We start from the raw sequence: 57,671 nt of genomic DNA, 5'->3' as shown, positions 1-57,671 counted from the left end.
CGGAGGACCAGCGCAGGGTGGCGGACTGCGGCTGGTGGGGGTGCGGGGCGCCGGGGCCGCGCAGGGCCGCCAGGTCCTTGGGAGTGGGTACGCCCTTGACGGCGGGCGCCCGCTCGCCGGTGCCGTTGTGTCCGGCGGCGGCCGGGTGCGGCGACTCCTGGGCGGCCGACTCCTCCCCCGGGGCGGGCGCGGACTCCGGCAGCGGGGCGGAGAGGATCGCGGCGATCTCGGGACGGGCGGTGGGGGCCGGCGCGCACACGCCGGAGTAGTCCTCCTTGGCGCGCACCGCCTTGGTGATCCAGGCACGGTCCAGCACCCGGCGTTCGTCGGCCTCGGCAACCAGGTCCTCGGACTGGTTGTAGTCGCCGTCGGCGGCCTGGACGGCCCACAGGTGGACGGCGACACCGTGCTCCTTGGCCGCCATCATGCCGGGCAGCAGGTCGCCGTCGCCGGTGACCAGGACGATGTCGGAACAGGCGCGGTTGCGGGCCAGCTCGGTCAACTCGGCGTGCATGGCGGCGTCGACGCCCTTCTGCGCCCAACGGCCGTCGCTGCGGGTGAGCGCGCCCAGCCGGACGGTGACCCTGGGCATGACCCGCAGCCGGCGGTGCTCGGGCTGCGGCACCCGGTCGGGGGCGCCGTCGAACCAGTAGATGCGCAGCAGGGGCCGGCTCGTGTCGGACTCGGCCCGGTCGCGCAGCCCTTGGATGAGGGCGGCGTGATCGACGGTGATCCGGGACCGCGAGGGCTCCCCGGCGAGGAGACTGGCGGCGGCCCCCAGCAGATACCCGGCGTCCACCAGGACGATGCAGCGGTCCACGCGATCCACCCTCTTTCCGGGAGGTTTGCTTCGGGCTTGCTTCGAGTCTGCCCGACCACGCCGGGGTTAACGGCCCGAACTCGATCTTCGGCGTGGCGTTTCCATACTTCCTTAGCCGACCCGCCCTGTCACACACGGTAATTGTCCGACATGCGGCGACTCTTCCGCCATGTGAGTCTGGTTCCGGTCCTGGCCCCAGGGCCTCTCGTCCGGATCGGGCCCCGCGGAGCCCGGCAGGATCCGGACGAGAGGCCTTACATTCCCCACAGGAGGCACCACCATGGCCAAGAACAAGAACCGTGAACGGAAGCAGCCGCAGACCGGACGCGCCCAGCAGGCGGCGCAGCATCCCTCCGCGGAGCCGCAGACCGAGCAGCACGGCCCGCAGATCACTCCCGGAGAGGTCGCCCGCAAGGGCAGGGAGAAGCGCTTCGGCCACAACTGACGCCCGCGCGGTGGGCTCTTGAGCCCCGCACACGGCATATGCAGAGGGGTGCGCCCGTCACCGGGTGCACCCCTCTTGGCCGTCGGTCTCGTCGGTCGCCCGGCCCCGTCCGCCGGGCCGGTCAGCCCGCCAGGCAGGACGGGCCGAGGAGGACCTTGAGGTCGCCGAACAGGGCGGGGTCCGGCTTCACCCGGTGCCGGTCCAGGCGCAGCACCGTCGTCTTCGTCGGCCCCTGGAGCTTGATGCGCACCTCGCTGTCGCCCTTGTGGTGGCCGAGGATCTCACCGAGGCGGCTGACCATCGGCGGGGTGACCCTGGTCGCCGGGATGGTGAGCACGACGGGCGCGTTGGTGCCCGCGTTGGACAGGTCGGGCACCTGGAGTTCCATGGCGACCAGGCGCGGCACGTCCTCGCGCTTGTCGAGCCGGCCCTTGACGAACACGACGGCGTCCTCGACGAGTTGGGTCGAGACGAGCTGGTAGGTCGCGGGGAAGAACATGCACTCGATGGCCCCGGCGAGGTCCTCCACGGTGGCGATCGCCCAGGCGTTGCCCTGCTTGGTCATCTTGCGCTGGAGGCCGGAGATGATGCCGCCGATGGTGACCACCGCGCCGTCGCCGAAGTCGCCGCCGGTGAGCTGGGAGATGCCCGCGTCGGCCTTGTCGGACAGGACGTGCTCCAGTCCGAACAGCGGATGGTCGGAGACGTACAGTCCGAGCATCTCCCGCTCCTGCGCGAGCAGGTAGGTCTTGTCCCACTCGTCGTCGGTGAAGGCGACGTCGAGGCCGAAGCCGGGCTCGCTGGTCTCCTCCTCGCCCATGCCGCCGAAGAGGTCGAACTGTCCCTCGGCCTCCTTGCGCTTGACCGCGACCACGTTGTCGATCATCGGCTCGTACTGGGCGGTGAGGCCCTTGCGGGTGTGCCCCATGGAGTCGAAGGAGCCCGCCTTGATCAGCGACTCGGTGGTCCGCTTGTTGCAGACGACCGCCTCGACCTTGTCGAGGTAGTCCGGGAAGGAGTCGTACTTCCCCTTGGCCTTGCGGCTCTTGATGATCGACTCGACGACGTTGGTGCCGACGTTGCGGACCGCCGAGAGGCCGAAGAGGATCACGTCGTCGCCCTGCGCGGCGAAGTTCGACTCGGACTCGTTGACGTTCGGCGGGAGCACCTTGATGCCCATGCGGCGGCACTCGTTGAGGTAGACCGCCGACTTGTCCTTGTCGTCCTTGACCGAGGTGAGCAGCGCGGCCATGTACTCGGCCGGGTAGTTCGCCTTGAGATACCCGGTCCAGTACGACACCAGTCCGTACGCGGCGGAGTGGGCCTTGTTGAACGCGTAGCCGGCGAAGGGGACCAGCACGTCCCACAGGGCCTGGATCGCCTCGTCGCTGTAGCCGTTCCTCCGGGCGCCCTCCTGGAAGAGGACGAAGTTCTTCGCCAGCTCCTCCGGCTTCTTCTTGCCCATCACGCGGCGGAGGATGTCGGCCTCGCCGAGCGAGTAGCCCGCGATGATCTGGGCGGCCTTCTGCACCTGCTCCTGGTAGACGATCAGGCCGTAGGTGACCGACAGCACCTCCCGGAGCGGCTCCTCCAGCTCCTTGTGGATCGGCGTGATCTCCTGGCGGCCGTTCTTGCGCTCCGCGTAGTTGATGTGCGAGTTCATGCCCATCGGGCCCGGCCGGTAGAGGGCCGAGACGGCGGAGATGTCCTCGAAGTTGTCGGGCTGCATCTGGCGGAGCAGCGAGCGCATCGGGCCGCCGTCGAACTGGAAGACACCGAGGGTGTCACCGCGGCAGAGCAGTTCGAAGGTCTTGGGGTCGTCCAGCGGGAGGTCGAGCATCTCCAGGTCGATGCCCTTGTTGGCCTTCACCATCTTGATGGCGTCGTCCATGATCGTGAGGTTGCGCAGGCCCAGGAAGTCCATCTTCAGGAGGCCGAGCGACTCGCACTGGGGGTAGTCCCACTGGGTGATGGTCACGCCGTCGGTGTGCCGCACCCAGATCGGGGCGTGGTCGACGATGGGTTCGCTGGACATGATCACGCCGGCCGCGTGCACACCCATCTGCCTCACGAGGCCCTCGACGCCCTTGGCGGTGTCGATGACCTTCTTCACGTCCGGCTCGTTCTCGTACATCGCGCGGATCTCGCCGGCCTCGTTGTAGCGCGGGTGCGAGGGGTTGGTGATGCCGTCGAGGTCGATGCCCTTGCCGAGGACGTCGGCGGGCATGGCCTTGGTGAGCCGGTCGCCCATGGCGTACGGGTAGCCCAGCACGCGCGCGGAGTCCTTGATGGCGTTCTTCGCCTTGATCTTGCCGTAGGTGCCGATCATGGCGACCTTGTCGGCGCCATACTTCTCGGTGACGTAGCGGATCACCTCGACGCGCCTGCGCTCGTCGAAGTCGATGTCGACGTCGGGCATGGAGACGCGCTCGGGGTTGAGGAACCGCTCGAAGATCAGGCCGTGCGGGATCGGGTCGAGGTCGGTGATCCCCATGGCGTAGGCGACGATCGAGCCGGCCGCGGAGCCGCGGCCGGGGCCGACCGCGATGCCCTGCTTCTTGGCCCACATGATGAAGTCGGCGACGACGAGGAAGTACCCGGGGAAGCCCATCGAGATGATGGTGTCCATCTCGTACTCGACCTGCTTCATGCGGTCGTCCGGGATGCCGCCCGGGAAGCGGCGCTGCATGCCGCGCAGGGTCTCCTCGCGGAACCAGCTGACCTCGGTGTACCCCTCGGGGATGTCGAACTTGGGCATGAGGTCGCGCTTCTCGAACATGCCCGTGGTGTCGACCATCTCGGCGATCAGCCTGGTGTTGGCGCAGCCCTGCTGCCAGGCGTCGGAGGAGTCGATGGCGTACATCTCGTCGGTGGACTTGAGGTAGTAGCCGGTGCCGTCGAACCGGAAACGGTCGGGGTCGGAGAGGTTCTTGCCGGTCTGGATGCACAGCAGCGCGTCGTGGGCGGTCGCCTCGTGCGCGTAGGTGTAGTGCGAGTCGTTGGTGACCAGGGGCGGGATACCCAGTTTCTTCCCGATCTCCAGCAGGCCGTCACGGACCCGGTGCTCGATGTCGATGCCGTGGTCCATCAACTCCAGGAAGTACCGGTCCTTGCCGAAGATGTCCTGGTAGTCGGCGGCGGCCTTGAGCGCCTCGTCGAAGTGGCCGAGGCGCAGCCTGGTCTGGACCTCGCCGGAGGGGCAGCCGGTGGAGGCGACCAGCCCGGTGGACCACTTGGCGATGGTCTCCTTGTCCATCCGGGGCCACTTCTGCAGCCAGCCCTCGGCGTACGCGTCGGAGGAGAGCCGGAAGAGGTTGTGCAGGCCCGTGCTGTCGACCGCCCAGATGGTCTTGTGGGTGTAGCCACCCGAGCCGGAGACGTCGTCCCGCTTCTGGTGCGGCTGGCCCCACTGGATCTTGCGCTTGGTGCGCCGCGACTCGGGCGCGACATAGGCCTCGATCCCGATGATCGGGGTGACTCCGGCCTTCTGCGCGGTGTGGAAGAAGTCGTACGCGCCGTGCAGGTTGCCGTGGTCGGACATGGCGATGTGGCTCATGCCCATCTCGTTGCAGGCGTTGAACATGTCCTTCAGCCGCGCGGCACCGTCCAGCAGTGAGTACTGGGTGTGGACGTGCAGGTGCGTGAACGGCGTCTTCGACACGGTTCGGCCTCCGAGGATGAATGCTGCGGCGCGGAGCGCCCCGTCCAGAGGGATGGTCGGGCGGCGGGTGGACACTCGGCGACGGGCAGGCGGACAGTCTGGTGGTCAGCGTCGAAGTCTATGCCCCGGCACTGACACTCGAGGCTCCCCGCGACGTACCTTCGGGCGAGCGGCGTGGGCACTCAGGTGACGTGCCGCACGTTGCCCCGGGGGACGGATCAGCCGTCCCCGAAACGTCCCGTACCAGGAGGCACTCAGCGATGTCGGTCCCGCAGCTCAACGACGAGCACCGCGGCGAGGAGATTCTCGCTGTTCTCGACACCGCCTTCGGCGAGCTCCTGGCCGCCGATCCTGCCGCCTTCCGCGTGAAGTTCCGGAAGATGGCGGCCTCGGCCTTCGCGTTCTACCGGGGCACGGCGTGTCTCTTTTACCATGATCTGGATGCCGAGAAGCGCGGCGGACCGTACCTGGACGACCGGACGTCCCGGGTGTGGATCCACGGCGATCTGCACGCGGAGAACTTCGGCACGTACATGGACTCCAACGGCCGTCTGGTCTTCAATGTCAACGACTTCGACGAGGCCTACGTCGGCCCCTTCACCTGGGACCTCAAGCGCTTCGCCGCCTCCATGGCGCTGATCGGCTATGCGAAGGCGCTCAGCGACGAACAGATCACCGAGCTGGTGCGGATCTACACGGCCGCGTACCGGGAGCGGATCCACGCCCTGGCGACCGGCGCGAAGAGCGACGAGGTGCCGCCGTTCACACTGGACACCGCACAGGGCCCGCTGCTCGACGCGCTGCGCGACGCCCGCTCGCTGACCCGGTTCGGGCTGCTGGACTCGATGACCGTCATCCATGACTTCGAACGCCGCTTCGCCTCCGGCGGCGGCGCGGTCGAGCTCGACGCCGCCACCCGCTACAAGGTCCTCGCCGCCTTCGACGGCTATCTGGAGACACTGCCGGAAGCGTCGCTGGCCCGTCCGGACTCCTACCGGGTGAAGGACGTCGTGGGCCGCCGGGGCGTGGGCATCGGCTCGGCCGGGCTGCCGTCGTACAACATCCTGCTGGAGGGGCACAGCGACGCCCTGGAGAACGATGTGGTGATCTACATCAAGCAGGCGCAGACGCCGGCCGTCTCCCGGCACATCACCGACCCGTCGATCCGGGACTACTTCCAGCACGAGGGCCACCGCACGGTGATCTCGCAGCGCGCCCTGCAGGCGCACGCCGACCCGTGGCTGGGCTGGACCGAGCTGGACGGCGCGGGGCAGCTGGTCGCGGAGGTCTCGCCGTACGCGGTGGACCTGGACTGGGGCGACATCGACGAGCCGGAGGAGATCGCCCAGGTCGTCGCCGACCTCGGCCGGGCCACGGCCACGATGCACGCGGCGGCGGACGACACCTCCGGCGAGTCCCTGGTGCCGTTCTCCACCGAGCGCGCCATCGACGCGGCGATCGCGGCCGACGAGGAGGGGCTCGAGCCCCTGCTGGTCGACTTCGCGCACAGCTACGGCGCCCGTGCGCGCGGTGACCACCAGATCTTCCTGGACCTGTTCCGCAACGGCAGGATCCCGGGACTGTGACTTTCCCGTCGCTCCGGGAGGCCCCGGAGCGACGGAATCCCGTCAACCGGAACCCTTTAGGGATCCCTTACCGGAGCGCATGACAGACTCGGTCCCACCATGGACATATCCGGAACCCCGTTCAGAGCCGTGCGCGCGGCGCTGTTCACGACCGTGGTCGTGACCCTCAGCACCGCGTCGCACGTGCTGCTGTCCGGGGCTCCCCTGCCGTTGAGCACGGTGACGGTGATCGCCGTCGCCGTGTTCGTCCTGGCGTACGCCCTCGCGGGCCGGCCGCGTTCCTTCGGGCGGATCGCCGCCCTGCTGATCCCGCTGGAGCTGGCCGCCGACACCGTCTTCACCACCGGCCAGCACGTCTGTTACGGCCGGATGGGCGGCCCGGTCGCGGGCCCGCTGCGCTCGGTCGGCTTCGACGTACTGTGCGGCGACGGCGCCGGCGTGGGCGCCCCGCTGACGCGGGTGGCCGGCACCGCGGCCGACGGCGGTGACCGGTTTGCCGGGCTGCTCGCCCAGGCCGACCCGGCCACCGCCTGGCTGCTGCTCGGCGCGCACATCGGCGTCGGCCTGTTCGCCGCCGCCTGGCTGCACCGCGGCGAGCGGGCGCTGGCCCAGCTGCTGGGCGCGGTGACGGCGACGGCTTCGACAGCGGTCCGGCCGCTGATGCTGGCCGTTTCGGCGGTGACCGTGCACCGGGCCCCGAAGATCCGTCGGCCGGTCCGCCCTGCCCACCGGGCCATCACGGCCGTGGACCGGTTCCTCGTGCACTCCCTGGGACGGCGTGGACCGCCGTGCTCCACCGCCACCGCCCTCGCCTGAGACGACTCGGCCCCGGCGTCGGCGGCATGTCCGAGCATCCGTAGTCCCCCCTAAACATCCCGCACACAGTGCTGTGCGCGTCCCCAGTGGAGAGCATCACCATGAGCAAGCGGAACACCCAGGCGGCGAAGACGGCGGCCCGTGAGCGTCTGCGCGTCGAGCGCGAGCGCGACGCCAAAAAGGCCAAGATCAAGCGTCAGCTGCTCGTCGCCACGACGATCGTCGGCGTCCTGGCGATAGCCGGCGGCATCGGCTACGGGATCGTCCAGGCCAACAAGCCCAGTCACTGGGAGGCGCTGAAGGACGACAAGGTCGTCGCCCCCGCCAACACCACGGGCACGAACGGCACCACGGTCGTCATCGGCGAGGACAGCGCCAAGAAGACCCTGAAGCTCTACGAGGACCCTCGTTGCCCGGTGTGCGCCAGTTTTGAGCAGACCGTCGGTGAAACCCTCGAGAAGGACGTGGAGGACGGCAAGTACAAAATCCAGTTCGTCGGTGGCACCTTCCTCGACGGCGACTCCATGGAGGACGGCAAGATCGGCTCCAATGGTGAGGGCTCCAAGAGCGCGATGAGCGCCATGGGCGCCGCGTTGAACGTCAGCCCCGAGGCCTTCCTCGACTACAAGAGCGCGCTCTACTCGGCAAAGTGGCACCCGCAGGAGTCCACCGACAAGTTCAAGGACGACGACTACCTGATCGAGATCGCGACCTCGGTTCCCGACCTCAAGGGCAACAAGACGTTCGAGGACGCCGTCAGGAACGGCACGTACGACGCGTGGGCGCTGGCGATGTCGAAGACCTTCGACACCAACAAGGACGACGTCAACGGCACCCCGAGCCTCGTCATGGACGGCAAGATGCTGACCACTCCCAGCGGCAACCCGCCCATGTCGGTGGCCGACTTCAGGACGGCGGTCGACGCGGCCCTCAAGGCCTGACCGGATCCCGTCGGCTTCGGTCCACCGCCGTTCCGGCCGTGGACCGAGGCCGGAAAAGATCTTTGACACACTCCCCCTCCTGGCATATGCATGCCATGACCATTTCAGCAAAGAGGGGGAAGTAGCATGACTCTTCGCGTGAAGCCCGTCATGGGCGCGCTGCTCGCCGGCGCGACCGCCGTCCTGTTCGCCGCCGGCCCGGCCGCGGCAGGCACCGACGTCTACGTCGACACCACGGACCCGTTCAACGGCGGCGCCGCCGGGTTCGTGGCGGAGGGCGAGATATTCACCGTGTGCGACAACCGGGCCGACGGCATGCGGGCGAGTGGCCACATCGGCTGGCTCGACTCGAAGGCCTCCCACTGGGTGCCGCTGGAGGACGCCGACGGCGCCGGCAACGCCTGCGGACGCAAGAACCTGTCCATCGGCGAGGGCATCACCGTGACGGTCGAGATCTGCCTCAAGGACGGGGCGAACGGCACCCCGAAGTACTGCGCCACCAAGCGCGGCAAGGCCTGACACGACCACCCCGCCCGCCGGGGCGGGGAACGTCGGGCGAAGGGCGGGCGGACTTCGGTGAGTTCGCCCGCTCTGGCATGTACTGATCACTATCCTGATCGACTGTGACCACTCGACACAGATCACCCGAGAGCACCGTCTCCGCCACCGCGGACGCCAACGTCCTGGCTCCGCGCCGCCGTTCGGTCGTCAAGGCGGCCGCCGCGACCGCGGTGCTCGCCGTATCGCTCACCTCCGCGCCGCCCGCCCGTGCCGCCACCACCGCGGCCCCCGTCTTCCTGCACGGGGTGGCCTCCGGCGATCCGCTGCCGGACGGTGTCCTGCTGTGGACGCGCGTGACGCCGACGCCGGAGGCGACACCCGGCTCCGGCCTCGGCCCGGACACCGAGGTCGGCTGGACCGTCGCCCTGGACAAGGCGTTCGGCACCGTCGTCGCGAAGGGCTCGACCCGCGCCACCGCCGCCTCCGACCACACCGTCAAGGCCGACATCCGCGGCCTCCGGCCCGCCACCGACTACTGGTTCCGTTTCTCCGCCGGCGGCACCGACTCCCCTGTCGCCCGTACCCGCACCGCCCCGGCCGCCGACGCCGCGGTGACCGGTCTGCGCTTCGGCGTGGTCTCCTGCTCCAACTGGGAGGCCGGTCACTTCTCGTCGTACCGCCATCTCGCGGCCCGCGGCGACCTGGACGCCTGGCTGCATCTCGGCGACTACATCTACGAGTACGGCACCGGCGAGTACGGCACCCGTGGCAGGACCGTCCGCCCGCACGCGCCCGCCCACGAGATCGTCACCCTCGCCGACTACCGCATACGGCACGCGAAGTACAAGACCGACCCCGACCTCCAGGCGCTGCACGCCAAGACGCCGGTCGTGGCGATCTGGGACGACCACGAGTTCGCCAACGACGCCTGGTCGGGCGGCGCGGAGAACCACACCGAGGGCGCGGAGGGCACCTGGGCCGCACGTCAGGCCGCGGCCAAGCAGGCCTACTTCGAGTGGATGCCGGTGCGCCCCGCGCTGGCCGGCACCACCTACCGCCGGCTGCGTTTCGGCAGGCTCGCCGACCTCTCGCTGCTGGACCTGCGCTCCTTCCGCTCCCAGCAGGTCTCGTTCGGCAGCGGCGAGGTCGACGACCCGGACCGTACGCTCACCGGCCGCGCCCAGCTCGACTGGCTGAAGTCGGGGCTGTCGGCGTCCGACACCACCTGGCGGCTGGTCGGCACCTCGGTGATGATCTCGCCGCTCGCCCTCGGCGCGCTGCCGGCCAGTCTGCTGAAGCCGCTCGCCAAGCTGCTGGACCTGCCGCAGGAGGGTCTCGCCCTCAACACCGACCAGTGGGACGGCTACACCGACGACCGCCGGGAACTCCTCACCCATCTGCGGACGAACGCGATCCGCAACACGGTCTTCCTCACCGGCGACATCCACATGGCGTGGGCCAACGACGTGCCGGTGAACGCGGGCACTTACCCGGCCTCCGGGTCGGCGGCCACCGAGTTCGTCGTGACCTCGGTCACCTCGGACAACCTCGACGACATCGTCAAGGTCCCCGAGGGCACCGTCTCCGCGGTCGCCTCCCCGCTGATCAAGGCCACCAACCGGCACGTCCAGTGGGTCGACACCGACCGCCACGGCTACGGCGTGCTGGACATCACGTCCGAGCGGGCGCAGATGGACTACTACGTGGTGTCCAGCCGCACCGACCCGGGCGCCACGTCCACGTGGGCGCGCTCCTACCGGACGCTCAGCGGCACCCAGCGGATCGAGCGCGCCGCCCGTCCGGTCTGACCCGCCCGGTCTGACCCGCCGGCTCGAGCCGCGCGTCCTTCGCTTCTCCTCGTCAGTCGTCCTCCAGCGAAGCGAGGAAGCCGAGCGCCACCCGCCAGGTGGCCTCGGCGGCCTCCTCGTCGTGGTCCGGCAGGTCGGGGTCGGTGTAGACGTGACCGGCCCCGGCGTACCGGTACACCTCGACGTCGGCTCCGGCGCGGCCCATCTGCAGATACCAGGCGCTCAGCCAGTCGTCGGTCTCGAACGGGTCCGGCTCGGCGACATGGAGCTGTACCGGCAGACCGTCCACCGCCGCGTTCGCCGCGATGTCCGACGTGCCGTGCAGGAGCAGCAGCCCGCGCGCCCGGCCGTCGCCGAGGGCCAGCGTCTGGGCGACGGAGGCGCCGAAGGAGAACCCGGCGTACACCAGCCCCCGCTCCGAGTAGGGCGCGGCGGCGAGCACGGCACGCCTGAGCAACTCGTCCCTGCCGATGGTTTCCTGGTGGGCCATGCCTTCCTCGACCGTGTCGAACGTACGGCCCTCGAAGAGGTCGGGCGTCCACACCTCGTGTCCGGCGCCGCGCAGCCGGTCCGCGGCCGCGGACACCGCGGGCCGCGGGCCGTAGGTCGAGTGAAACAGCATGATGTTCATGAGGCCCATGGTGCCAGCCGGGTCCGACAGCCGGTGCCTGCCGCTGTCGCGATCCGGGGCGCCGGCCGGCGCACCGACCCGGTACACCGGTCTCGTGCCACGGCACCGGCCCTACCCACGGCGCCGCGGATGTCACATGTTCACTGCGCGCGAGGCCGGTTAGGTTCGAGGACATGGAAGACGTGCTCCGCCCCCTGATCGTGTTCGGCGGCTCGGTCGTGCTCACCCTGACGCTCGGCTGGGCCACCGACCGACTGCTGCGCAAGGCCGACGCCCGGCACCCCGAGACTCCCCTGTGGGAACTGCTCCGGCGCGGCCGCATCCCCTACCAGCTGCTCCTCTGCGCGGCCCTGCTGAGAGGTTCGTTCAGCGAGGCGCAGCTGTTCGAGGACCACCGGGAGAGCATCGGCCGGGTGCTGACGCTGGTGCTGATCGGGTCGGCCGCCTGGCTGGTGATCCGGATCGCGGCGGCCGTCGTCGAGACCTCGTACACCCGGTACGCCAACGTGCACCGCGAGCGCGACCCTGCCAGGGTCCGCCGGGTGCGCACCCAGGTGACGCTGATCCAGCGGGTCGTCTCGGCGATCGTCGCCGTGGTGGCGGTGGCCGCGATGCTGCTGGCCTTCCCCGCCATGCGCGCGGCCGGCGCCTCGCTGCTGGCCTCGGCGGGCATCCTCGGCATCGTCGCCGGTGTCGCCGCCCAGTCCACGCTCAGTAACCTGTTCGCCGGGCTGCAGATCGCCTTCGGCGACATGGTGCGCATCGGCGACACGGTCGTGGTGGACGGCGAGTGGGGCACGGTCGAGGAGATCACCCTGACCTTCCTCACGGTGAACACCTGGGACGAGCGCCGGATCACCATGCCGGTGTCGTACTTCACGTCCAAGCCGTTCGAGAACTGGTCCCGCGACTCCCCGCAGATGACCGGGACGGTCATCTGGCATCTCGACCACCGGGCCCCGCTGGACGCGATGCGCGACCGGCTCCGCGACATCCTGCGCGAGTGCCCGGCCTGGGACGGCCGCGCCTACAACCTGACCGTCGTGGACACCACGCCCAGCACCATGCACGTGCGGGCCCTGGTGACGGCCAAGGACGCCGGCGACATATGGACGGTACGGGTCGAGGTCCGCGAGCAGATGATCCGCTGGCTGGCCGAGCAGCATCCCTACGCCCTGCCTCGCATCAGCACCGCCCCGGCCGACCCGGCACCGGTCCTCGACAGGAGCCATCACTCCCCCGGTGGCGCCGCCGGCATCACCCGTCCCCCCGGTATCCCCGGCCCCTCCGGTCCCCCGGAAGGCGGGGCGCCCGCCCACGACCCGCAGGGCGCGGCGCAGGAGCACTGACGGCGCTTCAGAGCCTGTCGGGTGACCTTCGATCGGGTGTGCACACCCGATCGAAGGTCACCCGACAGGCTCTCAGTGGCCGCGTTCGGCGCCGCCGTTGACCTGGATGATCTGCGAGGTGATGTGTCCGGCGCCCGGGGAGGCCAGCCAGTGCAGGGTGGCGGCCACGTCCCCGGGCTCCCCGGCCCGCCCGTCCGCGGTCTCGGCGACCAGCTCTGCCCGCCGCTCCCCGTCGATGCCGTCGCCGAAGAACGCGGTGTCCTCGATGTAGCCGGGCGCGACCACGTTCACCGTGATGCCGTGCGGCCCCAGCTTCCGGGCGAGGTCATGGGCGTACGGATGCAGCCCGGCCTTGGCCGCCGCGTACGCGCTCTGCCCGGAGCCCCGGTAGGCGGCGATGGAGCTGAGGAACAGCACCCGTCCGCCGGGCTCGGCGAGCCGGTCCTTCAATGCCTCCGTGAGCAGGACGGCGGTCAGCAGGTTGAGCCGGAAGTTGACCGTCCAGTGGCGGGCGACGGCGTCGAGCGGATCGTCCGCCCCGGCCTGGCGTTCGAGGAGGCCGTTGCCGCCGGCGCTGTGGATCAGTACGTCGACGGCCCCGAACTCCCGGCCGACGTAGCCGGCGACGCCCCGCACGGCGACCGGATCGGCGAGGTCGGCGGCGTACACCTCGGCCCCCCGCACCTCGGCCCCGGCCCGCTCCAGGACGTCCCCGCGCCGCCCGAGCAGCAGCACCCGGTCCCCGTCGGCGGCGAAGACCCGTGCCGCCGCCAGCCCGATTCCCGTACCGCCCCCGCTGATCACCACGTTCCGCGTCATGCCCCGACCTTACGAGCGGAACGCCGTACCGCGGAGCGAACTCACCGCATACTGCGCACATCGAGGTGGCGCAGCACCCGGTCCACCACCTCGGGGTCGGCCCCCGCCTCGCTCCGCGCCGCCAGTACCTCGTGCCGTGCGGCGCTCAGCATCTCGGCCTGGATCCGCCGCGCCCGCTTCACCCGCCGCGCGCGCTGCCGGTGCGCCTCGCGCCGCTCGTCCTCGGCGAGGTCCGGGCTGATCCGCACCCCGATCTCGAAGGCGCTGCGCAGCATCTGCTCGGCGAGTTCCTCAGACAGTTCCTCGCCCTCCTCGATCTCGCGCAGTCTCTGTTTGGCGGCCTTGGCCGCCCGCAGCGCGAGGTCCCGTTCGAGTTCCTTCTCACGTCCGGTGTCGGCCCGCACCCCCAGCCGTTTCACCAGCCACGGCAGGGTCGTCCCCTGGACCAGCAGCGTTGCCATGATCACGCCGAACGCGATGAAGATGATCTCGCCCCGTGCCGGGAATTCTCCCCCGGCGTCGGTCTCCAGCGGAATCGCCAGCGCCAGCGCGACGGAGGCCACCCCGCGCATCCCCGACCACCACATCACCATGGTCTCGCGCCAGCTCACCGGGATGTCCTCGCCGGTGTCCCGCGCGGCGTGCAGCCGCCGCGTCAGCCAGGTCGCCGGCAGCAGCCACAGCAGCCGGACGAGGACGACCACGCCCACGACCACCCCGGCCCAGCCGAGCAGTTCGCCCCAGTGGCCGGACGCGGTCCGGACCGCGTTGTGCAGTTCGAGGCCGACCAGTCCGAAAGCGATGCCGATGACGAGCGTGTCGACGATGTCCCAGAAGGTGTGCCCGGCCAGCCGGGTCATGACCTCGTCGGCGTCGGTGGCGTACTCGACGAGGAACAGCGCGGTGGTGAGCACGGCGAGCACCCCCGAGCCGTGCAGTTCCTCGGCCAGGACGTAGGAGAAGTACGGCACCAGCAGGCTCAGCGCGATCTGCAGGGTCGCGTCCCCGAGCAGGTCCATCAGCCGGTTGGCGCCCCAGCCGAGCGCGAGCCCGACCGCGACCGCCACCACGGCCGACAGGACCAGGTCCAGGCCCGCCTTCCAGGGCGAGAAGGTGCCGCTCACGGCGGCGGCGATCGCCACGTGGTACAGGACGATGGCGGTGACGTCGTTGAACAGGCCCTCGCCCTCGAGGATCGACACCAGCCGGCGCGGCAGCCCCAGCCTCCCGGCGACGGCGGTCGCCGCGACCGGGTCGGGCGGTGCGACCAGCGCGCCGAGGGCGATCGCGGCGGCCAACGGCAGGCCCGGCACGATCGCGTGGGCGACGACGGCCACGCACAGCGTGGTGACGAACACCAGCGCCACGGCCAGCAGGAGGATCGGTCTCGCGTTCGCCGCGAACTGCCGCCAGGACGTCCGGCGGACGGCGGCGTAGAGCAGGGGCGGCAGCAGCAGCGGCAGGATCAGGTCCGGCGGGACGTCCACGTTCGGGACGAACTCCAGCAGTGCGAGGACGATGCCGAAGACCGTCATCAGCACCGGCGCCGGCAGCCCCAGCCGGTCCCCCAGGGGGACGCACACCACGGCCCCGAGCAGCAGAGCGAACAGCAGGGCCAACTGATCCACGGTCGATGCTCCGAGCGGTTCGGCGGTCGGACGGCAGGCTTCCACCCTGCCACGCCGACACCCCGCACCCCGCGTCCGGCGTCACGGGTCGCCACGCGCGCCCGGCCACGGAACGGGTCCGGTCACGCGTCGTACGACGACAGGGCCCGGCCGGTCCCCGGGCAGGCCCGGCTACAGAACGCGGCCGGTCACAGAGCGCGCCGCATGGCCCGGTGCGGCATCCCCGCGTCCGGGAACTCCGGTCCGTACGCCACGTACCCCAGCCGCTCGTAGAACCCCAGGGCATGGGTCTGCGCGTGCAGGTCGACGGCGGTGAGACCGCGGGCCCGGGCCGCCTCCTCGACGCCCCGCACCAGGGCGCCCCCGACGCCGAGCCCCCGCGCCTCCCGCGTCACCGCGAGGCGCCCCAGGGACCCGACCGACGCGTCACCGCCGGTCTTCGCCGCGGCGGCCCCGCCGTGCAGCAGCCGCCCGGTGCCGAGCGCCTCGCCGTCCTCACCGACCGCGAGCACATGCACGGCACCGGCGTCGTACGCGTCGTACTCCAGGTCCTCGGGCACGCCCTGCTCGGCGACGAAGACCTCCTTGCGCACCGCGAAGCACGCCTGACGGTCTCCGGGTTCCACCGCCTCGCGGACCACGTACGGGGTGCTCACGCGTAGGTCTCCTCCCGGACCAGGTCGAGCGCCTGGCGCAGGTCCTCGGGGTAGTCGCTGGTGAACTCCGCCCACAAGCCGTCCCCGGGGTGCTCGAAGCCGAGCCGCACGGCGTGCAGCCACTGACGGGTCAGGCGGAGCCGCTTGGCGAGCGTGGGGTCGGCACCGTAGGTCAGGTCGCCGACGCAGGGGTGCCGGTGGGCGGCCATGTGGACGCGGATCTGGTGGGTGCGGCCGGTCTCCAGCTTGACGTCGAGGAGGGAGGCGGCCCGGAAGGCCTCGACGAGGTCGTAGTGCGTGACGGAGGGCTTGCCCTCGGCGGTGACCGCCCACTTGTAGTCGTGGTGTGGATGCCGGCCGATGGGCGCGTCGATGGTGCCGCTGGTCGGGTCGGGGTGGCCCTGGACCAGGGCGTGGTAGCGCTTGTCGACCGTGCGCTCCTTGAACTGGCGCTTCAGCGACGTGTACGCGTACTCCGATTTGGCGACCACCATGAGACCGGAGGTGCCGACGTCGAGGCGGTGCACGATGCCCTGGCGCTCGGCGGCGCCGGAGGTCGAGATGCGGTACCCGGCGGCGGCGAGGCCACCGATCACGGTCGGTCCGCTCCAGCCCGGCGAGGGGTGGGCGGCGACTCCGACCGGCTTGGCGATCACGACCACGTCGTCGTCGTCGTGCACGATCTCCATGCCCTCGACGGGCTCGGCGACCACCTGCACCGGGGCGGGCGCCTGCGGCATCTCCACCTCGAGCCAGGCGCCCCCGCTCACCCGCTCCGACTTGCCGACCACCGATCCGTCGACCGTGACCTTCCCCGCGGTGGCGATTTCGGCCGCCTTGGTCCGGGAGAAGCCGAACATACGGGAGATGGCGGCGTCGACGCGCTCGCCCTCCAGTCCGTCGGGCACGGGCAGGGTTCGGATCTCGGGAATGGTGCTCACCCGTCGAGTATGCCGGACCGGCCCGGCAACTCCGCACGCGCGCTCTCGGTCCTGCTCAGTCCTTGTGGACGGTCCCGTCCGGGTCGAGGCCCCGGAAGGACAGCAGGACGATCAGGATGCCGCCGCAGACGATCGCCGAATCCGCCAGGTTGAAGACGGCGAAGTGCTTGGGCGCGATGAAGTCGACGACCGCGCCCTGGAAGACACCCGGGGAGCGGAAGATCCTGTCCGTGAGGTTGCCGAGGGCACCGCCGAGCAGCAGGCCCAGCGCGATCGCCCAGGGCAGGCTGTACAGCTTGCGGGCCAGCCGGACGATCACCACGATCACCGCCGCCGCGATCAGTGTGAAGATCACGGTGAATGCCTCGCCGAAGCCGAAGGCCGCGCCCGCGTTGCGGATCGCCTCGAACCTCAGCCAGTCCCCGATGATCTCGATGGGCTCGTGGTGCTCCAGCTTGGCGACCACGATCATCTTGCTGATCAGGTCGAGGGCGTAGGCGGCGACGGCGACGGCGAACAGCACGGCCACGCGCCGCTTGCCGCGGGGTGCTTCGGCCGCCGCCTCCGCGTCCTGGGCATCGGCCCGGTCCAGCCCGGTCCGGTCCTGCCCGCCCCGGTCCGCGTCCGGGGTTTCCGGCGTACCGATGATGCGCTCCGCCTCTGCCACGTGAGTCCCTCAACCTAGGTACCTGACTGAGGACGAGGGTACGGCACACCCCGCGCGGCCCTCGTGCTCAGGCAGTGTCCAACGGTGCTCAGTACCGGCGCTCCTGCTTCTGCTTGCACTCGACGCACAGCGTGGCCCGGGGGAAGGCCTGCATCCGGGCCTTGCCGATGGGGTTGCCGCAGCTCTCGCACAGGCCGTAGGTACCGGCGTCCAGCCGCTGCAGGGCGCGCTCGTACTGGGTGAGCATCTCGCGTGCGTTGGCGGCGAGCGCCAGTTCGTGCTCACGCGTGATGTTCTTCGTGCCGGTGTCTGCCTGGTCGTCACCCGCCCCGTCTCCGGAGTCCCGCATCAGACCGGCCAGCGACCGTTCGGACGAGGTGATCTCCTCGCGCAGCCGCAGCGCCTCGGCCATCAGATCGGCCCGCGCGTCCTCGACCTCCTTTGGTGTCCAGGGCTCCTCGCCCGGACGCACCGCGAGGTCGCCCGGCTCCACTGCCACGAGCCGCGCCATGGGCACGGCGGTCTTCGCCGCCGTCGCCGTGCCAGGGGTCTTCTCAGCACCCACCGTCGTCGCTCCCGTCTGCGTCGCGGCCTCGGCCGCACCCGCGTCAGCGGCCGTGCCGTGCCCGGCCGTGTCCTGTGTGCCCCCGCTGGTCCTGGTGGTGCTTCCCCCCGCACCGCCCGCGCGCGCGGCGCCCCGCCCGGCGCCGGCCTTCGCTCCCTCGGCGGCCGCCCTCTTCCGGGAACTCCTGCCCGCGGCGGCTTTGGAAGCCGTCGCTTTCGATCGCGTGGCTCCGGAGGCCGCCGCTCCCTTCTCCGCCTTCGCCTTCACGGAGGCAGAGGCGGAAGCGCCCTTCCCGGCCCCGGCCTTCCCTGCCGTGCTCTTCCCCGCCCCGGCCTTCCCGGCCGACTGTTTCGTGGCCGACTGCTTCGTGGCTGCCTTCCCCGCCTGCGCCTTCGCTGTCGCCTTCGTGCCCTCCCGGAACTCCTCAGCGGGCACGGCCCTGCCCGACGCCGACTGCTGTACGGCGGTCTTCTTCGCCACCATGGCCGCGGCCCCTTTTCACATGCTGTGATCTTGCGCGCGCATCGTGCTGGGACGATAAATCGACTCGGGTCCCGCGGCAACGGGGCGCACCGCCCGATTCGCCCGCCCCGCGGACGCCGCGCGGCGGACCTTCATGCGTTGTGCCCAGCTCCCCGCCGGGTATGCCACCAAGTCGGACGCCGTGAAATCCGAACGCCCGTACCACTCCATTCGGTGGTACGTCTCCCTGTCGGCGACTCGTACGGCATGGGGACGGACTCCCCCGGACCAGGACCCCGCCCTGGCCCCACCCGGACCCCCGCTCACCGTCCGCGGAATAACCGGTCGGCCGCTGTCCGCTCCGCGCCGTACACTGGGCGGAGCGAAAAGCGTGGATGGGGACGAGTAGCGGCGTACGCAGCCCAGAGCGACCCGGGGACGGTGTGAGCCCGGGGGCGAGCGCGACGCGAAGATCACCCCGGAGCCCGTCGGAAGAAAGCCGCAGCCCGACAGCAGCGGCGAGTAGAACCGGCATCGCGACCCCAATGAGGGGGTTCACCGGCGCACACGACGCACCGGGGAGCCAAGGAGGGTGGTACCGCGGGAGCGCGCCGACGGCGGCGCAGGGATCGACACAGCTCTCGTCCCTCCGGACGGAAGGCAGCAAGTCCGCCGGAGGAAGCCCGCTGATGACAACGCCGACGTACCGACAGGTTCCCGCCCAGATCGACCTGCCCGCTCTCGAGCACGCGGTGCTCGACTTCTGGCAGGAACAGAAGATCTTCGCCAAGAGCCTGGAGCAGTCCGAGGGCCGCCCCGAGTGGGTGTTCTACGAAGGCCCGCCCACCGCCAACGGCATGCCGGGCGCCCACCACATCGAGGCGCGCGTCTTCAAGGACGTCTTCCCCCGCTTCCGCACCATGCGCGGTTACCACGTGGGCCGCAAGGCCGGCTGGGACTGCCACGGCCTCCCGGTGGAACTGGCGGTGGAGAAGGAGCTCGGCTTCTCCGGCAAGCAGGACATCGAGGCGTACGGCATCGCCGAGTTCAACGCCAAGTGCCGCGATTCGGTGACCCGCCACACCGACGCCTTCGAAGAGCTCACGACCCGCATGGGTTACTGGGCCGACCTCCAGGACCCGTACCGCACGATGGACCCGGAGTACATCGAGTCCGTCTGGTGGTCGCTGAAGGAGATCTTCACCAAGGACCTGCTGGTCCAGGACCACCGCGTGGCCCCCTGGTGCCCCCGCTGCGGCACCGGCCTGTCCGACCACGAGCTGGCGCAGGGCTACGAGACGGTCGTCGACCCGTCCGTCTACGTCCGCTTCCCCCTCACCTCCGGCCCGCTGGCCGGCGAGGCCGCGCTCCTGGTGTGGACGACCACACCGTGGACGCTGGTGTCCAACACCGCGGTCGCCGCGCACCCCGAGGTCACCTACGTCGTCGCGACGAAGGGCCCCGAGGGCGCGGAGAAGCTCGTCGTCGCCGAGCCGCTGGTCGCCAAGGCCCTCGGCGAGGGCTGGGAGACCACCGGCGAGACCTTCACCGGCGCCGAGATGGAGCGCTGGACGTACCAGCGCCCCTTCGAGCTGGTGGAGTTCCCGGCCGAGGCGCACTACGTGGTCAACGCCGACTACGTCACCACCGAGGACGGTACGGGCCTGGTCCACCAGTCCCCCGCCTTCGGCGAGGACGACCTCAGGGTCTGCCGCTCCTACGGCCTGCCGGTGGTGAACCCGGTCCGCCCGGACGGCACCTTCGAGGAGGACGTCCCGATGGTCGGCGGCGTCTTCTTCAAGAAGGCCGACGAGAAGTTGACCGAGGACCTGGGCAACCGGGGCCTGTTGTTCAAGCACATCCCGTACGAGCACAGTTACCCGCACTGCTGGCGCTGCCACACCGCGCTGCTCTACTACGCGCAGCCCTCCTGGTACATCCGCACCACGGCCGTCAAGGACCGCCTGCTCGAGGAGAACGAGGGCACCAACTGGTTCCCGGACTCCGTCAAGCACGGCAGGTACGGCGACTGGCTGAACAACAACATCGACTGGGCGCTGTCCCGCAACCGCTACTGGGGCACCCCGCTGCCGATCTGGCGCTGCGAGGACGACCACCTCACCTGCGTCGGCTCGCTCGCCGAGCTGACCGGGCTGACCGGCACCGACCAGTCGGGCCTCGACCCGCACCGCCCGTTCATCGACGAGGTCACCTTCGCCTGCCCACAGGGCGGCTGCGGGCAGACGGCCACGCGCGTGCCCGAGGTCATCGACGCCTGGTACGACTCGGGTTCGATGCCGTTCGCGCAGTGGGGCTACCCGCACAAGAACAAGGAGCTGTTCGAGAGCCGGTACCCGGCGCAGTTCATCTGCGAGGCCATCGACCAGACCCGCGGCTGGTTCTACACGCTGATGGCGGTCGGCACCCTGGTCTTCGACAAGTCCTCGTACGAGAACGTCGTCTGCCTCGGCCACATCCTCGCCGAGGACGGCCGCAAGATGTCCAAGCACCTGGGCAACACCCTGGAGCCGATCCCGCTGATGGACCAGCACGGCGCGGACGCGGTCCGCTGGTTCATGGCGGCCGGCGGTTCCCCGTGGGCGGCCCGCCGGGTGGGCCACGGCGCCATCCAGGAGGTCGTCCGCAAGACGCTCCTGACCTACTGGAACACCGTCGCTTTCCAAGCGCTGTACGCGCGTACGTCCGGCTGGGCCCCGTCCGAGGCCGACCCGGCGCCCGCCGACCGCCCGCTGCTGGACCGCTGGCTGCTCTCCGAACTGCACGCGCTCACCGACCAGGTGACCCGGGCGCTGGACAGCTACGACACCCAGCGCGCCGGCAAGCTGCTGTCCGCGTTCGTCGACGACCTGTCCAACTGGTACGTCCGCCGCTCCCGGCGCCGCTTCTGGCAGGGCGACAAGGCCGCGCTGCGCACGCTGCACGAGGTCGTCGAGACGGTCACCCAGTTGATGGCCCCGCTGACCCCGTTCATCACCGAGCGGGTCTGGCAGGACCTGGTCGTGCCGGTCACCCCCCACGCCCCGGAGTCCGTCCACCTGTCCTCCTGGCCCGAGGCCGACCTGACGGCGATCCACCCGGAGCTGTCGCGGCAGATGGTGCTGGTGCGCCGCCTGGTGGAGCTGGGACGGGCCACCCGCGCGGAGTCGGGCGTCAAGACCCGCCAGCCGCTCAAGCGCGCCCTGATCGCGGCGAGCGGCTTCGGCGCCCTCCACCCCGAGCTGCACCAGCAGATCACCGAGGAGCTGAACGTCGAGTCCTTGGCGTCCCTGTCCGAGGTGGGCGGCTCGCTGGTGGACACGACGGCCAAGGCCAACTTCCGTGCGCTGGGCAAGCGGTTCGGCAAGCGCGTCCAGGACGTCGCCAAGGCCGTCGCCAACGCGGACGCCGCCGCGCTGTCCCTGGCGCTGCGCGAGGGCATCGCCTCGGTGGAGGTCGACGGTGAGACGATCACTCTCGCCCCGGACGAGGTGATCATCACGGAGACCCCGCGCGAGGGCTGGTCGGTGGCGTCCGACGCCGGTGCCACGGTCGCCCTGGATCTGGAGATCACCGAGGAGCTGCGCCGCGCCGGCCTGGCCCGGGACGCGATCCGGCTGATCCAGGAGGCCCGCAAGAACAGCGGCCTCGACGTGGCCGACCGGATCGCCCTGCGCTGGACGGCGACGGAGGACGCCACCGTCGCGGCCCTGACCGAACACGCCGGTCTCATCGCCGACGAGGTCCTGGCCACGGCCTTCGTGAAGGAGCACAGCGCCCGGGACGAGGCGGACGACACCTACGGGCAGCCGTTCACCGACGAGGGCCTGTCCCTGACCTTCCGCCTCCGCAAGGTGTGAGGTCCAAGGGGTAAATCACACCACCGCGTCCCACTCCCCCCGAAATGCCCAGGGCCCGGGTCCGCAGAGAAGAATTCGGCGGACCCGGGCCCTTCGGCGTTGCGTCCTACGGACAACTGCCCCGCACTTCGAACAACCACCGCAACTACCGCGAAGGGGCCCCAACGCGCGTAGCACAAGGGCGGGGCCCCGGGTTCTCGAACCCGGGGCCCCGCCCTGAACACTGCCGGCCGTTACGCCGTACTCATGGCCATCAGGCCGTCAGTTGTCGTCCTCGTCGATCAGGAACCCGCGCATCGGCGAGGGCGCCTGGCCCATCGGCGACGGCCCCTGCGGACGCACCGGCGCCATGGGCTGGGTCATCGCCGGCTGCATCTGCTGCTGGCCACCACCGTAGGACGGGCCGGGCTGACCGGGGCCTCCGCCCATCTGCTGGTTACCGCCGTAGGACGGCGCACCGGCACCGGCCGGAGCCATCGAGGGCGCCGGGGACGGCGGCAGCGACGGGGCGGCAGACTGACGCGGCGGGGCGAGCGAGTCGTCCGCCTGGGTCTCCAGCTGACGCAGCTGTGACTCCAGGTAGGACTTCAGCCTCGTGCGGTATTCGCGCTCGAAGCCGCGCAGGTCCTCGACCTTGCGCTCCAGCGTGGCGCGGGCGGACTCCAGGGAGCCCATCGCGACGCGGTGCTTCTCCTGCGCGTCCCGCTCCAGGGCGTCCGCCTTGGAGCGGGCGTCCCGCTCGAGACCCTCGGCACGCGAACGCGCCTCGCCGACGATCTTGTTGGCCTCGGAACGGGCCTCGGCGATCGCCTGGTCGGCAGTCTGCTGGGCCAGCGAGAGCACGCGAGCCGCGCTGTCGCCGCCGGGGCCGCCCTGCTGTCCGGGGAGGCCGGGAGGACCGCCCATGGGGCCACCGGGGCCGCCCATGGGGCCACCGTGGCCCATCTGGCCCTGCATGGGGCCGCCCTGGCCCATCTGCCCCTGCATCGGGCCGCCCTGACCCATCTGCCCCTGCATCGGGCCACCCTGACCCATCTGCCCCTGCATCGGGCCACCCTGACCCATCTGCCCCTGCATCGGGCCGCCCTGACCCATCTGCCCCTGCATCGGGCCGCCCTGACCCATGGGGCCGGGACCCTGCGGGCCGCCCTGGCCGCCGGGGCCGGCGGGCAGCTGCGGCGCACCGCTCGGCAGCTGGGGCGGACCACCCATGGGGCCACCCATCTGCTGCTGCGGCGGGCCCGATATGCCGGCGGGCACCGGACCGCCGGGACCTCGCATGCCCTGCTGGGGCATGCCCTGGGGCATCCCCTGGGGCGGCCCCTGCTGTTGTTGCTGCTGCTGGTCCTGCGGTTCCGGAGGCTTGCGCATGTTCTGCTGGTTCTGGGCAGCAGCGCGCGTGGCCGCGGCCAGTTTGGCGCGCAGGTCCTCGTTCTCTCGGAGCAGGCGCGTCAGTTCGGCTTCGACCTCATCGAGGAAGGCATCGACCTCGTCCTCGTCATAGCCTTCTCGGAGGCGGACGGTCGTGAACTGCTTGTTCCGCACGTCCTCGGGGGTCAACGGCATCTCTTCACCTCAACGTAGTCATCGGCAGTCGGCAGGCCCATGTCGTCCACAGTCACCTCAGCGCACTGCCCACGAGGGAGATCAGGATGTAGACGATGATCATCAGTACGAAGAAGGACAGGTCGAGCGCCACGCCCCCGAGACGCAGCGGCGGGATGACCCGCCGCAGAAGCTTCAGCGGTGGATCGGTGACAGTGTAGGTGGCCTCCAGGACGACCACCATCGCCTTGCCGGGTTGCCACGAGCGGGCGAACTGGAAGACGTAGTCCATGACCAGACGGAAGATGAGCACGATGAGGAACACCATCAGCGCGATGTAGATCACCTGCGCGAACACGCTCATGGTCTGCTTGTCCCTCTCCCCTGTGCCCTGCTTCTGTCCGGTCCTGCGTCTCAGCTCTGGTTGAAGAACCCGCCCTCTGCGATACGGGCCTTGTCCTCCGCCGTGACATCGACGTTAGCAGGAGACAGCAGGAACACCTTCTGCGTCACCCGCTCGATACTGCCGTGAAGACCAAACACCAAACCCGCCGCAAAGTCGACAAGTCGCTTGGCGTCCGTGTCATCCATCTCAGTCAGATTCATGATCACAGGCGTGCCTTCACGGAAGTGTTCCCCGATGGTACGGGCCTCGTTGTAGGTCCGCGGGTGAAGTGTGGTGATCCGGTAAGGCTCTCGTTCCGACACGACCTTGGGCATGATCACCGGTGCGTTCTTCTCCAGGCTGGCGCGTTCTTGTGTGATGGATGCCACGGGCGCGATGCGCGCCGGGCGTGCCGATTCAGCGAGAAGCGAAGCGGACCGGGCGGCCGGCTCGCGAAGTGGGGGCGATGGGGCGACTCGTACCTCTTCGTCCCTTTGGAGTTGATGTGCCCCGTGCACGCCGTGCGACTGGTGCGACGGCTCGTGCCGCCGGTGGTCCCGCTCGGGCTCCGGGTCGAGTTCGGGTTCGAAGTCGTCGTCTGGGTCAAATCCGCGGCCGTCGTACCCATCGTCCTCCACGAGGCCGAGGTAGACCGCCATCTTGCGCATCGCGCCGGCCATTCTCCGTGCCCTCCGCTCTGTGGTGGATCCGCTGACGACCGCCAAGTGCCCGCGATCCACAAGGTCCTCAAGTCCGCCCGATCAGCGGCAATGACCATATTTTCTGCTGTGGTCCGACTTCCTGGCGACGTTACCCGAGCCTGGGGCGGACTCCGAGTACCGCACTGCCTACGCGCACATGTGTCGCTCCGGCCGCAACCGCCTGTTCGAGATCCGCACTCATCCCCGCGGAGACCATGTTCGCAGCAGGATGGGCCGCGCGCAGGTCGGTCGACAGATCCATCAAGCGCTCGAACGCCGCCTGTTGGCGCCCGGCGTACTCCCCGGTGAGCGGAGCGACGGTCATCAGCCCGTCCAGCCGCAGGCCTTCGGCCCCGGCGACGAGACGAGCCAACTCCGCGACGCCGCCCGGCGCCACGCCGCCGCGCTCCCCCCGACCCCCTCCCGCCGCAGGCTCATCGGCATCGAGCGCGACCTGGATGAGGCAGCCCAGTTCGCGCCCGTTGCGCACGGCCTCCTTCGAGAGCGCCGTGACCAGTCGGGAACGATCGATGGACTGTACGAAATCAGCATAACCGGCCACAGACCGCACCTTGTTGGTCTGAAGCTGCCCGACAAAGTGCCACTCAAGGGGCAAGTCGGCACATTCGGCGGCTTTCGGGGCGGCGTCCTGATCGCGGTTCTCGGCGACATGACGCACACCGAGCTCCGACAGGATCCGCACATCGCTCGCGGGGAAGGTCTTGGTGACCACGATCAGGGTCACTTCCTCCCGCCCGCGCCCGGCGGCCGCGCACGCGGCGGCGATCCGCTGCTCCACATCCGCGAGATTCGCGGCGAGTTCGTCCTTACGGTCCGTCATGCCCATCAGTCCAGCCATACATAGCCCGCGAGCCGCCCGGTGGTGCGGTCCCGCCGGTACGAGAAGTGATCGTCCGACTCCAGTGTGCACACCGGCGACCGCTCCCGGTCACCCACCCCGAGCCGTTCGAGCTGGGCGTGCACACCCCCGGCCACATCGACCGCCGGCGTGCCCCAACTCGTCTCGGCATACGCCGCCGGCTCGACGGCGGCCACCTCGGCGCGCATCTGCGACGGCACCTCGTAGCAACGGCCGCAGACGGCGGGGCCGGTGCGGGCGACGATGCGGGCCGGGTCGGCACCGAGTTCCGTCATGGCTCGCACGGCGGCGGGGACCACCCCCGCGACCAGTCCGGGCCGGCCCGCGTGGGCCGCCGCGGCGACACCGGCGACGGGGTCGGCGAGCAGGACCGGGACGCAGTCAGCGGTGAGCACGGCGAGGGCGAGGCCCCGCCGCGCGGTGACCACCGCGTCGACCTCGGGAACGGGACGGGCGCCCCACGGCTCGTCCACCACGACCGCGTCGGCTCCGTGCACCTGGTTCATCCAGACCACCCGCGCCGGGTCGAGAGCGAGGGACTTCGCGGCCAGTTCGCGGTTGGCGCGCACTGCGCCGGAGTCGTCGCCGACCGCCCCGCCGAGATTGAGTTCCGCATACGGAGCGGCGCTCACCCCACCCCACCGGTCGGTGAGGGCGAAGTGCGCGCCGCGCACGCTTTCGCGCTGTCCTATCACTTGAGGAAGTCCGGTACGTCCAGCTCCTCGGCCGCGCTGTCCGCGTAGGTGCGGGACGGCGGGACGGGCGGCTGGGCGACCGGGATGTCACTGACCGGCTCGGGGGCCTGCTCCGGCTCCTCCTTGGGCGTGACGCTGCCCAGGGAGCCGAAGGACGGGCGGCTCTCGGGCTGCCGCGCGGGGGCGGGCTCCTCGCGCTTGGCCGAGGACGAGCCGAGGACGTTGTCCCGCTTCGAGGGCGGCTGGCCGCCGTCGAAGCCGGCCGCGATCACCGTGACCCGGACCTCGTCGCCGAGGGCGTCGTCGATCACCGCGCCGAAGATGATGTTGGCTTCGGGGTGGGCCGCCTCACTCACCAGCTGGGCGGCCTCGTTGATCTCGAACAGGCCGAGGTCGCTGCCGCCGGAGATGGACAGCAGGACGCCCCTGGCGCCGTCGATGGAGGCTTCCAGCAGCGGTGAGGAGATCGCCATCTCGGCGGCGGCCACCGCGCGGTCGTCGCCGCGGGCCGAGCCGATGCCCATGAGGGCCGAACCGGCCTCGGACATGACCGACTTGACGTCGGCGAAGTCGAGGTTGATCAGGCCGGGGGTGGTGATGAGGTCGGTGATGCCCTGGACACCGGAGAGCAGGACCTGGTCCGCCGACTTGAAGGCGTCCAGGACCGAGACCTGGCGGTCCGAGATGGACAGCAGCCGGTCGTTGGGGATGACGATGAGGGTGTCGACCTCTTCGCGGAGCTCGGCGATGCCGTCCTCCGCCTGGTTGGCGCGGCGCCGGCCCTCGAAGGTGAACGGGCGGGTGACCACGCCGATGGTGAGAGCGCCGAGCGAGCGGGCGATGTTGGCCACCACGGGGGCGCCGCCGGTGCCGGTGCCGCCGCCCTCACCGGCCGTCACGAAGACCATGTCGGCCCCCTTGAGGACCTCCTCGATCTCCTCGCGGTGATCCTCGGCCGCCTTTCGGCCGACGGCCGGGTTGGCTCCGGCGCCGAGTCCGCGGGTGAGTTCACGGCCGACGTCGAGCTTGACGTCGGCGTCGCTCATCAACAGGGCTTGCGCGTCGGTGTTGATGGCGATGAACTCGACGCCCTTGAGACCGACCTCGATCATCCGGTTGATGGCATTGACACCACCGCCGCCGACACCGATGACTTTGATGACTGCGAGGTAGTTCTGCGGTGCTGCCACGTCGAAGGCCTCTCGCCTCGAGTTACGTGTCGCCGCCTCACGGCCGTGCCGCGGTTCGACGACTGATGCCGATGTGGGACGGTCCGTATCGCCGACCCGAACCCTAACGTTGAAGTTTAGGGTTATCAGTGTGCCTGTTCCCTGGAGTCTTCTGAACAGGACACTAAGTCGACAAGTGGCGCACGTTCAACGAACACGCCGAACCTCCCGTTTTTCTTTTCACCCTATGTGATCAGCCGTGGCACCACCCAACCAGGGGGCTGGCCTGCACTGACATGTGTCAACTCCCTGATGACGCGGGGGCGGTGGGAACACTCACGTCGAAGTGCCGTGCGTCCGGAGCCGCTTTCAGCAGAGCGGTGAGGGCACGGCCCTTCGCGGCACCCTTCTCGCCGCTTCCCCAGGCGACCGTCCTGCCGTCCGCCAGTTCCAGCGAGATGTCGTCGTAGGAACGGACCTTGACGCTCCGCGTGATACGGGCGACGGCGTCCGGCACCTCGCGGGCGACCCGTGCCGCCTCGCGCACCAGCCGGCCCTCACCGAAGCGACGCAGGCTCGCGGCCGTGGTGCCGCCCCGGCGCACGTTCAATTCCAGCCGGGGAACACCTTTGGGCGCTTGGGAAACCGTGGCGTATCGGACACCTTCGTCGTCGACCTCGGTGAACTCCCCACCCTTTTCGATCAGAAGAACCGGAGTGCGCTCGGTGATATTCAGCCCGATTTCGTGCGGCCAGGAACGGACCACATCAACTGTTCCGATTCGGGGCAATTTCTCGCGGAGCCGCGAGGCGGCCGCGTCCGTGTCCACCGCGGCCAGCGGGTCCCCGACGGGGACATCGGCGGCCGCGCGCACTTCCCCGGGGGTCAGGACCCGGGTGCCGGACACGGACACCCGTTCCACCCGGGCCAGATCGGACCCGTACAGCAGCCAGAACGTGCCGCTGCCGAGGAAGACCAGGGCGACCGCCAGGATGATGATCAGACGAAGATGCCGCCGCCCCAACCGCGGCCGCACAGCCGGCGGTCCGGACGACTCCCGCCGGCGTTCACCGCGCTCGGCGGTGGTCGATCCGGCCACAGCACTCCCTTTCCCGCGGCGCGGTTCGCCTCCGGGGCGCCGCGGCCGGCGCCCCTTCGGCTCACTCGCCGGTGTCCTAGCGGTGACGTGCGGCGATCGCCTCGTACACCATGGCGACGAGCAGGTCGTCGGCGTCCCGGCGGCCGAACTCGGCGGCGGCGCGGGACATCTCGTACAGCCGGTGCGGGTCGGCCAGGACGGGCAGCACGTTCTGCTGCACCCACTCCGGCGTCAGCTCCGCGTCGTCGACCAGAAGTCCGCCCCCGGCCTTGACCAGCGGCTGGGCGTTCAGCCGCTGTTCGCCGTTGCCGATGGGCAGCGGGACGTAGGCGGCCGGGAGCCCGACGGCGGAGAGTTCGGCGACGGTCATCGCGCCCGCGCGGCAGAGCATCATGTCGGCCGCGGCGTACGCGAGGTCCATCCGGTCCACGTAACCCACCGGGACATAGGGGGGCATTCCCGGCATCTGCTGCACCTGGGGCAGTTCGTTCTTCGGGCCGACCACGTGCAGGATCTGGATGCCGGCCTGCTGGAGCCACGGCGCGACCTGCTGGACGACCTCGTTCAGCCGGCGGGCGCCCTGCGAGCCGCCGGAGACCAGCAGCGTGGGCAGGTTGGGGTCGAGCCCGAACGCGGCGCGGGCCTCGGGCCGCACGGCGGCCCGGTCCAGGGTGGCGACGGAGCGGCGCAGCGGAATCCCGATGTAGCGGGCGTCGCGCAGCTTGCTGTCCGGGGTGGAGACGGCGACCCTGGCCGCGTACCGGGAGCCGATCTTGTTGGCCAGGCCGGGGCGGGCGTTGGCCTCGTGGACGATGATCGGCACACCGAGCCGCTTGGCGGCGAGGTAGCCGGGCAGGGCGACATAGCCGCCGAAGCCGACCACGGCGTCCGCCTTGGTGCGTTCCAGGATCTGCTCGGCCGCCTTGATGGTGCCGCGCAGCCGGCCCGGGACGGTGATCAGCTCGGGAGTGGGCTTGCGGGGCAGCGGCACGGCGGGGATCAGCGCCAGTTCGTACCCGCGCTCGGGTACCAGACGTGTCTCGAGACCGCGTTCCGTGCCCAGGGCCGTGATGCCCACGGACGGATCCTGCCTGCGCAGGGCATCCGCGAGGGCGAGCGCGGGCTCGATGTGGCCCGCGGTTCCTCCGCCGGCGAGTACGACATGCACCGAAATTCACCGCTCTCCGGACGAGCGTGCCGCCGTGGCGCGCCGTCGCATCGTGTTCCATCTGCGGGGTCGCTGAGAACCCCGGTCCCGCTTTCTACCAAAGCGAGGTTGCCGCATCGCAAGCGCCGCCCGCGCAGCGGGCTCGTCACGCGCGAAGGCGATCAGCAGCCCGATGGCGAACATGGTCGGCAACAGGGCGGAGCCCCCGTAGGAGAACAGCGGGAGGGGAACGCCTGCGATCGGCAGCAGCCCGAGGACCGCACCGATGTTGATCACGGCTTGCGCCATGATCCAGGTGGTCACACCTCCCGCGGCATACCTCACGAAGGGGTCCTCCGTGCGTCCGGCCACGCGGATACCCGCATAGCCTAGAGCCGCGAACAGGGCGAGTACCGACAGCGTCCCCGCCAGGCCCAGTTCCTCACCGGTGATGGCGAAGATGAAGTCGGTGTGGGCTTCTGGTAGTTGGCCCCATTTCTCCACACTCGCGCCGAGCCCGGAACCGAAGATCCCGCCGGACGCGAGCGCGTAGATCCCGTGCACGGCCTGCCAGCAGTCGACGGGGCCCGTCCGGGGTTCGGTGGCGCCGAGACAGGTCAGCCGGGCCATGCGGTTCGGGCTGGTCCTGATGAGGAGCGCGCCGATCAGCGCGGCGATGGCCAGCACGCCGGCGAACAGCCGGGTGGGCGCCCCGGCCAGCCAGAGCAGGCCGAAGAGGATCGCCGTCAGGATGATCGCCGTGCCCATGTCGCCGCCGAGCATGATCAGTCCCAGCAGCATGAAGGCGGCCGGAACGAGCGGCACCAGCATGTGCTTCCACTGGGACAGCAGCCGCCTCTCCTGCTTGCGGGCGAGCAGGTCGGCGCCCCACAGCACCAGGGCGAGCTTGCCGAACTCGCTGGGCTGGAGCTGGAAGGAGCCGCCGACGCCGATCCAGTTCTGGTTGCCGTTGACCTCCATCCCTATCCCCGGCACCTGCACCAGGACCATCAGGAAGACGGCGCCCGCGAGGATGGGGTAGGCCAGCGCCCGGTGCAGCTTCACCGGCATCCGGGAGGCCGCGAGCAGCAGCACGGCCCCGATGCCGGCGGCCAGCAACTGCTTGCGGAAGAAGTACGAGCCCGGCAGCGACATCTGCAGCGCGGTGATCTGGGAGGCCGAGTAGACCATCACCAGGCCGAGCACGGTGATCAGCGCGCTGCCGCCGAGGATCAGGTAGTAGGCGGTCAGCGGCCGGTCCCAGGCCTTGTACGCCCGCGCGTGCAGGGCCCTCAGGGGGTTCTCGCGGGCCGGCCGGGGTGCGGCCGGGCGGCGGGGCGCCCGCCGCACGGGAGGCCGTCCGGTGCGGCTACCGGGCATGCCGGCCTCCGCTGTGCGCCCCATGGTGCCTCGACGGTCCCACGCGTCCCTCCCAAGGTCGCCCGGCGCAGGCGGCCGGGTCAGGCACCGAGTTCGCGCACCGCCTGTGCGAACGCCTCACCGCGCCTGTTGTAGTTGGCGAACATGTCCATCGAGGCGCAGGCCGGGGCCAGCAGCACCGTGTCGCCGGGCCGGGCGAGGCGCTTCGCCTCCTGGACAGCCTGGAGCATCGCCCCAGTGTCGGTCCGGTCGAGGTCGACCACGGGTACTTCCGGTGCGTGTCGCGCCAGGGCTTCGCGGATCAGCGCGCGGTCCGCGCCGATCAGGACGACGCCGCGCAGGCGCTTCGCCGAGCTCGCGACCAGTTCGTCGAAGGTGGCACCCTTGGCGAGTCCGCCGGCGATCCACACGATCGACTCGTAGGCGGCCAACGATGCCTGTGCGGCATGGGTGTTGGTCGCCTTGGAGTCGTCGACATAGGCGACCTCGTCCACGTCGGCGACATGCGCGATGCGGTGGGCGTCCGGGGTGAAGGCGCGCAGTCCGTCCCGTACGGCCGCCGCCGGCACCCCGTAGGCGCGCGCGAGGGCGGCGGCGGCGAGGGCGTTGGCGATGTTGTGCGGGGCGGGCGGGTCGACGTCGGTGACCTCGGCGAGCTCCTGGGCGCTGCTCTGCCGGTCCTCGACGAAGGCGCGGTCGACCAGGATGCCGTCGACGAGGCCGAGTTGGGAGGGGCCGGGGGTGCCGAGGGTGAAGCCGACGGCGCGGCAGCCCTCCTCGACGTCGGCCTCGCGGACCAGGTCCTCGGTGGACGGCTTGTCGGTGGCGTCGGCGTTGTAGACGCAGGCGATCCGGTTGCCCTCGTAGACGCGGCCCTTGTCGGCGGCGTACGCCTCCATGGAGCCGTGCCAGTCGAGGTGGTCGGGGGCGAGGTTCAGCACCGCCGCCGAGTGCGCGCGCAGGGAGGAGGACCAGTGGAGCTGGTAGCTGGACAGTTCCACGGCGAGCACGTCGTACTGCTCGTCGCCGAGCACGGCGTCGAGGAGCGAGACGCCGATGTTGCCGACGGCCGCGGTGCGCAGACCCGCCGCCTCGAGGATCGAGGCGAGCATCCGGACGGTGGTGGTCTTGCCGTTGGTGCCGGTGACCGCGAGCCAGGGCGGGGCGTCGGGGCCGCGCAGCCGCCAGGCCAGTTCGACGTCGCCCCAGACCGGGACGCCGGCCTGTGCGGCGGCGGCGAACAGCGGCTTGCCGGGCTTCCAGCCGGGGGCGGTGACGACGAGTTCGGTGCCCTCGGGGAGGGTGCTCGCGGCCTGCTCGCCGAGGCGGACGGTGATGCCGAGCCGTTCCAGTTCGGCCGCCTGGGTCCGGGCGCGGTCGTCGTCGCCGTCGTTGACGACCGTGACGTGCGCGCCGAGGCCGTGCAGCGCCCTGGCCGCCGGGACGCCGGAGACACCGAGCCCGGCGACGGTGATGTGCCTGCCCCGGAACCGGTAGGGCTCCGGGGGCTGCGATGCCACTGGTGCGGTCACTTGTCCGCTGCCCATCCCGCGTAGAAGATGCCGAGTCCGACGATCACGCAGATGCCCTGGATGATCCAGAAGCGGACCACGACAAGGACTTCGGACCACCCCTTGAGTTCGAAGTGGTGCTGGAGCGGTGCCATCCGGAAGACGCGTTTGCCGGTGAGCTTGAAGGAGCCGACCTGGATGACCACCGACATGGTGATGAGGACGAACAGGCCGCCCAGGATGGCGACCAGCAGCTCGGTGCGGGAGCAGATCGCCAGGCCCGCGAGGACGCCGCCGAGGGCGAGCGAACCGGTGTCGCCCATGAAGATCTTGGCCGGCGAGGTGTTCCACCACAGGAAGCCCAGGCAGGAGCCCATCAGCGCGGAGGCGACCACCGCGAGGTCGAGGGGGTCTCTCACCTCGTAACAGGCACCCGGGTTGGTCAGGGTCGTCGCGTTGGCGCAGGACTCCTGGAACTGCCAGACGCCGATGAAGGTGTAGGCGCCGAAGACCAGGACGGAGGCGCCGGTGGCCAGGCCGTCCAGACCGTCCGTCAGGTTCACGCCGTTCGACATCGCGAGGATCATGAACAGCGCCCAGAGGACGAACAGCACCGGGCCGATGGTCCAGCCGAAGTCGGTGATGAACGACAGCTTCGTGGACGCCGGGGTGTTGCCGCGGCTGTCCGCGAACTGCAGGGCGAGCACGGCGAAGGTGATACCGACGATCAGCTGGCCGGACATCTTCGCCTTGGCCCGCAGGCCCAGCGAACGCCGTTTGACGATCTTGATGTAGTCGTCCAGGAAGCCGACCAGGCCCATGCCCACCATCAGGCCGAGCACCAGCAGACCCGAGAAGGTCGGCGCCGCGTCGACCTTCGGGTCCACGTAGCCCGTGACCAGTTTCGCCAGGAAGTACGCGGCGACCGTCGCCAGGATGAAGGCGATACCGCCCATCGTCGGCGTACCGCGCTTGCTGGCGTGCTCGCGCGGGCCGTCGTCGCGGATGTACTGCCCGTACCCCTTGCGTGCGAGCAGCTTGATCAGCAGCGGGGTGCCGATCAGCGTCAGGAAGAGGCCAATAACTCCTGCGAACAGGATCTGCTTCATCATCGAGCGACGACCTCGCCCTCGGTACCGGTCGCGAGCAGCGCCTGCGCCACGCTCTCGAGACCGACCGAACGGGACGCCTTCACGAGAACGACGTCTCCCTGGCGCAATTCACTGCGCAACAGGTCGACAGCCGCCTGTGCGTCGGACACGTGCACCGACTCCTCACCCCACGAACCCTCGTTATATGCGCCCAGTTGCAGCCAGGCGGCTTCCCTGCCCCCGACCGCGACGAGCTTGCTGACGTTGAGCCGGACGGCGAGCCGTCCGACCGCGTCGTGCTCGGCGAGCGCCTCGTCCCCGAGCTCGGCCATCTTGCCGAGCACCGCCCACGTACGGCCCCCCTTCGCCTGTGAGGCTTTGCCCATGGACGCGAGCGCGCGCAGGGCGGCTCGCATGGACTCGGGGTTCGCGTTGTAGGCGTCGTTGACGACCGTCACGCCGTCCGGGCGCTCGGTGACCTCCATCCGCCAGCGGGAGAGGGAGCCCGCTTCGGAGAGCGCGAGTGCGATCTCGTCTGCGGACATGCCCAACTCGTGGGCGACGGCGGCCGCGGCGAGCGCGTTCGACACGTGATGCTCACCGTACAGGCGCATGGTCACATCGCTTGCACCGGAGGGTGTGTGAAGCCTGAACGACGGCTGTCCACTGTCCATGAGTCGCACGTTCTCGGCCCGAACGTCCGCTTCGTCGCTCTCTCCGAAGAGGAGCACCTTCGCCTTCGTGCGGGACGCCATGGCGCGTACGAGCGGGTCGTCCGCGTTGAGGACCGCGGTGCCGTCCTCGGGGAGGGCCTCGACGAGTTCGCCCTTGGCCTGGGCGATCTGCTCCCGGCCGCCGAACTCGCCGATGTGCGCGGTGCCCACGTTGAGCACGAGGCCGATCCTCGGCGGGGTGAGACCGGTGAGGTAGCGGATGTGGCCGATTCCGCGGGCGCCCATCTCCAGTACGAGGAAACGGGTTTCCTCGGTGGCGGTGAGCGCGGTCAGCGGCAGCCCGATCTCGTTGTTGAGGGAGCCGGGGGTGAAGACGGTCGGTGCCTTGCGCCGCAGCACCTGCGCGATGAGGTCCTTGGTGCTGGTCTTGCCGGCCGAACCGGTCAGTGCGACGAGGGTGGTGCCGAGACGCCGCACGACATGCCGGGCGAGGGCGCCCAGCGCGCTCTGGACGTCCTCGACGACGATCGCGGGCACCCCCACGGGCCGGGAGGCGAGCACGGCGGCCGCGCCTGCCTCAATAACCGCGGCGGCGAAGTCGTGGCCGTCCACGCGCTCACCGGCGAAGGCGACGAACAGGCTGCCCGGCACCACCTCCCGGGAGTCCCGGACCACCGGCCCGGTGACCGGGACGGACGGATCCGGTATGTCGTAGGTCTGCCCGCCGACGACTTCTGCGATCTCGGCGAGGGAGAGGGCGATCACAAGTTCATCCCTGGGTCTGCTGGATAGCTTCGCGAAGCACCTGGCGGTCGTCGAAGGGACGCACCACCCCGGCGATGTCCTGTCCCTGCTCGTGGCCCTTGCCGGCGACCAGCACGGCGTCGCCGGGCTGTGCGCGGGCGACGACGGCGGCGATCGCCGCGGCCCGGTCCTCGAAGACCTGCACCTCGCCGCGCTCGTGGGCGGGCACGGAGGCCGCGCCCTCGAGCATGGTGGCGAGGATCGCGAGGGGGTCCTCGGAGCGGGGGTTGTCGGAGGTCAGTACGGCGGTGTCGGCGAGCCGGGCCGCCGCGGCGCCCATCGGCCGGCGCTTGGTGATGTCCCGGTCCCCGCCGCAGCCGAGCACCACGTGGACCTTGCCCTCGGTGACCTTGCGCAGGGCGCGCAGCACCGATTCGACGGCGTCGGTCTTGTGCGCGTAGTCGACCACCGCGAGGTACGGCTGGCCCGCGTCCACGCGCTCCAGCCGGCCGGGCACGCCGGGGACGGCGGCGACGCCGTCGGCGGCGGCCTGCGGGTCCAGTCCGGCGGCGGCGAGGGCGACGATCGCGGCGAGGGTGTTGGCCACGTTGAAGGGGCCCGGCAGCGGCGAGCGGGCGGTGATCCGCTCGTTCTTGGGGCCGATGACGGTGAACGTGGAGTCGGTGGGGCCGACCACGACGTCCTCGGCGCGCCAGTCGGCGTCGGGGTGACCCTCTGCGGAGTAGGTGATGACGGGGACGCCGGCCTCCTTGGTGAGGCGGCGGCCGTACTCGTCGTCGGCGTTGACCACGGCGAGGCGGCTGCGCAGCGGGGTGAACAGCTGCGCCTTGGCCCCGAAGTAGTCCTCCATGCCGGAGTGGAACTCCATGTGCTCCGGGCTCAGGTTGGTGAACACCGCGATGTCGAAGACGCAGGCGTCCACCCGGCCCAGCACCAGGGCGTGGCTGGAGACCTCCATGGCGACCGCGTCGACACCGCGCTCGCGCATGACGGCGAACAGGGCCTGGAGGTCGGTGGCCTCCGGCGTGGTGCGTTCGGACTTGATGCGCTCGTCGCCGATGCGCGTCTCGACGGTGCCGATCAGTCCTACCCGTCGCCCGCCACCGCCCTCGACCGACGGCGCTTCTCGCCGGCCCTCCTCGTCCGTGCTGCGGACGGTCTTCAGGCCGCCCTCGACGAGATAGGCGGTGGTGGTCTTGCCGGAGGTGCCGGTGATGCCGATCTGGAGCAGGTCACGGCCCGGGTGGCCGTAGATCGTGGCCGCCAGTTCGCCCATGCCCGCGCGGGGGTCGTCGACCACCAGGGCGGGCAGTCCGGCCGCGGCGACGCGTTCGGCGCCGCTCGGATCGGTGAGCACGGCGACCGCGCCGAGGCCCGCGGCCTGGTTGACGAAGTCGGCGCCGTGCACGCGGGCGCCGGGGAGGGCGGCGTACAGGTCGCCGGGGCGCACCGCGCGCGAGTCATGGGTGATGCCCGTGACGTCGGCGGTCCGCTGCGGCACGGTGGTACCCAGTTGACCGGCTAGTTCCGCGAGGGGTGTGGCGGTGACCCGCGCCGGCCGGGGCGGCCCGGGGAATGTCACGGGTTGACCCTTCTGAGTGGTTTGGGACTGATCAGCGTGTGGCACGGCGGTGAGCGTACCGGGCGCACCCGCCGCGGAGCGAAAGAGGGGGCCGCGCGCGGTGCCGTCCGGCGGGGAGCTGTGCGGGGCGGCGGGGTCCGGTACGGAGCGGGGGGTGTTCCGGTTCCCGGGGTCGGGGGTGATCGTTGTCACGGGCTGTTCCTGGGTGGTTCCGTGCCGGCCGGGCGCGAGGGTTCGCGACCGGTCAGCGCTTGAAGGTGACCGGGAGGTTGGCCGGTTCGGCACCGGTCGGCGGCACCTGGAGGGTCTTGAGGGCGAACTCCATGACCTGCTTGTAGACGGGTCCGCAGATCTGGCCGCCGAAGTAACTGCCCTCGGTGGCGTTCTGGATGACGCAGGAGACGGTGACGCGGGGCTGGTCGGCGGGCGCGAATCCGGCGAAGGAGGAGGTGTAGCCGTGATACTTGCCGGTGGCCGGATCCACGCGGTTGGCCGTACCCGTCTTCCCCGCCACCCGGTAGCCGGGGATGCGCGCCTTGGCGCCGGTGCCCTCCTCGTCGTCCACGACCGATTCCAGCATCCGGGCGAGCGTCTTCGCCGTCTTCTGGCTGACGACCCGTGTCTCCTCGGGCTTCGGGGCGGGGGTGAAGCTTCCGTCGGGTCCCTTGGTGCCGCGTACCAGTGTGGGTTCGACGCGTACGCCGTCGTTGGCGATGGTGGAGTAGACGGACGCGGCCTGCATGGCATTGACGGACACGCCCTGGCCGAAAGGAATCGTGTACTGCTGGGAGGTCGACCAGGCGTCGGGCGGGGCGAGGATGCCCTTGGTCTCGCCGGGGAAGCCGAGTCCGGTGTGGCTGCCGAGACCGAACGCGCGCAGGTAGTCGTGGAGCACCTTGTTGGCGGCGGCCTGGGTCTTGCCGAGCTGGCCGGTGGCCAGAATGGTGCCGATGTTGCTGGACTTGGCGAGTACCCCGTTGAGGGTGAGGTACCAGGTCGGGTGGTCGACGTCGTCCTTGAACAGGCGGTCGCCGCGGTGCAGCCGGTTCGGCACGACGACACGCGTCTGCGGGGTGGCCGCTCCCTCCTCCAGTACGGCCGCCATGGACAGGACCTTGGCGGTGGATCCGGGCTCGAAGGCGTCTTGGAGGGCCGCGTTGCCGAGGGTCGCCGGATCGGCCTCGGAGAGGTCATGGGGATCAAAGCCGGGCGCGTTGGCCATGGCGAGGACCTCGCCGGTGCGGGTGTCCTGGACGATGACGTAGCCGCGGTCGGCCTTCGACTTCTCCACCTGCTCGCTGATGGCGTTCTGCGCGGCCCACTGGAGGTCGCGGTCGATGGTGAGCTCGACATCGCTGCCGGGGACGGCCGGTGTCTCGCTGGAGCCCACGGTCGGCACCAGACGGCCGCCGGACTGGGCGTAGCGGATCTTGCCGTCCTCGCCGGCGAGCCGCTTGTCCAGCTGGAGTTCGATGCCGCCGCCGCCCTTGCCCTCGGCGTTGACCCAGCCCAGTATCCCGGCGGCGAGTTCGTTGTTGGGGTACACCCGCTTGCTGGTGGGCACGGACAGGACGCCGGCGAGGACGTTGACGGAGGACGTGTCGGTCTCCGCCTTCTTGGTCAGCGCGGACTTCAGGTCCTTGATCTGCTGCCACACCTGGGGGGTCTGGCGGCTCGCGAGCTTGACGTAGCGCAGGGCCTTGTTGTCCGGCCGCAGCTTCTCGACCAGCTGGTCCTGGTCCTGGCCGAGGATCGGAGCGAGGAGGGCTGCGGCCTGTTCGGGGCCGTCGGCGATCTCCAGTTGGTCGGGGGTGAACAGCGTGGGGTCGGCGGTGATGTCGTAGGCGTCCTCGCTGGTCGCCAGGGCGACGCCGTTGCGGTCGGTGATCTTGCCGCGCTCGGCGTCCAGCACCTGGCCGACGTAGAGGTTCTGTCCGGCCTTCGCGGCATAGGTGTCGGCCTTGACGGCCTGCACCTGGAGCAGGCGTACGACGAAGACGCTCAGGACCAGGGCCAGCGCCAGGCCGACCAGGCGCAGCCGGGGGCGCGGGCTGCCCAGCCGGATGACCTTCGGGGCCGCCGGGCCCGGCGGCCGGGGGCGCGGGGCCGGGCGGGGGATACGGGCCTGTCGGGCGCCGGGTCCGGGGCGCTGCCCGGCGCCCGGGCGGGCGGGCCGGGCGGGGCCGGGCACGCGGCGGCGGGGCGGTTCCCTGTCGGACACTTCCGTCACCTGCCGGGAGTCGATGCGGGGGTGGACGCGGGGGCGGGCGTGGGGGTTGGCGTGGGAGCGGCCTCGGAGGCGGTGGAGGCGGCCGTGGGGTCTGCTGCCGTGCCCGGTGCTGTGCCGGGCGCCGTGCCCGGGAGCGGGGCCGTCACGGTGGCCAGCGCTTCGGGGGCGAGCACCAGGGGTGCGCGGGAGGCGGTGGCGGGGCTGGGGACACCCTTGACCTTGCCGTCGGGGTCCAGGAAGGCGGGGTCGCCGCCGGGCACCATGCCGAGCTCGCGGGCCCGGCGCTGGAGGGCGTCGGGGGCGGAGTAGGCGTCGATGTCCCGCTGGAGGGCCTGTTCCTCGTCGGTGAGGCTCTTCGTCTCCCGCTTGAGGTCGTCGAGCCGGAACGCGCCCTCGCTGAGGGCCGAGTTCAGCACCAGGAGCCCGATCAGACCGCCGCCCAGGAGAAGGACGACCAGCACCACGAAGGGGGTACGGGCCGCCTGGGCCCGCCCCGTGGGGAGGAGCCCCGCGAGACGGGCCGCCCTCCCCCTCAGTTCGGGTTTCCTGCTCACTCACGCCCCCCTGGGTTCGCCCGAAGCCTGCCTTCCGCACTCGAGTGCCCCGCACGTCATTCGAGGTGCTCCCTGATGCGCTGGGCGCCCCGCAGCCGCGCGGGTGCCGCTCGCCGGTTCTCGGCGATCTCCTCCTCGGTGGGAAGTTCGGCACCGCGGGTGAGCAGCTTGAGCCGGGGCTGGTAGCGCTCGGGAACGACCGGCAGCCCGGGGGGCGCGGTGGTGGCGGCGCCCGCCGCGAGCACCTGCTTGACCAGCCGGTCCTCCAGGGAGTGGTACGACAGCACGGCGATCCGGCCGCCGACGTCGAGTGCCTGCACCGCGGCCGGGATCGCCCGCTCCAGCACGGAGAGCTCGCCGTTGACCTCGATGCGCAGGGCCTGGAAGGTGCGCTTGGCCGGGTTGCCGCCGGTGCGCTTGGCGGCCTGCGGCAGCGCGTCCCGGATCAGCTCGACCAGGCGTGCGCTGGTGGTGAACGGCTCCTTCTCCCGCTCGCGCACCACCGCGGCCACGATCCGCTTGGCCTGCTTCTCCTCGCCGTAGGCGCGCAGGATGCGGACGAGGTCGCCGGGCGGGTAGGTGTTGAGGACCTCGGCGGCGCTGATGCCGGCCGACTGGTCCATGCGCATGTCGAGCGGGGCGTCCTGGGCGTAGGCGAAGCCGCGGTCGGCCTCGTCGAGCTGCATGGAGGACACGCCCAGGTCGAACAGGACGCCCTGCACGCGCGGGACGCCGAGCCGGGCGAGCACGTCGGGGAGTTCGTCGTAGACGGCGTGGACCAGGGTGGCGCGCTCGCCGAAGGGGGCGAGCCGCTCGCCGGACAGGCGCAGCGCCTCCTTGTCCCGGTCCAGGGCGATCAGCCGCGCCTCGGGGAACCGCGTCAGCAGGGCCTCACTGTGGCCGCCGAGGCCGAGGGTGCAGTCGACGACCACGGCTCCCGGGTGTTCCAGGGCGGGCGCCAGCAGGTCCAGGCACCGCCGGAGCATCACCGGGACGTGCCGGCTCTGCCCGCCCGTGTTCGCATGCGCTTCGCGCCCCATGGGTTCTGGGCCCTCTTCTCAAGGTCCGGCGCGGCCGTGACGCACCGCCGGGTCCCCGCCCCTCCCCCGGTGTGGACGGGGCGGCCTGCCGGCGCCGGAGGCGACAGCCGGCCGGGAACGGGAGGAGGCCGAGCCGTACGTACGCGCAGCGCACGCGGGGAGATCTCCGGGACGCTGCCCGGTTCTCCGGGGGAAATCAGTGCAGCGGGGAGTCTCGCCTCCCGCTTCGCGTCACTTTAGTCCACGGTGTCGCCCGGTCAATCAACCGGCCTGCGCGGCGCGGCCCTCGGCGCGAGGACAACCGCATCACAGGGAAACCACCCGTACGAGGGAGCTCACACCCCCCTTGTGGGTCATCTCACACCAAAGGTGGATGACGTTCTTTGTCCTGTCTCACAGCGAGCCCGGACGGCAGGTGACCAGTACCGTCATGGCTATGACGACTTCTGCATCGGTTCCCGCGGGCCCAGGAAGCGCGACAGTCGGCCAGGGCACGGTCACCGACCGCCTGGTGGACGCGAACGAGCAGTACGCCAACGCCTTCGCCGATCCCGGGATGGACGCTCGACCCGTCCTCCGTGTCGCCGTGGTGGCCTGCATGGACGCCCGGCTCGACCTGCACGCCGCGCTCGGTCTCGAGCTCGGCGACTGTCACACCGTCCGCAACGCCGGAGGTGTCGTCACCGACGACGTGATCCGGTCGCTGACCGTCAGCCAGCGGGCACTCGGCACCCGCAGTGTGGTGCTCATCCACCACACCAACTGCGGCCTGGAGTCCCTCACCGAGGAGTTCCGGCACGAACTGGAGATGGAGGTCGGCCAGCGGCCCGCCTGGGCCGTGGAGGCCTTCCGGGACGTGGACCAGGACGTACGGCAGTCGATGCAGCGGGTGCGCACCTCGCCGTTCCTGCCGCACACCGACGACGTGCGCGGATTCGTCTTCGACGTGAAGACCGGTCTGCTGCGCGAGATCGACCCCGCCTGACCCGTCGACCCGCTCCGAGGACATCCTTCGCTGGGGGTCCGCGCGCCCGTTCTCCGGATTCCACAAGGTCGAACGACATTCACAAAAGTCTCACGACCTGGCATATCGCCACCAGTTGTCCACAGGCGAGTGACACGAATCGGTAACGGCGGCAAGAATGCGGGAGTGATGCCGTGTGGAACCTTTCCCGCGCGGTGTCCGTGATTCGGGGTGGGCCGCTCCACACAGCAAGACGTCGGCCCGGACATGTGGGTCCCTCGTTCCTTCGGAGCGGGGGAAAAGGCCGAGGAGGGCCGGGTGACGACCTATGAGGATCGTGCGAGCCGTGGGGGCGCCCCCGACCGAGCGTATGCGCGGGTGGGGGATGATCTGACCGCCGTGGCCGAGCGCGTGCGGGGGTCGGTGGAGAGCGTGATCGAGGGCAAGCCCGAGGTCGTACGGCTCTCGCTGACCGTGCTGCTCGCCGAGGGACATCTGCTCATCGAGGATGTCCCGGGCGTCGGCAAGACGATGCTGGCCAAGGCGCTGGCGCGGTCCATCGACTGCTCGGTGCAGCGCATCCAGTTCACGCCGGATCTGCTGCCGTCGGACATCACCGGTGTGTCCATCTGGGACCAGCAGCGCCGCGACTTCGAGTTCAAGCCGGGTGCCATCTTCGCGCAGGTGGTGATCGGCGACGAGATCAACCGCGCGTCGCCGAAGACGCAGTCCGCGCTCCTGGAGTCGATGGAGGAGCGCCAGGTCACCATTGACGGCACGACCTACGAACTGCCCAGTCCCTTCATGGTGGTGGCGACGCAGAACCCGGTCGAGATGGAGGGCACCTATCCGCTGCCGGAGGCCCAGCGCGACCGGTTCATGGCCCGCGTCTCGGTCGGTTACCCGAGCCTCGAGGCCGAGCTGGAGATGCTGGACGTGCACGGCGGCGTCTCCCCGCTGGAGGGCCTCCAGCCGGTGGCGCACGCGCACGACATCCTGAAGCTGATCGAGGCGGTGCGCGCCGTCCATGTGGCCGAGCCGGTCCGCCGGTACGTGGTGGAGCTGGTCGCCGCCACCCGCACGCACCCCGACCTCAGACTCGGCGCCTCCCCGCGCGCGACGCTGCACCTGCTGCGCGCCGCGAAGGCGTCCGCGGCGCTGAACGGCAGGGAGTACGCGCTGCCGGACGACGTGCAGGCGCTCGCCGTGGCCGTCCTGGCGCACCGGCTGCTGCCCACCGCCCAGGCCCAGCTCAACCGCCGCACGGCCGAGCAGGTGGTGCAGGAGATCCTGCAGCGCACGCCGGTCCCGGCCGCAGCCCCGCAGCAGACCGGCATCGGCGTGGGCCGTGGCGGCCCCGGGTACGGCCGGCAGCAGCCGCGGAGGCTGTGATGACGACCGCGGGATCGGTCCACGCGGAGGGCGACCACGATGACCGGGGCGGCCTGCGCACAGCTCTGGCCGGGCTGACCACCCGCGGGCGCTCCTTCCTGGCCGCCGGTGCGGCCGCCGCGGTCTGCTCCTATGTGCTCGGGCAGAGCGATCTGCTGCGGGTCGGGCTGCTGCTGGCGGTGCTGCCGCTGGTGTGCGCGGGGGTGCTCCACCGGACCCGCTACCGGGTCGCCGGCAGCCGCCGGCTCTCCCCCTCGCGGGTACCTGCCGGCTCCGAGGCACGGGTGCATCTGCGGATGGACAACGTCTCCCGGCTGCCCACGGGCCTGCTGATGCTCCAGGACCGGGTGCCCTACGTGCTCGGGCCGCGGCCCCGGTTCGTGCTGGACCGGGTGGAGGCGGGCGGGCGCCGCGAGGTGTCCTACCGGGTCCGCTCCGACCTGCGCGGCCGCTATCCGCTGGGGCCGCTGCAACTGCGGCTCTCCGACCCGTTCGGGATGTGCGAACTGACCCGGTCCTTCTCCACGTACGACACGCTGACGGTGATCCCGCGCGTGGAGCCGCTGCCGCCGGTGCGGCTGAGCGGTGAGGCCCAGGGGTACGGCGACGGGCGGCAACGTTCACTGGCGCTGGCCGGCGACGACGACGTGATCCCGCGCGGCTACCGTCACGGCGACGATCTACGCCGGGTGCACTGGCGTTCCACCGCGCGCTACGGCGAGCTGATGGTGCGTCGCGAGGAGCAGCCGCAGCGGGCCCGGTGCTCGGTGCTTCTGGACACCCGCGTCATCGCCTACGACGGCGCGGGTCCGGATTCCGCGTTCGAGTGGGCGGTGTCGGGTGCGGCGTCCGTGCTGACGCACATGCTGGAGCGGGGTTTCTCGGTGCGGCTGCTGACCGACACCGGCATGTCGGTGCCGGGCGAGGGCTCCGACGGGTTCGTGGGCGCGAGCCAGGATTCGGCGGACGCGGCCGGGCTGATGTTGGACACCCTCGCGGTGGTCGACCACTCCGACGGGGCGGGTCTGTCCCGGGCGTACGACATGGTCCGCGGCGGGAGCGAGGGGCTGCTGGTCGCCTTCCTCGGTGATCTCGACGAGGAGCAGGCGGCGGTGCTCGCCCGGATGCGGCAGCGCAGCCGGGGCGCGGTCGCCTTCCTCCTGGACAGCGGGACCTGGCTGCGGGAACCGCCGGACGCGTCCGGTCCGTCGGATGTGTCCGGTCCGTCGGATGTGTCCGGTCCGTCGGACGGTGGCGGGGAGCGGTCGCGGATGCTGCGCGAGGCGGGCTGGACGGTGGTGGGCGTGCCACGGGGCGCCTCCCTGGAGGAGCAGTGGCGGCTGGCGGACCGGGAGCGTTCCGGTCTGGCGGCGGCGAGCGGTGGGGAGGGAGCAGGGTGAGTGGACGACTGCGGCTGACGCTGGCCTCGTGGGCGGCCACGCTGCTGGCCGCGTGCGCGCTGCTGCCGCTGGTCGATCCGCCCTTCTGGATCGTGCAGGCGGCCTTTCTGCTGGCGGTGCAGTCGGGCGTGGGCGCGGTGGCCCGGCGGGTGCCGCTGGCGCGCCCGCTGACGGTGGCGGTGCAGGCCCTTGCCGCGCTCGTGCTGCTGACGCTGGTCTTCGCGCGTGAGCACGCGTTCGCCGGCCTGCTGCCGGGACCGGACGCGTTCCGCTTCTTCGCCGAGCTGCTCGACCAGGGCGGGACGGACGTCGGCCGTTATGCGATACCGGCGCCGCTGTCCGAGGGCATCTGGTTGATGCTGATCGGCGGCGTCCTGGTGATCGGGCTGCTGGTGGACGCCCTCGCGGTGACCTTCCGCAGCGCGGCTCCGGCCGGGCTTCCGCTGCTCGCGCTGTACTCCGTCGCCGCGGGTCTGTCCGACGGCGGGGCCGACTGGCTGTGGTTCCTGCTGGCGGCGGCCGGTTATCTGATGCTGCTGCTCGTGGAGGGGCGTGACCGGCTCTCCCAGTGGGGGCGGGTCTTCGGCGGGGCGTCGCCCGGCTCGCCCGGCGAGCCGGGCTACGCCCGCGCCCCGGTGCGCACCGGCCGGCGGATCGGGGTGCTCGCGGTGGGCATCGCCCTGGTGGCGCCGCTCGCTCTGCCCACCATGAACGGCGGCCTGCTGGACCCGGCGGGTTCGGGTGTCGGCCCGGGCTCCGGCGGGGGTGGCACGATCTCCGCGGTGAATCCGCTGGTGTCACTGCGCGACTCGTTGAACGTGGACGAGGACCGCCAGGTCATGTCGGTGCGCTCCGAGGCGGAGAACGTCTCGGACCTGTATCTGCGGATCGTCTCCCTGGACGACTTCGACGGCACCACCTGGAAGCCGTCCAAGCGGTCCATCACCACGGTGCCCGACGGCGCCTTCCCCACCCCGGCCGGCCTCGGCCCGGACATCGAGCGCGAGGAGATCGGCACGACGATCTCGATCGCCGACTGGTACGGGCAGGACTGGCTGCCGATGCCGTATCCGCCGAGCGGTGTGGACATCAGGGGCAACTGGCGCTACGAACCGGTCGGGATGACGCTGGTCGGCGACCACGGCCAGAACACCCGGGGGCTGACCTATCAGGTACGCAGCCTGGACGTGCGGCCCACGGCGGAGCAGCTGGCCGCCGCGTCGGCGCCGCCGGCCGCCCTGGAGCGGGACTACACCGAGCTGCCCGACTCGCTGCCCGCGGTGGTGTCCCGGACCGCCCGCGAGGTCACCGAGGGGGCGACGAACGCGTACGACCAAGCGGTCATGCTCCAGGACTACTTCACCCTGTCGGGCGGCTTCGAGTACGACACCGAGGTCGACGTCGGCAGCGGCTCGGAGGCGATCGCCCGTTTCCTGAGGGGCAAGGAGGGCTTCTGCGTCCACTTCTCCTTCGCCATGGCGTCGATGGCCCGGTCCCTGGACATACCCGCCCGGGTCGCGGTGGGCTTCGCGCCCGGCACCCCGCAGGCAAACGGCACGGTGGCGGTGGGGCGGCGGGACGCGCACGCCTGGCCCGAGCTGTACTTCGAGGGCGTGGGCTGGACCCGTTTCGAGCCGACACCCACGCGCGGTTCGGTGCCGGAGTACACCGTGCCGGAGACCCCGGACAGCGCGCTGCCCGACCCGGCCCGGCCGTCCGCGGCGGAGCCCTCGGAGCCCGCGGCAGCCCCGTCGAAGAGCGAGAGCTGCTCGGTACAGCAGCAGCGGCTGGGCGACTGCGCGAGCGAGGCACCCCTGGCGACGCTGCCCACGGACGGCGACGGGCCGAAGTGGTACGTGGTCCTGGGGTGGGTGCTGGGCGGTCTCGCCGTCCTGGTGCTGCCGCTGGCACCGATGCTGTGGCGGCTGCGGACCCGTTCGGTGCGCCTGGGCGCGCACGGCCGGTCCGAGGCGGGCACGGCGTCGCACGCCCTGGCCGTCTGGGACGAGCTGACGGACACGGCATGGGACGTCGGTATCTCCCCGGACGAGTCGCTGACTCCACGCAGGGCGGCGGCCCGGATCGTCCGGCTCGGCCGGCTCGACCCGGAGGCCGCGGCCTCGGTGCGCCGGGTGGCGGATGCCGTGGAGCAGGTCCTCTACGCGCCGCAGCCGCGCCCGACGGCGGGCCTCACGGACGATGCGCGCCGGGTGGTGGCCGGACTGAGATCCGGGGCCGGCCGGGGCATGCGGCTGCGCGCGCTGTTCCTGCCGCGTTCCACGGTGCGGGTGGTGTGGGCGGTGTCGGCCCGGTGGGCCGCCGTCCGGGACCGCGCCCTTGCCCTGCGGCCGACATGGCGCAAGCCCACGTGGCGCAAGCCCTCGCGGCAGCAGGGGTGACGGGGCGGGTCCGGGCCGGTCGGCGCCGGGCCCGGACCCGGCCGGGCAGGTGCGACCCCGGCTGAACGGGTGCACGGTGAGGGGCGGGACGGCCGGAAACCGTCCTGCCCCTCACCTTCGTACCGCTCCTTGCCATGACCGGCGCCCGGCGTGGGCCCGGGTGCGGACACGCGTCAGGGGGTGACCACCGACTCGGTGATCACCCCCTGACGCGTGTCTTTGCGCAGGTCCTGGAGTGGTGTGGGGGAGCTACTGCCCGCCGCCCTGTTCGTCGCGGCGGCGCTGCCAGCGCTCCTCTATGCGGTTCATCACGGAGCGCCGCTGCCTGCCCTGCCGGTCGGACTGCGGCACACCGGTGGAAGAACCAGCGGCACCGGCGGCGTCGGCCGCCTGCTCACCGGGCTTGGGCGCCTTGCGCCAGCCGGTCACCGCGAGAACCGCGCAGCCCAGCATGACGAGGAATCCCACCACACTGAGCCAGACCTGCTGGGCGACCATTCCGGCCATGAGGAGCGCAATACCTACGAGGAAGCCCACGATCGCCTGGTAGACCCGCCGACGGGTGTACGTACGCAGGCCACTTCCCTCGAGCGCCGACGCGAACTTGGGATCTTCGGCGTACAGCGCTCGCTCCATTTGCTCGAGCATGCGCTGCTCGTGCTCCGAGAGCGGCACGGCGTCCTCCTCATCGTGCAGTCGCCGGGGCGACCCGGGGGGTCCCTTCAGGATAGGCAGGGATTCGCCCCCATGAAACCCGCCCCTCTGCGCCAATTGGCCGACCGGCTCGCGTCATGGGCGTCCCGGCCCCTCGAGGCTTCTCATTCCCCGACGGCCAGGCCGTCATGCCGGACGGTCTCCCTCGATCATACGGTGCCCAGCCGCCATTCGGGGGGCCTGTGGCGGACTCCATGCACGGTGCGGCGACGGACGCGTCGCTGATCAGCGACGCGTCACAGGCGGCTGCTCAGGCCCCTTCGGCCCCCGGCGCCTCACCGAGCACATGGAGCTGGGTGGCCACCGAGTGGAAGGCAGCGAGTTCGGCCGCCGCGGCCTCCAGCTTCAGCAGCGCGTCGAGGGCTCCGGGCTCGGTGTCCACCAGTCCGCCGGGGACGAGGTCGGCGAAGACCCGCACACCGTGCACGGCGCCGACCCGCAGGCCCGCCCCCTCGACCAGAGCGGTGAGCTGACCCGCGGTGAAACGGCGCGGCACGGGGTCGCCCGCACCCCATCGGCCGTTCGGGTCCTCGAGCGCCTGCCGGGCCTCCGTGAAGTGACCGGCGAGGGCGCGGGAGAGCACGGCGCCACCGAGGCCGGCGGCGAGCAGGCTGAGGACGCCTTCGGGGCGCAGGGCGGCCACCGTGTTGCGCACACCCTCGGCCGGGTCGTCGACGTACTCCAGGACTCCGTGGCACAGCACCACGTCGTAGCCGCCGCGCTCGGCTACGTCGAAGAGGCCGTGGGCGTCGCCCTGGACGCCGCGGACCCGGTCGGCGACGTCGGCCTCGGCGGCGCGGCGCTCCAGGGCGAACAGCGCGTTGGGGCTGGGGTCGACGACGGTGACCCGATGGCCGAGGCGGGCCACGGGCACGGCGAAGTTGCCGCTGCCGCCGCCGGTGTCGAGGACGTCCAGCGCCGGCCGTCCCGTCGCCTTGGCCCGGCGTTCCAGGGCGTCCTGGAGGACCTCCCAGACCACGGCGGTACGGAGAGCGGCGCGGGGGCGCAGGGTGTCCGACACGGCAGTTGACTCCTCGGCGCGGCACCGCCTCGTTCACGGCGGAGCGATCGGGCTGCCTCCCCGGCCCGGACAGGGAACGCGGAGGCTTCAGGCGTCTTCCACCCTATTGCCTGCGCCCCATTGCCCGCGCCGCGCTGCCCCGCCACCGCCGGGCGGTGGCGGGGCAGGAGACCGGGAGGAGCGCTCAGCCCGCGTCGGGCATCTCGCGGGCCGTGCCGCCGCCCGGGTCAGGGTCGCCCGGGTCGCGGCCGTCGGGGTGGTCGGAGGGATCCGCCTCCGTGCGGGACTGCGGGAGGGCGGGCTGGAGGACGAGCATCCGCTCGACCAGGCGCAGGAACATCGCCACGTCCCGTATCAGGTCGTCGGCGTCCCGGCTGCCGGCCGCGCCTCGGATGCCCGCCTCGGCGCGGGCGCGGCGCCGGGCGCCCGAGGCGAACAGGGCACTCCATTCGGTGAGTTCGGGCGCGATCTCGGGAAGCACTTCCCAGGCGCTCCGGATTTTGCTCCGGGCCCTGGGCGAGGCCTCGGGCCGTCCCCGTGCGGCGAGCACGGCGGCGGCGGTGCGCAGGGCGGCGAGGTGGGCCGTCGCGTAGCGCTCGTTGGGGGTGTCGAGGACGGTGGCCTCGTCGAGTCCGGCACGGGCCTGGGCAAGCAGGTCGAGGGCGGCGGGCGGGGCGGTGGCGCGGCGCGGCACCGGGTGGACATCGCTCGCGGGGCCGGTCAGTGAGGGGGCAGGGCCAGCGGCGCGGCGCCGGCTGGCGGCGGCTGCGGACGAGTGGGCCATGACGAACCTCCTGTCGTCTTCGTGACGGCTCTGTGGCCGTATGTGTTCATCGTGAGGTATGCCACTGACAATCCGTTCCGACCTGGGGTTTCGCTTCGATCGACTGTTCGGTGCCAGGCGGACCGGTCACGGAGCCGAGCCCGTGGAGGGGCGGACCGGCGGTGCTGTGAGAATCAGGTGCATGGAACGCAGCAGCACCACGTCGGGCGGCAGCGCCCGCCGCGAGGCCACCCGGCAGAAGCTCTACGAGGCGGCCGTCACGCTCATCGCGGAGCAGGGCTTCTCCGCCACCACCGTGGACGAGATCGCCGAGCGGGCGGGGGTCGCGAAGGGCACGGTCTACTACAACTTCGCGAGCAAGTCGGTCCTCTTCGAGGAACTGCTGCGGCACGGGGTCGGGCTCCTCTCCGCCTCTCTGCGGGAGGCGGCCGAGCGGACGGCCGGGGCGGGCGGCGGCAAGGTCGACGCCCTGGACGCGATGGTCCGGGCGGGGCTGGTCTTCATCGACCGCTACCCGGCCTTCACCCAGCTGTACGTGGCCGAGCTGTGGCGCACCAACCGGGCCTGGCAGTCCACACTGCTGGTGGTCCGGCAGCAGGCCGTGGCGGTCGTCGAGGACGTGCTGCGCGAGGGCGTGGACAACGAGGAGTTCAGTGCGGAGATCGACATTCCGCTGACGGCGGCGGCGCTGGTCGGCATGGTGCTGGTGGCCGCGCTGGACTGGCAGGCCTTCCAGCCGGAGCGTTCCCTGGACGACGTGCACGCGGCGCTGTCCCGGCTGCTGCAGGGGCGCGTGAGCGGCCACTGCTGAGGCGGCGGGCGACCGCACCCGGCGACCGGCGGCGGTCGTCGACCGGCCCAGGACACGAAAAGTGCCGGTCCGACGGTGGCTGCGTCCCCCGCGAGCCACTGCCGGACCGGCACTTTTCGTGCTCCCCGTACGTCCCCCCGTGGAACCCCCGTTGCGGTCGTCCCCCGGTTCCCCCGTGCCTCGCTCCCGCCGACACGGCCGGCGGAAGGAGCGGATCGCGGGCCCGGACCGTTCCGGCGCCCCGTGTCGCCGGTTCCGGAGCCGTGCCCCTCTCCGTGGTCTCCACTCTCTCGTTTTCGCAGGTCGTGGCCCATCCGCGCGCGTACTCATCTCGGGGACTAGGTACGGGTACTCAGCCCTGCGCACCCGGCCCCACACGGCCCGGCCGCCGGCTGGTCATCGGGGCGTGGGCGGCGGTACTCGGGTTCGGGGGTGTCCGTGGGGGCGGATAAAGTCCCTGACATGGCACGGATTTCGGTGATCGGCGCCGGGCTGGGCGCGATGGCGGCCGCTGCCCGGCTGGCCGTCGCGGGCCACCGGGTGGCGGTGTACGAGCGGACGGACACGTACGGCGGCGCGCTGCGCCGGCTGGAGCGGGAGGGCTTCTCGTTCGACACCGGCCCCGGGCTGCTCCCGCTGCCGGCGGTCTACCGCGATCTGTTCCTGAAGACGGGCAAGGAGCCGCTGGAGGCCTGCGTCGAGCTGGTCCAGGTCGACCCGTCGTCGCACCACGTGTTCGCGGACGGTACGCACGTCCCGCTGCCGAACGCGTCCCGCGCGGGTGTCGTTTCCGCCCTGGACGCGGCCCTCGGCCCTGCCGCCGCCAAACGCTGGGGCGACTTCCTGGTGCGGGCCCGCGAGGCCTGGGACAGGACCCGCAGGCCGCTCCTGGAGGAGCCGTTGTGGCCCGACTGGCGGGTGCTGGCCGGGCGCGAGCCCTACCCGGCCGTCCCTCACAGGAAGCTGCTGCGCACGCGCACGGCGGGCACACTCGCCGAGGTCGCCGCCTGGGAGCTGCGCGATCCCCGGCTGGCCTCCCTGCTGGAGGGGTACGCGCTCGAGCACGGCCTGGACCCCCGGTCCACGCCGGCGAGTGCGGCGGTACTGCCGTACATGGAGCACGCCTTCGGTACCTGGTACGTCCGCGGCGGCATGCGGGAGCTGGCCCGCGCGGTGTACGAGCGGTGCCTGGTGCGCGGGGTGGAGTTCCGCTTCGGCGCCGAGGTCACCGGGGTGCTGGAGAAGAACGGCCGGGTGGCGGGCCTGGAGTTCACCGAGGGCGCCTTCCCTGGCTCTGGCTCCGACGGCGGGAGCGGGGACGGGGCGGTGGCCGAGGCCGATCATGTGATCGCGGGGGTGACGCCCGGCGCGCTGGACCGGCTGACCCGGGGGACGCGGGTGCGGGGCGAGGGCGAGGTGGTGGGCCACTTCGGGACAGCGAGCCGTCTGACGGTGCTGCTGGCGCTGCGCGGCGGACGTCCCGAGGGGACACCGCACCGGACGGTCGTGCACACCCGGGACCGGGAGGCCGAGCTGGAGTCCCTGTTCGGCTCTCCCGCGGTCCTGCCCGCACACCCCACGGTCACGGTCCTGCGCCCCGACGACCCGGCCCTGGTCCCCGACGCGGACCATGAGGCGGTCACCCTCACCTCGGCGGTGCCCGCGGGCTTTGCGGGACCGGGCCTGGACGAGCACGCGCGGAACATGATCACCGCCGCCGAGCGGGCCGTACCCGGCCTGCGCGACCGTCTCCTGCACAGCGAGGTCCGCACCCCGGACGACATCGCGGAGGCGACGGGCGCGGAGGGCGGAGCGGTGCCCGTCCCGGCGCTCGCCGCGGCGGGCGGGCGCCTGCTGCACCCGTCCAACAGCACCGGCATACCGGGGCTGTTGACGGTAGGCGGCTGGTCGCACCCCGGCGGGGGCCTCCCGCACGCCGGGATGTCGGGTGCGCTGGTCGCGGGCCTGATCGTGGAGGGACCGGAGTTCCGCGGGTCCCAGTGAGCCGCGATGGGCCGGGGCGGGCCCCCGCGGGACGGATCACCGGCCGGGGCCGACGGCCGGGGCCGGGTCAGTAACGGTACTGCTGCTCGTCGTACCCGTTGCCCGGGGTCTGGCCCTGCTGGCCGTTGTCCTGGTACGGATACGGCTGCTCCTGCGGGAGTTCGCCGCCGTACAGGTCGTCGGTGTTGCGCTGCTGCGGGACCCACAGGCCGCCCGCCGGGGTCTCGCCGCCGTAGCCGCCGCCGTACTGGTCCTGGCCGTAGCCCTGCTGGCCGTACTGCTGCTGCGGGTCGGTGTATCCGGTGTCGTACGAGGTCCCGTCATAGGTCGGGTTGCCGATGTACGGGTCGGAGTAGGCGGCGTACTGCTGCTGTTGGCCCGTGGTGTCGTAGGACTGCTGCTGGCCGTAACCGGAGTAGCCGTAGGCGTAGTTCTGGCCGGTGTCGTAGCCCTGGTCGGTGCTCTGGGCGGTGGCCGCGTACTGGTCCTGGGCGGGGGTGGCGTACCCGTTGTCGCCGTAGACGCCGTACGAGCCGGTGTCGTCGGGCATGGGCTGCGGCTCGTAGACGGCGGTGGTCTCGGCGGCCTCCTGCTGCTCGCCGCGCACGGGCGTGAACACGTCGTCGCGGTCGTAGTCGTCGTCGGTTCCGTAGGAGGCCCGGTCGCGGCGCTGCTCGGCGCCCTCGTCGCCGTACCCGTCGCCGGTGGCCTCCAGGCCGGAGACCTCCAGGGTCGGCTCCTCCCGCTCGCGGTCACCACGGCCGCCCTTGACGGCGGACAGCAGCGGGGTGTTGACCGCCCAGCCGGCCGCGAAGCCGCGGCGGAACGACAGCGTGACGTAGGTCTGACCGATCGCGAAGGCGACGGCGCCCAGGCCGATCACGACGACGGACGGGATCAGCACACCGAGCACGACGCCCAGAAAGCCCGCGAAGGCGAGCAGCCGCCAGCGCAGGCGTGCCTTGTACTGCAGCAGCACCTCGCCGAGCAGCCACAACGCGACCACACCGAACGCGATGTAGAGGACCGTCCAGCCCATGTACGCCCCTCTCCCAGTGGCCGCTACGCAGTGTGTCGTACACCGGTGCGACCGGTCTAGGCCCGCAGTGGGTGATGCAGGCCCAGGTTCTCGTAGATTTCCAGCGTCGCCGTGGAGTTGTTCAGCGTGATGAAGTGCAGTCCGGGCACTCCCTCGGCCAGCAGCCGTGCGCAGAACTCCGTGGCGAACTCGATACCGATGGAGCGTACCGCCGCCGGATCGTCCGCCGCTGCGAGGATCCGCTCTTTCAGGGCATCCGGGAACGACGCGTTACTGAGCTGCGGCAACCTCTCCAACATCTTCACACTGGTCACCGGCATGACCTCCGGAATCACCGGTGTCCCGCAGCCCGCCGCGTCGACCCGGTCCCGCAGGCGCAGATAGGACTCGGGCTGGAAGAACATCTGGGTGATCGCGTAGTCGGCGCCGGCCCGGCACTTGTCGACGAAGCGTGCGACGTCCGTGTCCCAGCCGGACGACCTGGGGTGCATCTCCGGGAAGGCGGCGACACCCACGCAGAAGTCACCCGACTCCTTGATGAGCCGGACGAGTTCGGCGGCGTAGGTCAGGCCCTGCGGATGCGGGATCCAGTCGGCCATCGGATCGCCGGGCGGGTCGCCCCGCACGGCGAGCATGTTGCGGATCCCGGCGTCGGCGTACTGGCCGATGATGTTGCGCAGTTCGGCGACGGAGTGGTTGACCGCGGTGAGGTGGGCGACCGGGGTGAGGGTGGTGTCGGCGACGATCTGCTCGGTCTCGTGGACCGTGCCCGCGCGGGTGGACCCTCCGGCGCCGTACGTGACGGAGACGAAGTCCGGAGCGACCGCCTCGACCCTGCGCAGCGCGCTCCAGAGGTTCCGCTGGCCCTTGGGCGTCTTCGGCGCCGAGAACTCGAACGAGTACGTCGTCTTTCCGGCAGCGAGCATGTCACGCACAGTGCGCGCGTGATCAGTCCTGACGGATGCTGTTCCGAGGGCCATACCGGCAGGTTAGCCAGGGGGTGCCGGTCCCCCAACCGGATGCGGGAGATTTGCCGGAATTGTCGACTTGTTGTCCACCCTTTGGACACGCGGTGACGAGTGGGGAGGCGGCGGGCCGGGGTGGCGGGCGGCGGGCGGGGTACCGGCGGCGGGTGACGGGTGCCGGCAGGGGCGTCAGCGGCGGGTGCCCGGTGCCGCCTGCCGCAGCCGCCTCGCGAACTCGGCCGCCGCCGCGCCCGGGTCGTCCGCCTCGGTGATGGCCCGTACGACGACGACCCGGCGGGCGCCGGCCTCCAGGACCTCGTCGAGGTTGCCGAGGTCGATGCCGCCGATGGCGAACCAGGGGCGGTCGGTGCCGAGGGCGGCGGCGTACCGGACCAGGCCGAGGCCGGGGGCGTGGCGGCCGGGCTTGGTGGGGGTGGGCCAGCAGGGGCCGGTGCAGAAGTAGTCCACGCCGTCCTGCACGGCGGCCGCGGCGGCCTCGGACTCGGCGTGCGTGGAACGGCCGATCAGGATGTCCTCGCCGAGGACGGCCCGGGCCGCGGCAACGGGGAGGTCGCCCTGTCCGAGGTGCAGTACGTCGGCGCCGGCGGCGTGGGCGACGTCCGCGCGGTCGTTCACCGCGAGCAGCTTGCCGTGCCGGGCGCAGGCGTCCGCGAGGACCTCCAGGTGCCCCAGCTCCTCGGCGGCCTCCATGCCCTTGTCCCTGAGCTGGACGATGTCGACGCCGCCGGCCAGGACCGCGTCCAGGAACTCCGCGAGGTCGCCCTGCCGCTTGCGGGCGTCGGTGCAGAGGTAGACCAGGGAGTCGGCGAGGCGGGCGCGCGGGGCGGTGCCTGCGGCGGTGTCGGGCATGCGGGAGTCCCCCGTGTGTCGGTGGCGGCCGGGCCCGGCCGGCGCGGGGCGGGCCCGGTGGGTCGTCGGCGGATGCCCCCGGCCCACCGGGGCCGGCGGAGCGCACACCGCAACGGACCCTATGCCGCTGCCCCGGCGACCGGGAGACCGGCCGCGAGCGGGCCGGCGGCCACCTGCGGCCGCGGGGCCCTCCCGGCGCCCTGTGACAGCGGCGCCGGGTGGCTGTTTCACGGCCGGGTACCTGCATGAGTGCGAGTGCGGGCCCAGGCCCGCGTACGCACACAGCTGCGTACGCACACAGCTACGGGAGCACACGAGGATGTGCGTACCGGCGCTTGTGCGGGTCCCGGCGTTCCGTCCCGGGGTCAGACGGCGAGCGCCTGGGCGCGGCGCTTCACCTCCGTGCCGCGGTTCTCACTCAGTGCCTGCGCGGGCGTGCCCGGCAGGCTCTCGTCGGGGGTGAAGAGCCATTCCAGCATCTCTTCGTCCGTGAAGCCGTCGTCCCGCAGGAGCGTCAGGGTCCCGGAGAGGCCCTTGACGACCTTGTCCTCGTCGATGAAGGCGGCGGGGACGTGCAGTGCGCGGTTCTCACCCCGGCGTACGGCGATGAGCTGGCCCTCCTTGACCAGATGCCGGACGCGCGTCACCTCGACGCCGAGCATCTCGGCGATGTCGGGAAGGGTGAGCCAGGCGGGGACGAGAGCATCGATCTTTGCGTCAATCTCGGTCACGGGACAAGCCTGCCATCTGGCACTGACAGCCGGAAGTCGGACCCCTCCACCCGGGCGGACGTATCAGCCCGAAGGATTCCGGTTCACGCCTTCGCCGACTTCAGCGGTCTCGCCGGGTCGGCCAGCAGCGTCTCGTCCATCACCGTGCCCGCCTCGATCAGCCGGCGCCCCTGGGCCAGGTCGCGGGGGCGGCCCACCGCCAGCAGCGCGACCAGCCGGGACGCGCGGAGCCAGCAGACCGTCCACGCCGGGCCGTCGGCCTCTCCGCGCCACACCGTCCGGTCGGCGTCCGCGTGGTGCCCGGCGTACTGGACGAAGCGTCCGAACTGCTCGGACCAGAAGTACGGCACCGGGTCGTACACCGCGCGGGGCGCACCGGTGGCCGCCCCGATGATGTTCGCCGCGACCGTGCGCGGGCCCTGGAGGGCGTTGTCCCAGTGGTGCACCAGCAGGCGTTCGCCGTACCGCTCCGAGGGGAAGGACGCACAGTCGCCCACCGCGTACACGTCCGGCACGGAGGTCGTCAGGCGGGCGTCGGCGACCACCTCGCCGTGCTCGCCGAGCTCGATTCCCGAGCCGGCCAGCCAGGCGGTGGCGGGGCGGGCACCGATACCGACGACGACGGCGCCCGCGGGCAGCCGCGCGCCGTCGTCGAGCACCACCGCGCCGGGCTCGACGCGCTCCACGCGCGCGTGCGTCCGCAGCACCACTCCCGCGTCGTCGTACCAGGCGGTCATCGGGGCGGCCACCTCGGCGGGCAGCGCCTCGGCCAGTGGCCGGTCGGCGGCCTCCACGACGGTGACCGCGCAGCCCGCCTCGCGCGCCGCCGTGGCGAACTCCGCGCCGATCCAGCCGGCACCGACGACCACGATGTCCTGCCGGCGCGCGAGCACCGGCCGCAGCCGTTCGACGTCGTCCAGGGTGCGCAGCAGATGAACGCCCACAACCCCCTCCGCGCCCGGCAGCCGGACCGGTTCGGCTCCGGTCGCGACGACCAGCACGTCGTAGGGGACCGGCCCGGCCTCCGTGTCCAGCTCGTGGTCGGCGGGACGCAGCCCGAACACCTCGCAGCCGAGCCGCAGTTCGATGCCGAGTGCCTCGAAGTCGACGTCGAAGGCGGAGCCCTCCGCCGTACCGAGCAACACCGCCTTGGACAGGGGTGGCCGGTCGTACGGCTGGTGGGGTTCGGCGCCGATCAGCGTCACGGTGCCGGTGAAACCCTGCTCCCGGAGGGCGACGGCGGTCTGCACGCCGGCCATTCCGGCCCCCGTCACCACCACGCGCCGCGGCCCGGCCGGTCCCCGTTCCTGCGTCTGCTCGCTCACCTGATCACCATAGACACCTGCCCCATCGCCGGACAGATCTCAGGGGGCCGTGAGCTGCTCCACCACGCTGGTGCCGCTGCCCGGCTGCGACTCCCACTCCCAGGTCTCCTCCAGCCGCACCCGCCCGTCGGGCAGTTCCACGACCGTGGACTCGCAGTGGCCCGAGGAGGTGGTGCCGTCGTGCTTGAGCTGCACATACCGGAAGTCCAGCCGGTCCCCCTCCCTGGTGCCCACCAGGTGCCCGCGGACGACGTCACCGCCCGCGTACTCGGCCCAGATCCGGCCGTCCCGCTCGTGGTAGACGAACCGGGTGCGGGTGCCGACCTGCCCCGGCGCCTGGTCGGCGACCGGGGAGAGAACCAGGCCGTCGAGTGAACCAGCCATGTGAGGCTCCCTGCGCGTTCGTTGTTCCGGCGTTGTTCCGGGGCTAGGCTGGCCACGGTAAAGCACGCGCGGGAGTCCGGACGCACCGGGCTGAGAGGGAGGCTGGCGGCCTCCGACCGTATGAACCTGATCCGGGTCATGCCGGCGAAGGGAGGGGCTGGACGCCCATGTCGCCCACACACACCTCAGGCACCCCGCGCGCTCCGGGACGTTCTCCGGACGTCCTCGTCGTCGGGGGCGGGATCATCGGACTGGTCACGGCCTGGC

At 71.4% G+C, this 57,671-nt stretch carries 49 protein-coding genes and 1 riboswitch (2 of these 50 only partly in view); of the genes, 15 read left to right on the top strand and 34 right to left on the bottom strand.

Features of this window, described 5'->3' with window-relative positions:
• On the bottom strand, positions 1 to 820 hold the 5' portion of the coding sequence (locus tag ACFPZI_RS12415) for an NYN domain-containing protein (protein WP_381362207.1). The gene continues 392 nt to the left of window position 1, outside the view; the window shows 820 of its 1,212 coding nt (coding positions 1–820); its start codon is at positions 818 to 820; its stop codon lies off the left edge, out of view.
• Positions 821 to 1,100: 280 nt separating this feature from the next.
• Between ACFPZI_RS12415 and ACFPZI_RS12410 the strand changes: the two genes are divergently transcribed.
• The gene (locus ACFPZI_RS12410; RefSeq protein ID WP_381362204.1) at positions 1,101 to 1,265 is read left to right on the top strand and encodes a hypothetical protein; all 165 of its coding nucleotides are present in this window, start codon (positions 1,101 to 1,103) and stop codon (positions 1,263 to 1,265) included.
• 121 nt (positions 1,266 to 1,386) lie between these two features.
• Here ACFPZI_RS12410 and dnaE read toward each other — a convergent pair whose 3' ends face one another.
• A complete protein-coding gene (gene dnaE, locus ACFPZI_RS12405; RefSeq protein WP_381362201.1) occupies positions 1,387 to 4,926 on the bottom strand; it encodes a DNA polymerase III subunit alpha in 3,540 nt (1,179 codons plus the stop codon).
• Positions 4,927 to 5,186: 260 nt separating this feature from the next.
• On the opposite strand from dnaE, the gene ACFPZI_RS12400 reads away from it, so the two are divergent.
• The 5 genes from ACFPZI_RS12400 (at position 5,187) to ACFPZI_RS12380 (ending at position 10,578) form a co-directional block, all read left to right on the top strand.
• Positions 5,187 to 6,512, top strand: a complete 1,326-nt coding sequence (locus ACFPZI_RS12400; protein WP_381362198.1) for a DUF2252 domain-containing protein — start codon at positions 5,187 to 5,189, stop codon at positions 6,510 to 6,512.
• A gap of 99 nt (positions 6,513 to 6,611) precedes the next feature.
• Positions 6,612 to 7,328: a hypothetical protein gene (locus tag ACFPZI_RS12395; protein ID WP_381362195.1), complete on the top strand. Its 717-nt coding sequence runs from the start codon at positions 6,612 to 6,614 to the stop codon at positions 7,326 to 7,328.
• A gap of 101 nt (positions 7,329 to 7,429) precedes the next feature.
• Entirely contained in the window at positions 7,430 to 8,269 is an 840-nt protein-coding gene (locus ACFPZI_RS12390) for a thioredoxin domain-containing protein (RefSeq protein WP_381362193.1), read from the top strand.
• Positions 8,270 to 8,395: 126 nt separating this feature from the next.
• The gene (locus ACFPZI_RS12385) at positions 8,396 to 8,788 is read left to right on the top strand and encodes a hypothetical protein (RefSeq protein ID WP_381362190.1); all 393 of its coding nucleotides are present in this window, start codon (positions 8,396 to 8,398) and stop codon (positions 8,786 to 8,788) included.
• Positions 8,789 to 8,892: 104 nt separating this feature from the next.
• Complete coding sequence (locus ACFPZI_RS12380; protein WP_381362188.1) at positions 8,893 to 10,578, top strand: alkaline phosphatase D family protein; 1,686 nt, start codon at positions 8,893 to 8,895, stop codon at positions 10,576 to 10,578.
• 52 nt (positions 10,579 to 10,630) lie between these two features.
• On the opposite strand, the gene ACFPZI_RS12375 is transcribed toward ACFPZI_RS12380, so the two are convergent.
• Positions 10,631 to 11,209: a dienelactone hydrolase family protein gene (locus ACFPZI_RS12375; protein ID WP_381362185.1), complete on the bottom strand. Its 579-nt coding sequence runs from the start codon at positions 11,207 to 11,209 to the stop codon at positions 10,631 to 10,633.
• Between the two features lie 173 nt (positions 11,210 to 11,382).
• On the opposite strand from ACFPZI_RS12375, the gene ACFPZI_RS12370 reads away from it, so the two are divergent.
• Positions 11,383 to 12,558, top strand: coding sequence for a mechanosensitive ion channel family protein (locus ACFPZI_RS12370; protein WP_381362182.1), 1,176 nt, complete (start codon positions 11,383 to 11,385; stop codon positions 12,556 to 12,558).
• Between the two features lie 72 nt (positions 12,559 to 12,630).
• Here ACFPZI_RS12370 and ACFPZI_RS12365 read toward each other — a convergent pair whose 3' ends face one another.
• The 6 genes from ACFPZI_RS12365 to ACFPZI_RS12340 form a co-directional block, all read right to left on the bottom strand.
• A complete protein-coding gene (locus ACFPZI_RS12365) occupies positions 12,631 to 13,377 on the bottom strand; it encodes an SDR family NAD(P)-dependent oxidoreductase (RefSeq protein ID WP_381362180.1) in 747 nt (248 codons plus the stop codon).
• A 41-nt stretch (positions 13,378 to 13,418) separates the two neighbouring features.
• On the bottom strand, positions 13,419 to 15,005 hold the full coding sequence (locus ACFPZI_RS12360) for a Na+/H+ antiporter (protein ID WP_381362179.1): 1,587 nt from the start codon (positions 15,003 to 15,005) through the stop codon (positions 13,419 to 13,421).
• 188 nt (positions 15,006 to 15,193) lie between these two features.
• Entirely contained in the window at positions 15,194 to 15,661 is a 468-nt protein-coding gene (locus ACFPZI_RS12355) for a GNAT family N-acetyltransferase (protein ID WP_381362176.1), read from the bottom strand.
• Positions 15,658 to 16,602: an RluA family pseudouridine synthase gene (locus ACFPZI_RS12350; protein ID WP_381362174.1), complete on the bottom strand. Its 945-nt coding sequence runs from the start codon at positions 16,600 to 16,602 to the stop codon at positions 15,658 to 15,660. Before ACFPZI_RS12350 ends, ACFPZI_RS12355 begins: the two co-directional genes overlap by 4 nt.
• Positions 16,603 to 16,657: 55 nt before the next feature.
• Positions 16,658 to 17,269: a signal peptidase II gene (lspA, locus tag ACFPZI_RS12345; RefSeq protein ID WP_381362172.1), complete on the bottom strand. Its 612-nt coding sequence runs from the start codon at positions 17,267 to 17,269 to the stop codon at positions 16,658 to 16,660.
• 88 nt (positions 17,270 to 17,357) lie between these two features.
• The gene (locus ACFPZI_RS12340; RefSeq protein ID WP_381362171.1) at positions 17,358 to 18,317 is read right to left on the bottom strand and encodes a TraR/DksA family transcriptional regulator; all 960 of its coding nucleotides are present in this window, start codon (positions 18,315 to 18,317) and stop codon (positions 17,358 to 17,360) included.
• 668 nt (positions 18,318 to 18,985) lie between these two features.
• On the opposite strand from ACFPZI_RS12340, the gene ileS reads away from it, so the two are divergent.
• Positions 18,986 to 22,153 (top strand): isoleucine--tRNA ligase, encoded by a 3,168-nt coding sequence (ileS, locus tag ACFPZI_RS12335; protein WP_381362169.1) that lies wholly within the window; start codon positions 18,986 to 18,988, stop codon positions 22,151 to 22,153.
• Between the two features lie 261 nt (positions 22,154 to 22,414).
• On the opposite strand, the gene ACFPZI_RS12330 is transcribed toward ileS, so the two are convergent.
• The 16 genes from ACFPZI_RS12330 to rsmH all read right to left on the bottom strand — a co-directional run bounded on the left by ACFPZI_RS12330 (position 22,415) and on the right by rsmH (position 40,601).
• Positions 22,415 to 23,719 (bottom strand): DivIVA domain-containing protein, encoded by a 1,305-nt coding sequence (locus ACFPZI_RS12330; RefSeq protein WP_381362166.1) that lies wholly within the window; start codon positions 23,717 to 23,719, stop codon positions 22,415 to 22,417.
• 52 nt (positions 23,720 to 23,771) lie between these two features.
• Complete coding sequence (locus ACFPZI_RS12325) at positions 23,772 to 24,062, bottom strand: YggT family protein (RefSeq protein ID WP_055593377.1); 291 nt, start codon at positions 24,060 to 24,062, stop codon at positions 23,772 to 23,774.
• Positions 24,063 to 24,112: 50 nt separating this feature from the next.
• Positions 24,113 to 24,763, bottom strand: a complete 651-nt coding sequence (locus ACFPZI_RS12320; RefSeq protein ID WP_381362163.1) for a cell division protein SepF — start codon at positions 24,761 to 24,763, stop codon at positions 24,113 to 24,115.
• A 130-nt stretch (positions 24,764 to 24,893) separates the two neighbouring features.
• Positions 24,894 to 25,625 carry a YggS family pyridoxal phosphate-dependent enzyme gene (locus ACFPZI_RS12315; RefSeq protein WP_381362932.1) on the bottom strand — a complete coding sequence of 244 codons (732 nt, stop codon included), beginning with the start codon at positions 25,623 to 25,625 and terminating at the stop codon, positions 24,894 to 24,896.
• A gap of 5 nt (positions 25,626 to 25,630) precedes the next feature.
• Positions 25,631 to 26,359, bottom strand: coding sequence for a peptidoglycan editing factor PgeF (gene pgeF, locus ACFPZI_RS12310; protein WP_381362160.1), 729 nt, complete (start codon positions 26,357 to 26,359; stop codon positions 25,631 to 25,633).
• Positions 26,356 to 27,549, bottom strand: coding sequence for a cell division protein FtsZ (gene ftsZ, locus ACFPZI_RS12305; protein ID WP_381362157.1), 1,194 nt, complete (start codon positions 27,547 to 27,549; stop codon positions 26,356 to 26,358). The genes pgeF and ftsZ overlap by 4 nt, the downstream gene beginning before the upstream one ends.
• 280 nt (positions 27,550 to 27,829) lie before the next feature.
• Positions 27,830 to 28,627: a cell division protein FtsQ/DivIB gene (locus ACFPZI_RS12300; RefSeq protein WP_381362154.1), complete on the bottom strand. Its 798-nt coding sequence runs from the start codon at positions 28,625 to 28,627 to the stop codon at positions 27,830 to 27,832.
• 76 nt (positions 28,628 to 28,703) lie between these two features.
• Complete coding sequence (murG, locus tag ACFPZI_RS12295) at positions 28,704 to 29,795, bottom strand: undecaprenyldiphospho-muramoylpentapeptide beta-N-acetylglucosaminyltransferase (protein ID WP_381362151.1); 1,092 nt, start codon at positions 29,793 to 29,795, stop codon at positions 28,704 to 28,706.
• A gap of 6 nt (positions 29,796 to 29,801) precedes the next feature.
• Positions 29,802 to 31,154 carry a putative lipid II flippase FtsW gene (ftsW, locus tag ACFPZI_RS12290; RefSeq protein WP_381362148.1) on the bottom strand — a complete coding sequence of 451 codons (1,353 nt, stop codon included), beginning with the start codon at positions 31,152 to 31,154 and terminating at the stop codon, positions 29,802 to 29,804.
• 80 nt (positions 31,155 to 31,234) lie between these two features.
• On the bottom strand, positions 31,235 to 32,701 hold the full coding sequence (murD, locus tag ACFPZI_RS12285) for a UDP-N-acetylmuramoyl-L-alanine--D-glutamate ligase (RefSeq protein WP_381362145.1): 1,467 nt from the start codon (positions 32,699 to 32,701) through the stop codon (positions 31,235 to 31,237).
• Complete coding sequence (mraY, locus tag ACFPZI_RS12280) at positions 32,683 to 33,774, bottom strand: phospho-N-acetylmuramoyl-pentapeptide-transferase (protein WP_381362930.1); 1,092 nt, start codon at positions 33,772 to 33,774, stop codon at positions 32,683 to 32,685. Before mraY ends, murD begins: the two co-directional genes overlap by 19 nt.
• Positions 33,774 to 35,195, bottom strand: coding sequence for a UDP-N-acetylmuramoyl-tripeptide--D-alanyl-D-alanine ligase (locus tag ACFPZI_RS12275; protein ID WP_381362142.1), 1,422 nt, complete (start codon positions 35,193 to 35,195; stop codon positions 33,774 to 33,776). Before ACFPZI_RS12275 ends, mraY begins: the two co-directional genes overlap by 1 nt.
• Before the next feature lie 4 nt (positions 35,196 to 35,199).
• Positions 35,200 to 36,777, bottom strand: a complete 1,578-nt coding sequence (locus tag ACFPZI_RS12270) for a UDP-N-acetylmuramoyl-L-alanyl-D-glutamate--2,6-diaminopimelate ligase (protein WP_381362140.1) — start codon at positions 36,775 to 36,777, stop codon at positions 35,200 to 35,202.
• Between the two features lie 244 nt (positions 36,778 to 37,021).
• A complete protein-coding gene (locus ACFPZI_RS12265; RefSeq protein WP_381362137.1) occupies positions 37,022 to 38,998 on the bottom strand; it encodes a peptidoglycan D,D-transpeptidase FtsI family protein in 1,977 nt (658 codons plus the stop codon).
• A gap of 5 nt (positions 38,999 to 39,003) precedes the next feature.
• Positions 39,004 to 39,561, bottom strand: a complete 558-nt coding sequence (ftsL, locus tag ACFPZI_RS12260) for a cell division protein FtsL (protein ID WP_381362135.1) — start codon at positions 39,559 to 39,561, stop codon at positions 39,004 to 39,006.
• Positions 39,562 to 39,617: 56 nt separating this feature from the next.
• Entirely contained in the window at positions 39,618 to 40,601 is a 984-nt protein-coding gene (rsmH, locus tag ACFPZI_RS12255; RefSeq protein WP_381362134.1) for a 16S rRNA (cytosine(1402)-N(4))-methyltransferase RsmH, read from the bottom strand.
• A gap of 436 nt (positions 40,602 to 41,037) precedes the next feature.
• Between rsmH and ACFPZI_RS12250 the strand changes: the two genes are divergently transcribed.
• The 4 genes from ACFPZI_RS12250 to ACFPZI_RS12235 all read left to right on the top strand — a co-directional run bounded on the left by ACFPZI_RS12250 (position 41,038) and on the right by ACFPZI_RS12235 (position 46,756).
• A complete protein-coding gene (locus ACFPZI_RS12250) occupies positions 41,038 to 41,586 on the top strand; it encodes a beta-class carbonic anhydrase (protein ID WP_381362131.1) in 549 nt (182 codons plus the stop codon).
• A 297-nt stretch (positions 41,587 to 41,883) separates the two neighbouring features.
• Positions 41,884 to 42,957: an AAA family ATPase gene (locus ACFPZI_RS12245; RefSeq protein ID WP_381362128.1), complete on the top strand. Its 1,074-nt coding sequence runs from the start codon at positions 41,884 to 41,886 to the stop codon at positions 42,955 to 42,957.
• Complete coding sequence (locus ACFPZI_RS12240) at positions 42,957 to 44,357, top strand: DUF58 domain-containing protein (RefSeq protein ID WP_381362126.1); 1,401 nt, start codon at positions 42,957 to 42,959, stop codon at positions 44,355 to 44,357. Before ACFPZI_RS12245 ends, ACFPZI_RS12240 begins: the two co-directional genes overlap by 1 nt.
• Entirely contained in the window at positions 44,354 to 46,756 is a 2,403-nt protein-coding gene (locus tag ACFPZI_RS12235; protein WP_381362124.1) for a DUF3488 and DUF4129 domain-containing transglutaminase family protein, read from the top strand. Before ACFPZI_RS12240 ends, ACFPZI_RS12235 begins: the two co-directional genes overlap by 4 nt.
• Positions 46,757 to 47,005: 249 nt before the next feature.
• Here ACFPZI_RS12235 and ACFPZI_RS12230 read toward each other — a convergent pair whose 3' ends face one another.
• The 3 genes from ACFPZI_RS12230 to ACFPZI_RS12220 all read right to left on the bottom strand — a co-directional run bounded on the left by ACFPZI_RS12230 (position 47,006) and on the right by ACFPZI_RS12220 (position 49,275).
• The gene (locus tag ACFPZI_RS12230; RefSeq protein ID WP_381362121.1) at positions 47,006 to 47,431 is read right to left on the bottom strand and encodes a DUF3040 domain-containing protein; all 426 of its coding nucleotides are present in this window, start codon (positions 47,429 to 47,431) and stop codon (positions 47,006 to 47,008) included.
• A 289-nt stretch (positions 47,432 to 47,720) separates the two neighbouring features.
• Positions 47,721 to 48,491, bottom strand: coding sequence for a methyltransferase (locus ACFPZI_RS12225; protein ID WP_381362119.1), 771 nt, complete (start codon positions 48,489 to 48,491; stop codon positions 47,721 to 47,723).
• 184 nt (positions 48,492 to 48,675) lie between these two features.
• The gene (locus ACFPZI_RS12220) at positions 48,676 to 49,275 is read right to left on the bottom strand and encodes an SAV_6107 family HEPN domain-containing protein (protein ID WP_381362117.1); all 600 of its coding nucleotides are present in this window, start codon (positions 49,273 to 49,275) and stop codon (positions 48,676 to 48,678) included.
• Positions 49,276 to 49,456: 181 nt separating this feature from the next.
• On the opposite strand from ACFPZI_RS12220, the gene ACFPZI_RS12215 reads away from it, so the two are divergent.
• A complete protein-coding gene (locus tag ACFPZI_RS12215) occupies positions 49,457 to 50,086 on the top strand; it encodes a TetR/AcrR family transcriptional regulator (protein ID WP_381362114.1) in 630 nt (209 codons plus the stop codon).
• 462 nt (positions 50,087 to 50,548) lie between these two features.
• Positions 50,549 to 52,090: a phytoene desaturase family protein gene (locus ACFPZI_RS12210; RefSeq protein ID WP_381362111.1), complete on the top strand. Its 1,542-nt coding sequence runs from the start codon at positions 50,549 to 50,551 to the stop codon at positions 52,088 to 52,090.
• A 67-nt stretch (positions 52,091 to 52,157) separates the two neighbouring features.
• On the opposite strand, the gene ACFPZI_RS12205 is transcribed toward ACFPZI_RS12210, so the two are convergent.
• The 6 genes from ACFPZI_RS12205 to ACFPZI_RS12180 all read right to left on the bottom strand — a co-directional run bounded on the left by ACFPZI_RS12205 (position 52,158) and on the right by ACFPZI_RS12180 (position 57,404).
• On the bottom strand, positions 52,158 to 53,129 hold the full coding sequence (locus tag ACFPZI_RS12205; RefSeq protein ID WP_381362109.1) for an SCO2102 family sporulation regulator: 972 nt from the start codon (positions 53,127 to 53,129) through the stop codon (positions 52,158 to 52,160).
• Positions 53,130 to 53,185: 56 nt separating this feature from the next.
• Positions 53,186 to 54,109 (bottom strand): methylenetetrahydrofolate reductase [NAD(P)H], encoded by a 924-nt coding sequence (gene metF, locus ACFPZI_RS12200; RefSeq protein ID WP_381362107.1) that lies wholly within the window; start codon positions 54,107 to 54,109, stop codon positions 53,186 to 53,188.
• A gap of 174 nt (positions 54,110 to 54,283) precedes the next feature.
• Complete coding sequence (thiE, locus tag ACFPZI_RS12195) at positions 54,284 to 54,964, bottom strand: thiamine phosphate synthase (RefSeq protein WP_381362104.1); 681 nt, start codon at positions 54,962 to 54,964, stop codon at positions 54,284 to 54,286.
• A 365-nt stretch (positions 54,965 to 55,329) separates the two neighbouring features.
• Positions 55,330 to 55,695, bottom strand: coding sequence for an Rv2175c family DNA-binding protein (locus ACFPZI_RS12190; RefSeq protein ID WP_381362101.1), 366 nt, complete (start codon positions 55,693 to 55,695; stop codon positions 55,330 to 55,332).
• An 83-nt stretch (positions 55,696 to 55,778) separates the two neighbouring features.
• A complete protein-coding gene (locus ACFPZI_RS12185) occupies positions 55,779 to 57,020 on the bottom strand; it encodes an NAD(P)/FAD-dependent oxidoreductase (protein ID WP_381362098.1) in 1,242 nt (413 codons plus the stop codon).
• Between the two features lie 39 nt (positions 57,021 to 57,059).
• On the bottom strand, positions 57,060 to 57,404 hold the full coding sequence (locus ACFPZI_RS12180; RefSeq protein ID WP_381362095.1) for an avidin-fold protein: 345 nt from the start codon (positions 57,402 to 57,404) through the stop codon (positions 57,060 to 57,062).
• Between the two features lie 58 nt (positions 57,405 to 57,462).
• Positions 57,463 to 57,574, top strand: a riboswitch (TPP riboswitch).
• Between ACFPZI_RS12180 and thiO the strand changes: the two genes are divergently transcribed.
• Positions 57,572 to 57,671, top strand: the start of a protein-coding gene (gene thiO / locus ACFPZI_RS12175) for a glycine oxidase ThiO (RefSeq protein WP_381362092.1). It continues 1,097 nt past the right edge of the window; the window shows 100 of its 1,197 coding nt (coding positions 1–100); it begins with the start codon at positions 57,572 to 57,574; its stop codon lies off the right edge, out of view. (Overlaps the previous riboswitch by 3 nt.)

The organism is Streptomyces chlorus (assembly GCF_042655885.1).
GTDB lineage: Bacteria > Actinomycetota > Actinomycetes > Streptomycetales > Streptomycetaceae > Streptomyces > Streptomyces chlorus.
Note: the sequence above shows the minus strand (reverse complement) of the source record. Positions and strands in the feature narration are given on the sequence as shown.

Coding starts and splice junctions, on each gene's coding strand:
- ACFPZI_RS12410 (WP_381362204.1), top strand. CDS start 1,101: ATGGCCAAGAACAAGAACCGTGAACGGAAGCAGCCGCAGACCGGACGC.
- ACFPZI_RS12400 (WP_381362198.1), top strand. CDS start 5,187: ATGTCGGTCCCGCAGCTCAACGACGAGCACCGCGGCGAGGAGATTCTC.
- ACFPZI_RS12395 (WP_381362195.1), top strand. CDS start 6,612: ATGGACATATCCGGAACCCCGTTCAGAGCCGTGCGCGCGGCGCTGTTC.
- ACFPZI_RS12390 (WP_381362193.1), top strand. CDS start 7,430: ATGAGCAAGCGGAACACCCAGGCGGCGAAGACGGCGGCCCGTGAGCGT.
- ACFPZI_RS12385 (WP_381362190.1), top strand. CDS start 8,396: ATGACTCTTCGCGTGAAGCCCGTCATGGGCGCGCTGCTCGCCGGCGCG.
- ACFPZI_RS12375 (WP_381362185.1), bottom strand. CDS start 11,209: ATGAACATCATGCTGTTTCACTCGACCTACGGCCCGCGGCCCGCGGTG.
- ACFPZI_RS12370 (WP_381362182.1), top strand. CDS start 11,383: ATGGAAGACGTGCTCCGCCCCCTGATCGTGTTCGGCGGCTCGGTCGTG.
- ACFPZI_RS12365 (WP_381362180.1), bottom strand. CDS start 13,377: ATGACGCGGAACGTGGTGATCAGCGGGGGCGGTACGGGAATCGGGCTG.
- ACFPZI_RS12340 (WP_381362171.1), bottom strand. CDS start 18,317: ATGGTGGCGAAGAAGACCGCCGTACAGCAGTCGGCGTCGGGCAGGGCC.
- ileS (WP_381362169.1), top strand. CDS start 18,986: ATGACAACGCCGACGTACCGACAGGTTCCCGCCCAGATCGACCTGCCC.
- ACFPZI_RS12330 (WP_381362166.1), bottom strand. CDS start 23,719: ATGCCGTTGACCCCCGAGGACGTGCGGAACAAGCAGTTCACGACCGTC.
- ACFPZI_RS12325 (WP_055593377.1), bottom strand. CDS start 24,062: ATGAGCGTGTTCGCGCAGGTGATCTACATCGCGCTGATGGTGTTCCTC.
- ACFPZI_RS12320 (WP_381362163.1), bottom strand. CDS start 24,763: ATGGCCGGCGCGATGCGCAAGATGGCGGTCTACCTCGGCCTCGTGGAG.
- ACFPZI_RS12315 (WP_381362932.1), bottom strand. CDS start 25,625: ATGACGGACCGTAAGGACGAACTCGCCGCGAATCTCGCGGATGTGGAG.
- ftsW (WP_381362148.1), bottom strand. CDS start 31,154: ATGCCCGGTAGCCGCACCGGACGGCCTCCCGTGCGGCGGGCGCCCCGC.
- murD (WP_381362145.1), bottom strand. CDS start 32,701: ATGGGCAGCGGACAAGTGACCGCACCAGTGGCATCGCAGCCCCCGGAG.
- mraY (WP_381362930.1), bottom strand. CDS start 33,774: ATGAAGCAGATCCTGTTCGCAGGAGTTATTGGCCTCTTCCTGACGCTG.
- rsmH (WP_381362134.1), bottom strand. CDS start 40,601: ATGGGGCGCGAAGCGCATGCGAACACGGGCGGGCAGAGCCGGCACGTC.
- ACFPZI_RS12250 (WP_381362131.1), top strand. CDS start 41,038: ATGACGACTTCTGCATCGGTTCCCGCGGGCCCAGGAAGCGCGACAGTC.
- ACFPZI_RS12240 (WP_381362126.1), top strand. CDS start 42,957: ATGACGACCGCGGGATCGGTCCACGCGGAGGGCGACCACGATGACCGG.
- ACFPZI_RS12220 (WP_381362117.1), bottom strand. CDS start 49,275: ATGGCCCACTCGTCCGCAGCCGCCGCCAGCCGGCGCCGCGCCGCTGGC.
- ACFPZI_RS12215 (WP_381362114.1), top strand. CDS start 49,457: ATGGAACGCAGCAGCACCACGTCGGGCGGCAGCGCCCGCCGCGAGGCC.
- ACFPZI_RS12210 (WP_381362111.1), top strand. CDS start 50,549: ATGGCACGGATTTCGGTGATCGGCGCCGGGCTGGGCGCGATGGCGGCC.
- ACFPZI_RS12205 (WP_381362109.1), bottom strand. CDS start 53,129: ATGGGCTGGACGGTCCTCTACATCGCGTTCGGTGTGGTCGCGTTGTGG.
- metF (WP_381362107.1), bottom strand. CDS start 54,109: ATGGCCCTCGGAACAGCATCCGTCAGGACTGATCACGCGCGCACTGTG.
- thiE (WP_381362104.1), bottom strand. CDS start 54,964: ATGCCCGACACCGCCGCAGGCACCGCCCCGCGCGCCCGCCTCGCCGAC.
- ACFPZI_RS12180 (WP_381362095.1), bottom strand. CDS start 57,404: ATGGCTGGTTCACTCGACGGCCTGGTTCTCTCCCCGGTCGCCGACCAG.